At 69.3% G+C, this 56,022-nt stretch carries 58 protein-coding genes and 2 pseudogenes (1 of these 60 only partly in view); 26 read left to right on the top strand and 34 right to left on the bottom strand.

The genetic code is table 11. From position 1 onward, the window contains the following. The 8 genes from EV374_RS14845 to EV374_RS32560 all read right to left on the bottom strand — a co-directional run. Positions 1–1,194, bottom strand: partial view of a DHA2 family efflux MFS transporter permease subunit gene (locus EV374_RS14845; RefSeq protein ID WP_132235681.1) — the 5' portion only. Its footprint begins 390 nt before the window's first position; only the first 1,194 of its 1,584 coding nucleotides appear in the window; its start codon is at positions 1,192–1,194; its stop codon lies beyond the left edge, outside the window. A 191-nt stretch (positions 1,195–1,385) separates the two neighbouring features. Beyond that, entirely contained in the window at positions 1,386–3,014 is a 1,629-nt protein-coding gene (locus EV374_RS14840; RefSeq protein ID WP_132235679.1) for an isovaleryl-CoA dehydrogenase, read from the bottom strand. Further along, on the bottom strand, positions 3,011–3,610 hold the full coding sequence (locus EV374_RS14835) for a TetR/AcrR family transcriptional regulator (protein ID WP_132235677.1): 600 nt from the start codon (positions 3,608–3,610) through the stop codon (positions 3,011–3,013). The genes EV374_RS14840 and EV374_RS14835 overlap by 4 nt, the downstream gene beginning before the upstream one ends. A 136-nt stretch (positions 3,611–3,746) precedes the next feature. After that, positions 3,747–4,187, bottom strand: coding sequence for a hypothetical protein (locus EV374_RS14830; protein WP_132236024.1), 441 nt, complete (start codon positions 4,185–4,187; stop codon positions 3,747–3,749). A 101-nt stretch (positions 4,188–4,288) separates the two neighbouring features. Then, a complete protein-coding gene (locus EV374_RS14825) occupies positions 4,289–5,452 on the bottom strand; it encodes an FG-GAP repeat domain-containing protein (RefSeq protein ID WP_132235675.1) in 1,164 nt (387 codons plus the stop codon). A gap of 195 nt (positions 5,453–5,647) precedes the next feature. Then, on the bottom strand, positions 5,648–6,574 hold the full coding sequence (locus tag EV374_RS14820; RefSeq protein WP_132235673.1) for a protein kinase family protein: 927 nt from the start codon (positions 6,572–6,574) through the stop codon (positions 5,648–5,650). A gap of 131 nt (positions 6,575–6,705) precedes the next feature. Then, the gene (gene rox, locus EV374_RS14815; protein ID WP_132235671.1) at positions 6,706–8,154 is read right to left on the bottom strand and encodes a rifampin monooxygenase; all 1,449 of its coding nucleotides are present in this window, start codon (positions 8,152–8,154) and stop codon (positions 6,706–6,708) included. A 296-nt stretch (positions 8,155–8,450) separates the two neighbouring features. Further along, positions 8,451–8,864 (bottom strand): ricin-type beta-trefoil lectin domain protein, encoded by a 414-nt coding sequence (locus tag EV374_RS32560; RefSeq protein WP_165947793.1) that lies wholly within the window; start codon positions 8,862–8,864, stop codon positions 8,451–8,453. Between EV374_RS32560 and EV374_RS32555 the strand changes: the two genes are divergently transcribed. Beyond that, on the top strand, positions 8,845–9,030 hold the full coding sequence (locus tag EV374_RS32555; protein ID WP_165947792.1) for a hypothetical protein: 186 nt from the start codon (positions 8,845–8,847) through the stop codon (positions 9,028–9,030). The two genes, EV374_RS32560 and EV374_RS32555, sit on opposite strands and share 20 nt — an antisense overlap. A 173-nt stretch (positions 9,031–9,203) precedes the next feature. Here the strand turns inward: EV374_RS32555 and EV374_RS14805 are convergent, their stop codons facing one another. Together EV374_RS14805 and EV374_RS14800 are read right to left on the bottom strand one after the other, a co-directional pair. After that, positions 9,204–9,395 (bottom strand): hypothetical protein, encoded by a 192-nt coding sequence (locus tag EV374_RS14805; protein ID WP_486485763.1) that lies wholly within the window; start codon positions 9,393–9,395, stop codon positions 9,204–9,206. Between the two features lie 74 nt (positions 9,396–9,469). Next, positions 9,470–10,765 carry an MFS transporter gene (locus EV374_RS14800; protein ID WP_132235667.1) on the bottom strand — a complete coding sequence of 432 codons (1,296 nt, stop codon included), beginning with the start codon at positions 10,763–10,765 and terminating at the stop codon, positions 9,470–9,472. A gap of 300 nt (positions 10,766–11,065) precedes the next feature. Between EV374_RS14800 and EV374_RS14795 the strand changes: the two genes are divergently transcribed. Further along, on the top strand, positions 11,066–12,181 hold the full coding sequence (locus EV374_RS14795; protein WP_132235665.1) for a MerR family transcriptional regulator: 1,116 nt from the start codon (positions 11,066–11,068) through the stop codon (positions 12,179–12,181). Positions 12,182–12,297: 116 nt separating this feature from the next. On the opposite strand, the gene EV374_RS14790 is transcribed toward EV374_RS14795, so the two are convergent. Then, the gene (locus EV374_RS14790) at positions 12,298–13,038 is read right to left on the bottom strand and encodes an SDR family oxidoreductase (protein ID WP_132235663.1); all 741 of its coding nucleotides are present in this window, start codon (positions 13,036–13,038) and stop codon (positions 12,298–12,300) included. A 398-nt stretch (positions 13,039–13,436) separates the two neighbouring features. On the opposite strand from EV374_RS14790, the gene EV374_RS14785 reads away from it, so the two are divergent. Together EV374_RS14785 and EV374_RS14780 are read left to right on the top strand one after the other, a co-directional pair. After that, the gene (locus tag EV374_RS14785; protein ID WP_132235661.1) at positions 13,437–13,745 is read left to right on the top strand and encodes a hypothetical protein; all 309 of its coding nucleotides are present in this window, start codon (positions 13,437–13,439) and stop codon (positions 13,743–13,745) included. A gap of 553 nt (positions 13,746–14,298) precedes the next feature. Beyond that, complete coding sequence (locus tag EV374_RS14780) at positions 14,299–14,847, top strand: DUF1062 domain-containing protein (protein WP_486485762.1); 549 nt, start codon at positions 14,299–14,301, stop codon at positions 14,845–14,847. A gap of 257 nt (positions 14,848–15,104) precedes the next feature. Here the strand turns inward: EV374_RS14780 and EV374_RS14775 are convergent, their stop codons facing one another. Continuing rightward, entirely contained in the window at positions 15,105–15,458 is a 354-nt protein-coding gene (locus EV374_RS14775) for a nuclear transport factor 2 family protein (protein WP_132235657.1), read from the bottom strand. Positions 15,459–15,863: 405 nt separating this feature from the next. Here EV374_RS14775 and EV374_RS14770 point away from each other — a divergent pair, with 405 nt between their 5' ends. The 5 genes from EV374_RS14770 to EV374_RS14750 all read left to right on the top strand — a co-directional run bounded on the left by EV374_RS14770 (position 15,864) and on the right by EV374_RS14750 (position 20,260). Then, positions 15,864–16,418 carry a GrpB family protein gene (locus tag EV374_RS14770; RefSeq protein WP_132235655.1) on the top strand — a complete coding sequence of 185 codons (555 nt, stop codon included), beginning with the start codon at positions 15,864–15,866 and terminating at the stop codon, positions 16,416–16,418. A gap of 146 nt (positions 16,419–16,564) precedes the next feature. Continuing rightward, a complete protein-coding gene (locus EV374_RS14765) occupies positions 16,565–16,930 on the top strand; it encodes a DUF6204 family protein (RefSeq protein ID WP_486485761.1) in 366 nt (121 codons plus the stop codon). A 456-nt stretch (positions 16,931–17,386) separates the two neighbouring features. Then, positions 17,387–17,674, top strand: coding sequence for a hypothetical protein (locus EV374_RS14760; protein ID WP_132235651.1), 288 nt, complete (start codon positions 17,387–17,389; stop codon positions 17,672–17,674). A gap of 645 nt (positions 17,675–18,319) precedes the next feature. Beyond that, positions 18,320–18,685 (top strand): hypothetical protein, encoded by a 366-nt coding sequence (locus EV374_RS14755; RefSeq protein WP_132235649.1) that lies wholly within the window; start codon positions 18,320–18,322, stop codon positions 18,683–18,685. Positions 18,686–18,694: 9 nt separating this feature from the next. Then, complete coding sequence (locus EV374_RS14750) at positions 18,695–20,260, top strand: hypothetical protein (protein WP_132235647.1); 1,566 nt, start codon at positions 18,695–18,697, stop codon at positions 20,258–20,260. 310 nt (positions 20,261–20,570) lie between these two features. Here the strand turns inward: EV374_RS14750 and EV374_RS14745 are convergent, their stop codons facing one another. The 4 genes from EV374_RS14745 to EV374_RS32950 form a co-directional block, all read right to left on the bottom strand. Further along, positions 20,571–20,849, bottom strand: coding sequence for a helix-turn-helix domain-containing protein (locus EV374_RS14745; protein WP_486485760.1), 279 nt, complete (start codon positions 20,847–20,849; stop codon positions 20,571–20,573). Positions 20,850–20,946: 97 nt separating this feature from the next. Next, positions 20,947–21,285, bottom strand: a complete 339-nt coding sequence (locus tag EV374_RS14740; protein ID WP_132235645.1) for a hypothetical protein — start codon at positions 21,283–21,285, stop codon at positions 20,947–20,949. Between the two features lie 211 nt (positions 21,286–21,496). Continuing rightward, positions 21,497–21,655, bottom strand: coding sequence for a helix-turn-helix domain-containing protein (locus EV374_RS33425; RefSeq protein WP_486485759.1), 159 nt, complete (start codon positions 21,653–21,655; stop codon positions 21,497–21,499). A 137-nt stretch (positions 21,656–21,792) separates the two neighbouring features. Beyond that, on the bottom strand, positions 21,793–22,014 hold the full coding sequence (locus tag EV374_RS32950) for a hypothetical protein (protein ID WP_132235640.1): 222 nt from the start codon (positions 22,012–22,014) through the stop codon (positions 21,793–21,795). A gap of 102 nt (positions 22,015–22,116) precedes the next feature. On the opposite strand from EV374_RS32950, the gene EV374_RS14725 reads away from it, so the two are divergent. From EV374_RS14725 to EV374_RS14720, 3 genes are all read left to right on the top strand, one after another. Then, entirely contained in the window at positions 22,117–25,890 is a 3,774-nt protein-coding gene (locus tag EV374_RS14725; protein WP_132235638.1) for an AAA family ATPase, read from the top strand. A gap of 287 nt (positions 25,891–26,177) precedes the next feature. Then, complete coding sequence (locus tag EV374_RS33420; protein ID WP_486485758.1) at positions 26,178–26,384, top strand: DUF7620 family protein; 207 nt, start codon at positions 26,178–26,180, stop codon at positions 26,382–26,384. A 49-nt stretch (positions 26,385–26,433) separates the two neighbouring features. Further along, entirely contained in the window at positions 26,434–26,685 is a 252-nt protein-coding gene (locus tag EV374_RS14720) for a putative phage holin (RefSeq protein ID WP_132235636.1), read from the top strand. Positions 26,686–27,336: 651 nt separating this feature from the next. Here EV374_RS14720 and EV374_RS14715 read toward each other — a convergent pair. Both EV374_RS14715 and EV374_RS14710 read right to left on the bottom strand, forming a co-directional pair. Then, positions 27,337–27,822, bottom strand: coding sequence for a hypothetical protein (locus EV374_RS14715; protein ID WP_132235634.1), 486 nt, complete (start codon positions 27,820–27,822; stop codon positions 27,337–27,339). Between the two features lie 402 nt (positions 27,823–28,224). Then, the gene (locus tag EV374_RS14710) at positions 28,225–28,680 is read right to left on the bottom strand and encodes a hypothetical protein (RefSeq protein ID WP_132235632.1); all 456 of its coding nucleotides are present in this window, start codon (positions 28,678–28,680) and stop codon (positions 28,225–28,227) included. A gap of 85 nt (positions 28,681–28,765) precedes the next feature. On the opposite strand from EV374_RS14710, the gene EV374_RS14705 reads away from it, so the two are divergent. From EV374_RS14705 to EV374_RS14690, 4 genes are all read left to right on the top strand, one after another. Continuing rightward, positions 28,766–29,296: a HEPN domain-containing protein gene (locus tag EV374_RS14705; protein ID WP_132235630.1), complete on the top strand. Its 531-nt coding sequence runs from the start codon at positions 28,766–28,768 to the stop codon at positions 29,294–29,296. A gap of 282 nt (positions 29,297–29,578) precedes the next feature. Next, positions 29,579–29,815: a hypothetical protein gene (locus EV374_RS14700; RefSeq protein ID WP_132235628.1), complete on the top strand. Its 237-nt coding sequence runs from the start codon at positions 29,579–29,581 to the stop codon at positions 29,813–29,815. A 107-nt stretch (positions 29,816–29,922) separates the two neighbouring features. After that, positions 29,923–30,858, top strand: a complete 936-nt coding sequence (locus EV374_RS14695) for an AbiTii domain-containing protein (protein ID WP_132235626.1) — start codon at positions 29,923–29,925, stop codon at positions 30,856–30,858. Positions 30,859–31,091: 233 nt separating this feature from the next. Beyond that, entirely contained in the window at positions 31,092–31,658 is a 567-nt protein-coding gene (locus EV374_RS14690) for a hypothetical protein (RefSeq protein WP_132235624.1), read from the top strand. 621 nt (positions 31,659–32,279) lie between these two features. Here the strand turns inward: EV374_RS14690 and EV374_RS14685 are convergent. The 7 genes and pseudogenes from EV374_RS14685 to EV374_RS14655 all read right to left on the bottom strand — a co-directional run. Then, positions 32,280–32,571, bottom strand: a pseudogene (locus EV374_RS14685) (integrase core domain-containing protein); the annotation flags it as partial. A 7-nt stretch (positions 32,572–32,578) separates the two neighbouring features. Continuing rightward, the gene (locus EV374_RS14680) at positions 32,579–33,970 is read right to left on the bottom strand and encodes an IS30 family transposase (RefSeq protein ID WP_165947791.1); all 1,392 of its coding nucleotides are present in this window, start codon (positions 33,968–33,970) and stop codon (positions 32,579–32,581) included. Further along, a complete protein-coding gene (locus tag EV374_RS32550; protein WP_165947790.1) occupies positions 33,865–34,596 on the bottom strand; it encodes a DDE-type integrase/transposase/recombinase in 732 nt (243 codons plus the stop codon). The genes EV374_RS14680 and EV374_RS32550 overlap by 106 nt, the downstream gene beginning before the upstream one ends. Next, positions 34,593–34,901: a transposase gene (locus tag EV374_RS33415; RefSeq protein ID WP_486485757.1), complete on the bottom strand. Its 309-nt coding sequence runs from the start codon at positions 34,899–34,901 to the stop codon at positions 34,593–34,595. Before EV374_RS33415 ends, EV374_RS32550 begins: the two co-directional genes overlap by 4 nt. Before the next feature lie 202 nt (positions 34,902–35,103). Beyond that, positions 35,104–37,410 carry an NACHT N-terminal Helical domain 1-containing protein gene (locus tag EV374_RS14665; protein ID WP_132235622.1) on the bottom strand — a complete coding sequence of 769 codons (2,307 nt, stop codon included), beginning with the start codon at positions 37,408–37,410 and terminating at the stop codon, positions 35,104–35,106. After that, on the bottom strand, positions 37,394–39,424 hold the full coding sequence (locus EV374_RS14660) for an NACHT N-terminal Helical domain 1-containing protein (protein WP_132235620.1): 2,031 nt from the start codon (positions 39,422–39,424) through the stop codon (positions 37,394–37,396). Before EV374_RS14660 ends, EV374_RS14665 begins: the two co-directional genes overlap by 17 nt. A 285-nt stretch (positions 39,425–39,709) precedes the next feature. Then, entirely contained in the window at positions 39,710–40,069 is a 360-nt protein-coding gene (locus EV374_RS14655; protein WP_132235618.1) for a hypothetical protein, read from the bottom strand. A 143-nt stretch (positions 40,070–40,212) separates the two neighbouring features. Here EV374_RS14655 and EV374_RS32545 point away from each other — a divergent pair, with 143 nt between their 5' ends. Continuing rightward, positions 40,213–40,656 carry a hypothetical protein gene (locus tag EV374_RS32545; RefSeq protein ID WP_165947789.1) on the top strand — a complete coding sequence of 148 codons (444 nt, stop codon included), beginning with the start codon at positions 40,213–40,215 and terminating at the stop codon, positions 40,654–40,656. A gap of 159 nt (positions 40,657–40,815) precedes the next feature. On the opposite strand, the gene EV374_RS14650 is transcribed toward EV374_RS32545, so the two are convergent. The 6 genes and pseudogenes from EV374_RS14650 to EV374_RS14620 form a co-directional block, all read right to left on the bottom strand. Then, the gene (locus EV374_RS14650; RefSeq protein WP_132235616.1) at positions 40,816–41,553 is read right to left on the bottom strand and encodes a hypothetical protein; all 738 of its coding nucleotides are present in this window, start codon (positions 41,551–41,553) and stop codon (positions 40,816–40,818) included. A gap of 70 nt (positions 41,554–41,623) precedes the next feature. Next, positions 41,624–42,289 (bottom strand): hypothetical protein, encoded by a 666-nt coding sequence (locus EV374_RS14645; RefSeq protein WP_132235614.1) that lies wholly within the window; start codon positions 42,287–42,289, stop codon positions 41,624–41,626. A gap of 1,196 nt (positions 42,290–43,485) precedes the next feature. Beyond that, the gene (locus EV374_RS14635; RefSeq protein ID WP_132235610.1) at positions 43,486–43,827 is read right to left on the bottom strand and encodes a hypothetical protein; all 342 of its coding nucleotides are present in this window, start codon (positions 43,825–43,827) and stop codon (positions 43,486–43,488) included. A gap of 492 nt (positions 43,828–44,319) precedes the next feature. Then, the gene (locus EV374_RS14630) at positions 44,320–45,036 is read right to left on the bottom strand and encodes a GAF and ANTAR domain-containing protein (protein ID WP_132235608.1); all 717 of its coding nucleotides are present in this window, start codon (positions 45,034–45,036) and stop codon (positions 44,320–44,322) included. A gap of 179 nt (positions 45,037–45,215) precedes the next feature. Beyond that, a pseudogene (locus EV374_RS33410) lies at positions 45,216–45,434 on the bottom strand (Clp protease N-terminal domain-containing protein); the annotation flags it as partial. Positions 45,435–45,713: 279 nt separating this feature from the next. Further along, on the bottom strand, positions 45,714–46,925 hold the full coding sequence (locus tag EV374_RS14620; RefSeq protein ID WP_165947787.1) for a low temperature requirement protein A: 1,212 nt from the start codon (positions 46,923–46,925) through the stop codon (positions 45,714–45,716). 162 nt (positions 46,926–47,087) lie between these two features. On the opposite strand from EV374_RS14620, the gene EV374_RS14615 reads away from it, so the two are divergent. From EV374_RS14615 to EV374_RS32540, 4 genes are all read left to right on the top strand, one after another. Next, positions 47,088–47,411, top strand: coding sequence for a hypothetical protein (locus tag EV374_RS14615; RefSeq protein ID WP_486485756.1), 324 nt, complete (start codon positions 47,088–47,090; stop codon positions 47,409–47,411). 337 nt (positions 47,412–47,748) lie between these two features. Next, positions 47,749–48,948, top strand: a complete 1,200-nt coding sequence (locus EV374_RS14610; RefSeq protein ID WP_132235604.1) for a zinc-dependent alcohol dehydrogenase — start codon at positions 47,749–47,751, stop codon at positions 48,946–48,948. 72 nt (positions 48,949–49,020) lie between these two features. After that, positions 49,021–49,710, top strand: a complete 690-nt coding sequence (locus EV374_RS14605; protein WP_132235602.1) for a DsbA family protein — start codon at positions 49,021–49,023, stop codon at positions 49,708–49,710. Between the two features lie 252 nt (positions 49,711–49,962). Then, the gene (locus tag EV374_RS32540; RefSeq protein WP_165947786.1) at positions 49,963–50,121 is read left to right on the top strand and encodes a hypothetical protein; all 159 of its coding nucleotides are present in this window, start codon (positions 49,963–49,965) and stop codon (positions 50,119–50,121) included. 51 nt (positions 50,122–50,172) lie between these two features. Here EV374_RS32540 and EV374_RS14600 read toward each other — a convergent pair whose 3' ends face one another. After that, the gene (locus tag EV374_RS14600; RefSeq protein ID WP_132235600.1) at positions 50,173–50,580 is read right to left on the bottom strand and encodes a four-helix bundle copper-binding protein; all 408 of its coding nucleotides are present in this window, start codon (positions 50,578–50,580) and stop codon (positions 50,173–50,175) included. 159 nt (positions 50,581–50,739) lie between these two features. Here EV374_RS14600 and EV374_RS14595 point away from each other — a divergent pair, with 159 nt between their 5' ends. The 5 genes from EV374_RS14595 to EV374_RS14580 all read left to right on the top strand — a co-directional run bounded on the left by EV374_RS14595 (position 50,740) and on the right by EV374_RS14580 (position 54,497). Next, positions 50,740–51,270 carry a hypothetical protein gene (locus tag EV374_RS14595; protein WP_207914199.1) on the top strand — a complete coding sequence of 177 codons (531 nt, stop codon included), beginning with the start codon at positions 50,740–50,742 and terminating at the stop codon, positions 51,268–51,270. Positions 51,271–51,326: 56 nt separating this feature from the next. Beyond that, complete coding sequence (locus EV374_RS33405; protein WP_486485755.1) at positions 51,327–51,452, top strand: hypothetical protein; 126 nt, start codon at positions 51,327–51,329, stop codon at positions 51,450–51,452. Positions 51,453–51,778: 326 nt separating this feature from the next. Next, complete coding sequence (locus tag EV374_RS14590; protein ID WP_132235598.1) at positions 51,779–52,177, top strand: ChaB family protein; 399 nt, start codon at positions 51,779–51,781, stop codon at positions 52,175–52,177. Between the two features lie 776 nt (positions 52,178–52,953). Continuing rightward, positions 52,954–53,400, top strand: a complete 447-nt coding sequence (locus EV374_RS14585) for a hypothetical protein (RefSeq protein WP_132235596.1) — start codon at positions 52,954–52,956, stop codon at positions 53,398–53,400. Beyond that, entirely contained in the window at positions 53,397–54,497 is a 1,101-nt protein-coding gene (locus EV374_RS14580) for an L-dopachrome tautomerase-related protein (protein WP_207914197.1), read from the top strand. The genes EV374_RS14585 and EV374_RS14580 overlap by 4 nt, the downstream gene beginning before the upstream one ends. A gap of 19 nt (positions 54,498–54,516) precedes the next feature. Here EV374_RS14580 and EV374_RS14575 read toward each other — a convergent pair whose 3' ends face one another. Both EV374_RS14575 and EV374_RS14570 read right to left on the bottom strand, forming a co-directional pair. After that, on the bottom strand, positions 54,517–54,975 hold the full coding sequence (locus tag EV374_RS14575) for a hypothetical protein (RefSeq protein WP_132235594.1): 459 nt from the start codon (positions 54,973–54,975) through the stop codon (positions 54,517–54,519). Between the two features lie 3 nt (positions 54,976–54,978). Beyond that, positions 54,979–56,022, bottom strand: a 1,044-nt coding sequence (locus EV374_RS14570) for a molybdopterin dinucleotide binding domain-containing protein (RefSeq protein ID WP_165947785.1), incomplete at its 5' end; no start/stop codon positions are given.

Below are 56,022 nucleotides of genomic sequence, written 5' to 3'. Positions count from 1 at the left end.
GGCCACGTCGTGCGCCTTGAGCGTCTTCAGCGCCGAGGTCATGATCGGCATCATGGTGCCGCCCATGCCCAGGCCCATGACGAACAGCGACCCGCAGAGCAGGACGTACGAGGTCTGCGGATCGACCTGGGTGAAGGTGAAGAACCCGAGGGCGATGAGCGCCAGCGCGAACGGCACGGTGCGGCCGACGGGGACCCGGTCGGCCAGCATCCCGGCCACCGGCATGGTGACCATCGCGCCGATGCCCTGCGGTGCCATCAGCAGGCCGGCGGCCAGCGTCGTCTCACCGCGGATCTGCAGGAAGTAGCTCGGGAACAGCAGGCCGGCGCCCATGAACGCGATGATGAACACGAACATGGTCACCGCCGCGACGGTGAGGTTGCGGTTGCCGAACAGCCGCAGGTCGAGCAGCGGGTGCCGGATCCTGAAGGAGTACAGGACGAAGGCGACGAGGAGCACGCCGCCGACCAGCATGGGCACCCAGACCTCGGTGTCGGCGAACGTGCCGGTCTCGGGCAGCGTGGAGACGCCGTAGAGGAAGAGGGCGAGCCCCGGCGAGAGCATCAGCATGCCGAGGAAGTCGAACGACTCGGACGGCTCGGGGTTGTCCTTCGGCAGCGCCAGTGCGGCGTAGACGAGGGCCAGGACGCCGATCGGCAGGTTGATCAGGAAGATCCAGTGCCAGCTCGCGACGTCGATCAGCCAGCCGCCGAGGATCGGGCCTCCGATGGGACCGAGCAGCATCGGGATGCCCAGGACGGCCATCAGCCGGCCGATCCGGTGCGGCCCGGCCGCCCTGGTCATGATCGTCATGCCCAGCGGCAGGAGCATGCCGCCGCCGAGGCCCTGGAGCACGCGGTAGCCGATGAGCTGCCCGATCGTGTCGGCGTTGGCGCACAGTCCCGACCCGATCGTGAACAGCGCAATGGCGATCATGTAGAGCCGCTTGGTGCCGAACCGGTCGGCGGCCCAGCCGCTGAGCGGGATCACCGTGGCCAGCGCGAGCGTGTAGGCCGTCATGGTCCAGGCGACCTCGGCGTACGACGCGTTGAACTCGCGCTGGAAGGTCGGCAGGGCAACGGTGACGACCGTCACGTCGAGGATCGACATGATCGCGCCGAGGACGACGACCCCGGCGACCTTGAGCACCGAGGCGTCGAGTTTGTCCGAGGTCGCGATGGATTGCTGTGTCACTAATTCTCCTGGGTCCCCGTGGTGGCCGGCGCGAGCCGTGCCTCGACCTGTCACGTACTGACACTGTCCGCAGGCAGACTAACGAGCGGCACCGACGATCGGCGTACGATTTCCGACCGCTGGGGAGTGGGCGACGCCACGTCGGCGAGCGGGTCGACCGCCGGACGGGGCGCTCCTTCGCGCGAAGGCGGTCAGCCCACCTTGGGTACGGCGCGGGAGATGATCGCGGCGAGGTCGACGCCGCGGGGCAGCGTGCCGTACGCCTGGCCGTGGTCGCCGCCGAGCCGGGAGGCGCAGAAGGCGTCGGCGACGGCGGGGTGGCCGTGCCGCACCAGCAGCGAGCCCTGCAGGACCAGGGCGAGCCGTTCGACGACCCGGCGGGCCCGCAGCTCGACGTCGTCGTGGTCGGACAGCTCGGCCTGCACCCGGCGTACGGCGGCGTCGAGCCGGGCGTCGGCGCCGGCCGCGGCGGTGACCTCGGCCCGGAACGCCGCCATGACCTCGGGTTCCCTGGTGAGGGCGCGCAGCACGTCCAGCGCGGCGACGTTGCCCGAGCCCTCCCAGATCGAGTTCAGCGGGGACTCGCGGAACAGCCTCGGCATGCCCGACTCCTCGACGTAGCCGTTGCCGCCCAGGCATTCGAGGGCCTCGGCGGCGTGCGCCGGCCAGCGCTTGCAGACCCAGTACTTGCCGACGGCGAGGGCGAGCCGCTTGAACGCGGTCTCGCCGGCGTCGCCGCGCGCGGACCGGTCGGTGGCCCCGGCGAGGCGCATCATCAGGACGGTGGCGGCCTCGGACTCGACCGCGAGGTCGGCGAGCACGTTGCGCATCAGGGGCGCCTCGACGAGGTACCGGCCGAAGGCCTGCCGGTGGGTGGCGTGGTGGGCGGCGGTGGTCACGCCCTGGCGCATGCCGGCCGCCGCGCCGATGACGCAGTCGAGGCGGGTCAGGTTGACCATGTCGATGATGGTGCGCACGCCGCGGCCCTCGTCGCCGACCCGCCAGGCGACCGCGTGCTCGTACTCGACCTCGGCGGAGGCGTTGGAGCGGTTGCCGAGCTTGTCCTTGAGGCGCATCAGCCGCATCGGGTTGCGCGTGCCGTCCGGCAGGACGCGCGGGACGAGGAAGCAGGTGAGCCCGCCCGGCGCCTGGGCGAGGGTGAGGAAGACGTCGCACATCGGCGCCGACGTGAACCACTTGTGCCCGAGCAGGCGGTAGGTGCCGTCCGGCTCGGGGCGGGCGGTGGTGGTGTTGGCGCGTACGTCCGAGCCGCCCTGCTTCTCCGTCATCGACATGCCCGCCAGCAGTCCCCGCTTGGCCAGCGGCGGACGCAGCCCGAAGTCGTACGACGTGGCGGTGAGCAGCGGCTCGTAGCGCGCGGCCAGCTCCGGGGCGTGCCGCAGCGCCGGCACGGCGGCGTAGGTCATCGAGATCGGGCAGCCGTGGCCGGCGTCGGGACGCCAGGTGTAGAACTTGGCCGCGCGGGCCACGTGCGCGCCCGGCCGGTCGTCCGCCCACGGCGCGGCGTGCAGGCCGTGCGTGACCGCGGTACGCATCAACTCGTGCCAGGCCGGGTGGAACTCCACCTCGTCGACGCGGTGGCCGTGCCTGTCGTGGGTGCGCAGGACCGGCGGGTGCTCGTTCGCCAGCCGCCCGTGCTCGATCGCCTGCTCGCCGCCGCCGAGGCGGCCCAGCTCGTGCAGCTCGGCGGCGGCCCAGCCGGCGCCCTCGCGTTCGAGCCCGTCGAGCAGCGCCGCGTCGTCGGCCGTGTCGTGACCGACCAGCGGGGGAACCTGGTTGAGGACCTCGTGCGTCGTCACGGCGACACTCCCAGCGCGCGGTGGAGGAAGGCGGTCAGGTGCTCGATGGTGCGCGGCCCGGCGACCCCGGCCGCGAGGGGGCCGACCATCGCCTCGGCCAGGGCGCCGACCAGCGCGGTGGCGGTCAGCTCGGGATCCTGCGGGGGAAGTTCTCCGCTCGCCACCCCCTGGGCGACGTGACCGGCGATCAGCTCGGCGTACGCGCGGCGGAAGACGAGCCGCTCGGCGTCGACGGCCGGGTCGGCCGGCTCGGCGAGCAGCGCGTACGCCAACCGGGGCGAGCGCAGCGCCCGGCCGGAGAACGTCTCGATGACGGCGGTGACCCGCTCGGCGACGGTGCCCTCCAGCGCCGCCGCACGCGCCACCGCGTCCACCTCGCGCTGCGAGGCCGTGCGGAACACCTCGGCGACCAGGTCGGCCTTGGTGGGGAAGTGCCGGTAGACGCTGCCGGTCGCCATCCCGGCCCGCTCCGCGACGGCGGCCACCGAGCAGCCGGCGTACCCGTGCTCGGCCATGATCTCCAGCGAGGCGGCGATGATCCGCTCCCGGGACGCGCTCAGCCGGGCCTTCACGCGTTCGGTGCTCCGGTAGACCACGCAAGGATTGAACCACCATTCAATCCTTGCCGGCAAGGTCGCCGCCGCGAGCGGCGGAGGGGCGCCTCCCGTCTCCGGGAGGCGCCCCTCCGCGATGGCCGAAACCTGACCCGCTGGCCGAGCGGGGCGGATGCGGTCAGCAGCCCTGCCGTCGGCTGTAGATCTGGTGGCGCGCGCCCGCCCAGCCGATGTAGCCGACCGCCTCGACGCAGTAGGATGCCGTGCCGGTGACGCCGACCGGGCCGGCGTGGTAGCTGAAGTCACCGGAGTCGGTGTCCGCGCTACCCGAGCGGGTGCAGTGCGCGCCCTCACCGGAACGCTCGGCACAGCGGTAGATCTGCACGAAGGTCGGTGCCGACTTCCCGTAGGCCGCGCCCCGGTGGTAGAAGCACGCGCTGTTGGTGCCCCCGTTGCTGCTGTTGTAGTAGATCACCAGTTCGCCGTAGCCCGACGACTGCACCTGGCTGTAGATGATCGTGCCCGAGCAGGAGCCGGCCGCCTGGGCGGCGGGTGCGCCGATCGTCATGACCGACGCGACGGTCACCAGTGCCATCAGGGTCGAGAACACTCTCTTCATGGTCACCAAGGCCCAATCCACAGTCGACTGTCTTGCGTTGTGGATCATGATCGCACGACGCGCGCCCCGGCATCGCCCCGTGGGCGACACGCCGCCGGGCATCAGAGCTGCCGCAGGATGGCAACCTTGTCGTACGCGACGGCGACCACGTCCGGCTTCCCGTCCCCGGTGACGTCGCCGACGGCCAGGGCGTCCTCCTGGGACCCGACCCCGTCGACGCTGTTCGTCGCGTACCCGCCGAGCGTTCCGGTCGGCCCCTGCAGATGGACGCTCACCGCCAACCAGTTGGCGTGCGCGACGACCAGGTCGTCGCGGTTGTCGCCGGTCAGGTCGCCGATAACGAGACCGGCGGCGCAGTCGTACGCGGAATACCTGGTCGGCGTCGCGGCGAGCCCACCGGCGCCCTGCGCGAACACTTGGACGGCGGAGTCCGGGGTGTTGCCCTGGACGCTGGTCACCAGGTCGGCCCGGCCGTCGCCGGTCACGTCACCGACCGCCGCGCCGAGGCCGACCCGGCGGTAGCCGATGTCGTTCGCCGGCGTCCGGTAGGTCGCCGCCGGCCCGTAGGAACCGTCCGCGCGGCGCAGCCGCACCCACGTGCCGTGGCCGTAGAACTGCGCGAGGTCGACCCGGGCGTCCCCGTCGAGGTCGGCCACGAAGACCTGGTTCGCCGGCGCGCCGGCCGTGAACGGCCCGGTGACCGTCGTGTACGTCGGGAACGTGTGCGTCGCGCTCTGCGCGTGGATCCGCACCTCGCCCTGCGTCGCGCCGACGACCAGGTCCGGGCGCCCGTCGCCGGTCACGTCCGCGATCGCGACGTCCTCGGCGCCACCGGGCACCAGCACCGGCGCGGCGAGCCGCCCGCCCCGCTGGAACAACACGTCGACGCCGGCGGACGAGGACATCGCCACGTCCGTACGCCCGTCGCCGTCGATGTCGGCGACCGCCAGCCGTACGTCGCTGTTGTAGCCGCCGTGCGCGGGGATCCTCGTGGGGGCGCCGTAGCCGTGGTCGGCCTGCTGGGCGAAGACCAGCACCGAACTCGTCTGCGTGCCGTCGGCGGCGTCCACCCCGACGACGATGTCACGCCGCCCGTCGCCGGTGACGTCGGCGACCGCGACCGCGTTGGTCCCGGTCGACCCCGTCGCGAGGTACCGCGCGGGCGCGAAGGCCCCTGCGCCCGCCGCCCCGGCGCGCGCCGGGGCCGCCACCCCGGCCGCCACGGCGAGCGTCGCCGCCATCCCGACCCTGACCAGTCTGTCCATTCCGTCCCCCCGTTCGCATCCCGGCCGTCGATCGACGACCGCGCATGCGTCACGTGCCCCGGCCCTCGACGCCGCAAACCCCGCGCGACGCCGACCCGGCGGTCGGCACGGGGACGCGGCCCGCCCGACGGCGCCGAACGTGCACGCGCCGTCGGCCGCAGGACGCGCGGACACCCGCCCACGCCGCAGCCGGCGTCACGGGGCGTGGCGCCACCAGGGGCTCGCGAGAACGAGTTCCTCCAGGTCACGGACGTTCTCGGCAACCGTCTGCGCGGGGATGTCCGGGCGTTCGAGCGAGACGCGGAGATCCGCGGCGAGGTAGCTCGCCTCGCGCACCTCGCACTCCCGGCGCAGGGTGGCCGGGGACGTCCCCGTCTCGTCGGCGACGACGTCGAGGACGGCCTCCATGTGCGGGCCGCTGAACCGGACCAGGAAGAACCAGTCATCCATCGGTTCACCGAAACGCGCCCACTCGAAGTCCAGCAGCGCCGTCACACTGCGGTCGCGAGCGAGCCAGTTCCCCCAGTGGCAGTCCGCGTGGACCGGGACGGCCACGCTCGCCTGCGCCGGCGCGCCCTCCGCTATCGCCGCCAGACCGTCGAGCACCCGGCGAGGGATGATCCCGTCCCGGTTCAGGGCGCCGAGGCTCTCCACCTCGGCGAAGAGCGCGGCCCGGCTGACGAACCCGCCGTGGTCGAGCGTCTCTGCCAGCGTCCGCCTGGCGGGGGCCGCAGGCGTCCAGCGGTGCAGTGCGTGCAGCCGCTGCACCGCCTCCGCCGCCAGCAGGCGCGCGGTCACCTCGTCCACGCCGGGCATGTCCATGCCGGGCGTCACCCCGGGCGCGCGGGCGTAGCAGGCGTAGCGGACCTCGCGGCTCCCCAGCTCGTAGCGCCCGCTGTCGAGCAGCGGCGCCGTGATGCCGGCGGGCAGGTGGGGCGCGAGGGCGATCTCCCGGTCCAGTCGCGAGTGGCGGTCGGCCTCGACGACCTTCACGACGACGTCCGCCCCCAGGTAGACGTGATGCGAGAGGCTGTCGGCGACGGTCATCGGGCCGGGGTCCCGGCCCAGGGCCGCCGTGGCGATCGCGTGGGCCACGTCGTGGGCCTGTCGCGGGTCGATCATCGGCGGTCGCACCGCGGCGTGACCGTCGTCCTGGAGAGCGTCATCCGAGTGTCCGATCGTGAGGGCCGGTCGCGAGCACCCTATCCCCGTACGGCGATCGCCGTTGTCCACCCTCGACGTGCCTGCCGCCCTCACCCGGCCGTGGGAGTTTCCGCGGCCCCGAACCACCTGGCGAGCGCGACGTCGAGCGCCTGCTGGTCCTCGCCGACCCACGCGACATGCCCGTCCGGCCGGAGCAGTACCGCCGGCACGCCCCACTCGTCGCTGCCGTCGGCGACGTGGTCGACCCGGTCGGCCCAGCCGTCCACCGACAGCCGCCCCGTCCGGTCGAGCAGCAGCCCGTTGCCGGTGCGCAACAGCTCGAACAGGCGCCCGTGCTTCAGCCCGACGTCGCGCAGCCGCCGCCCGAGCAGGTCGTGGCCCGCACCGAAGTCGTACCGGATGTCGATCGCCGTGATCTTCCCGATCAGGAACCGGTTGACGTCGTTGAAGTCCATGAGCTGCGCCAACAACCGCCGAACCGCCTGCGGTCCGGGTTCGTTGGTCGTCAGCTGCATCTGTGCGCGGGTGTTGTCCAGCACGTCGGCGGCCACCGGATGCCGCTCGGACTCGTAGCTGTCCAGCAGGTCGTCCGGCGCCCAGCCGTCGACGGCCGCCGCCAGCTTCCACCCCAGGTTGAACGAGTCCTGGATGCCGAGGTTGAGTCCCTGCCCACCCATGGGCGGGTGGACGTGCGCGGCGTCCCCGGCCAGGAACACCCGGCCGACCCGGTAGCGCTCGGCCTGGCGGGTCGCGTCGCCGAAGCGCGACAGCCAGCGCGGGGAGTGCGCGCCGAAGTCGGTGCCGGCGTACCTGCGTAGCTGTCGCGTGAACTCCTCGAACGTCGGCGGCACCGAACGGTCCTCGGCCACCCCCTCCGCCGGTACGACCGCCCGGAACACGCCCGGCTTGCCCGACGGCCCGATCCCGAACCGCTTCTCGGTCCTGCGCACCTCGGTCATCACCTCGGTGAGGTGTTCCGGGGACGCCGTCACCTCCATCTCGCCCAGCAGGGTGTCGATCCTCGACGGCTCGCCGGGAAACCCGACCCCGAGCACCTTTCGAACCGTGCTGCGCCCACCGTCGCAGCCGACGACGAACCGCGCCCGCACCGCGGTCGCGGTTCCACTTCCGAGGTGTACGGTCACGCCGTCGTCGTCCTGCGCCAACCCGACCACCGCGTCACCGCGCCGGATCTCGGCCCCGACTTCGGCCGCGTGCTCGGCGAGCAGCCGGTCGGTGAGCGTCTGCGGAATGCCGAGCACGTATCCGTGTGCGGTGTCCAGCCCGGTCGGGGCGGGCTTTTCGATGCCCGCGAAGAATCCACTGAGCGGATACTGCCTGCCGTTTTCGAGGAACCGCTCCAACAGCCCCCGCTGATCCATCACCTCGATACTGCGCACGTGCAGCCCGAGCGACCGCACGAACGGCGGCGGCTCGGCGTCCTTCTCCAGCACGAGCACGTGGACACCCCGAAGACGCAATTCACTCGCCAGCATCATGCCGGTCGGGCCGCCGCCAACAACGATCACATCGAACATGAATCCCCCATGGTGTGCCGATTCCTGCGCTCGGCCGACGATTCTGCGCCACGACCGGGGTCTTGCCGCAAGCCCTGGGGTGCGGTATATGTTAATGGTGGCAAGGAGTTCACCTCCTTGCCTTTGCTGTTCTCCGGGCCGGCACGCGCGGCCCCTGTCGGTTCCCGGGCCGGCACGCGCGGCCGTGCCCGCAGGTCGGCGGGGCACCGACCCCGGCAGACCTTCCGGCCGGTGTCGATGCCCCGCTGTCGCCCGCTATCGAAGTGTCGGGACCCTTACGCCCCCGTGATGAGCGCTCAGAACCACTTCTGGTAGTCGCCGGCGTTGTTCGGACTCAGGTAGACCGAACCGGCCCAGTTGCTGTCGAGGCTGTGATACTGCCAGCCCGAGGAGAGCGCGTGCTCGATACGACCGGTGGACGTCAGCCGCCACTTCTGGAAGGTGCCGCCATTGCAGCTGAGCGTGTAGACGCTGCCGGTGGCTTCGGTGCCGTCCAGGCACTCCTGGCTCCACAGGTTGACGAGCATCTTCCACGTCGTGTCGCAGCAGATTGGGTCATCGACCCACGACCAGGTCTGCGAGGACCCGTAGTGGCAGGGGGCCGTGAAGACGTGCCCCACGGAGCCGCCGACCCCGTTCTCCAGGCACCGGTTCGTGGCCCTGTTCCTGATGTAGCCAGCCTGGGCTCCGATGGTCGACGGCTCCATCATGAAACCGGAGTCTGCCAATGGCGCCTGGGCGGTGGAGGTCGCGGTGATCGGCGCGACGGGCGCCGCACTTGCTGGCGTGGACGCCAGCCCGACACCGACGGCTGCGGTGGCCAGGAAAGCCATGCTCATCAGCGCGGTGCGGATTCGATTTCGCATGCTCACGTGAGCCTTTCTTCGGTCGGCCGGTTGAGGTCGATCCCAAGCTGACCGGATCGCGCTGTCATCTCGCTGCCACCGCCCTGACGCGGTGCGCATCCGGGCACCGGGCCAGCGGACGCTGACGTACGCGGGGCGCCACCCGACCGGCCCACCCCCGGTCACGCGGGCGTCACCGGCTCCTCACGGGCTGCCCTGCTGCCGGCGCACCCTCTCGGCGATCCAGACGGGCGCGAACGGAGACGTGCAGCCCGGGGAGGTCGGGTAGTCCTTGAGCACCCCCAGGCGCTCGCCGATCTCGATCGCGCGGGCGCGGTGCCCGGCGTGCCCGATCCCGATCCGAGCGCGGGTGAACCAGCTGATCAGCAAGGGCACGGTCGAGACCCCCATCCGCCGTGGCGTCGTGGGCGCTTCGTCTACGTGCCGGGCTCCGCTGGTCGCCGGTGGGCCTAAGGTGCAGGAGGAGGACCCTGTGGCCGCGCCGGTTGGGGTGCCGGTTCGGCGGATGTGCCCGCCCCGCTGGCTGGCTGCGGGTCCTGCGTGCCGGCCGACCGCGCCCGCAGCCGGCGTACCTCCGGCACCGCGAGCGTCGCTGCCGTGCCGACCGCGACGGCGCCGGCCCCGGCGACCAGCGTCGCGCCGGCCCCGATCAGGGCGCTCGCCGGACCGGCCAGGGCGTAACCGATCGGTTCGAAGGTGTAGGCGCCCAGCCAGTCGTACGAGCTGATCCGCGACAGAGTCTCCGGCGGGACGTTCTCGTGCATGGCCGTCTGCCAGTACGTCCAGAAGACGGACTGGGCGATCCCGCCGAGGAACGCGACCGCGGCGATGGCGACCGGGGAAGCCGCGACGGAGAGCAGCAGGAGCATGGGTACGAAGAGGAACGCACCGGCCACCGCCGGGATCAACGGCCGCCGGGGGTGGGCCGACATGGCGACGAATCCACCGACGAACGCCCCGAGGCTGATCGCGCCCAGGATGAGGCCCCAGCTGGCCGGCCCGCCGAGCTCGTCCTTCGCGATCAGCGGGCCGAGCACCATGAACGGCGCCAGGCCGAGCATCCGCACAAGCGCGCTCTGGAGCGTCACCGGCCAGAGCCACCTGCGCGACCGGAAGTCCTGCCAGCCGTCCCGAACGTCACGCAGCACGCTCTTGCCGGAGTTGGCGACGGGCGCGGAGCCGACCCGGATCGCGCCGATGAGCACGGCGCTGAGCAGGAAGGAGAGCGAGTCCAGCGCCAGCGCGTAACCGGCGCCGACCGCCACCACCAGCAGCCCGCCCAGAGCCGGCCCCACCACCCCCGCAGCCGCGATCATCAGCCCCCGCAGCGCGTTGGCCTCCCGGTGGTGCTCCGCCGGCACCGTCTCCGGTTGCAGCGCGCTGACGGCCGGGATGAAGAACGCCGAGGCGATTCCGGACACCACCTGCAACAGCAGGAGGTGCCAGATCCTGGCATGGCCGGAGATCAGCAGCGCCGCCATCACGCCCTGCGACGCGAACCGCACCAGGTCGGCGGTGATCATGAGCCGGCGCCGGGACATCCGGTCCGCGACCGCGCCGCCGATCACGAGGAACAGCGCCAGGGAGAACGCCTCCACGGCGAGGACGAGTCCCAGGTCGGAGGCGGAACCGGTCAGGTCGAGCACCCCGAAGGCCAGGGCCACGACGGTGATCTGGTTGCCGAGCTGCGAGGTGATGCGCCCGCCGAGCAGCAGCCGGAAGTCGCGCTCCCGCAACACGCGCATCGAGGGAAGTGTGAACAAGAGGGGGCCTCCTCAGACCGGACGGACTGCGCCGTTCCACGCCACGGCGGCGGGGCACAAGCCCTCCATCTTGGCTGAACGGTCGGGCAGGGACGTCGCGAATTTCCGCGATCCCGTCGGGACTCACCACCGAGGCGGAACAGCACGTTGCGGGGCGAGGTCATCGAGGTGGTGGCGGTCGTTCCGAGGCGGCGGTGGCCGCGACGTGCGAGTCGCCGCCCGCCACGCGCCAGCGGCGAAACGCTTGCTCCTCACGCGACGTCATGCCACATAGTCGGGGGCGTGGCGGAGCACCTGACGGTGGGGCGTGTGGCGGAGTTGGCCGGGGTCAGCGTCCGCACCCTGCATCACTACGACGAGATCGGCCTCCTGGAGCCGTCCACGCGGACCGCGGCCGGGCACCGGGCCTACTCGGCGGGCGACGTGGAGCGGCTGCGGGAGGTGCTCGCCTACCGGCGGCTCGGCTTCGGGTTGCGGGAGATCGCGGCCCTGGTCGACGACCCGGCCACCGACGCGGTCGCGCACCTGTGCCGGCTGCGCGGCCTGCTGACGGACCAGCGCGACCGCGCTGCCGCCATGGTGACGGCCATAGACAGGGAACTGGAGGCACGGGCGATGGGGATCACGACGACGCCGGAGGAGCAACTGAAGGTGTTCGGCGCACAGTTGTACGACGCCATCGGATCTGCCTACCCGGCGACGCGGCGCACCGAACCGCGGATCGCCGCACGCATCTGGGATGCGCTGGGGGACGCACGGACGGTGCTGAACGTCGGGGCTGGCACCGGCTCCTACGAACCACCCGACCGGGACGTCACGGCGGTGGAACCGTCTGCGGTCATGCGGGCGCAGCGTCCCGTGGGTGCGGCGCCGTGCGTGGCCGCCCATGCGGAGAATCTGCCGTTCGAGGACCAGTCCTTCGACGCCGCGATGGCCGTCAGCACCGTCCACCACTGGCCGGACCCGGTCGCCGGGCTGCGTGAGATGCGGCGGGTGGCACGCCGCGTGGTGGTCTTCACGTACGACGCCGATGACACCGGCTGGCGTGAACGGTTCTGGCTCACCCGCGACTACCTGCCCGAGTTCGCGAACCTTCTCGTCGGCTGGCCCTCACTGGCCGACCTGACCAGCGCTATCGGAGGACGCGCGGAGCCGTTGCTCGTCCCGTGGGACTGCGCCGACGGCTTCTTCGAGGCACACTGGCGCCGGCCCGAGGCGTACCTGGACGAACATGTCCGCCGCGCGGTCTCGGTGTGGACCAGGGTCGGACCGCAGGCTGAGCAACGGGCGGTCCGCAATCTCCGCGAGGACCTCGCCTCAGGCCGGTGGGCCGAACGCAACCGCGACCTCCTCGCCCTCGACACGGCAGAGCTCGGCCTCCGCCTGCTCGTGGCCTGAACCGCCCTGCGGCATGCGGGTGCGTCACGTGACCGGCAATGCTACGGCCCGTTCCCGACGGAGGAACGGGCCGTAGCTGTGTCGCAAGGGTGGCCGGGACGGCGGTGGGCCGGTGATCAGATGGTGAAGCCGCCGTCCACGTTGATCGTCGCCCCGGTGACGTAGCGCCCGTCGGCGCCGGCCAGGAACGCCACCGCAGCGGCCACGTCGGCCGGGTCCGCGTAGTGACCGAGGGCGGTGAACCCGTTGATCGTGTCGGCGTTGGGGCCGTCGGCCGGGTTCAGCTCCGTGTCCGTGGCCCCTGGATTCACCAGATTCACGGTGATCGCTCTGCCGCCGAGTTCGCGTCCGAGTGCCTTGGTCAGGCCGATCAGGGCGGTCTTGCTCATCGCGTAGAGCGCGAAGCCCGGGAAGACGGCCCGCTCTGCCACGTTGCTGCCGATGTTGATGATCCGCCCACCGGCCGACATGTGTCGCACCGCAGCCTGGGAGGCGACGAACGGTGCCCGGACGTTGACCGCGACGGTCTGTTCGAAATCTTCCAGCTTCAGTTGCTCCAACGGTCCGAGCAGGAACGCGCCGGCGTTGTTGACCAGGATGTCCAACCGGCCCAGCTCGCCGGCGACCCGGTCGACGCCGACCACGGCCGCCGGGTCGGCGCTGTCCGCCTGCACGGCGATGGCCCGCCGTCCCGCAGCCTTGATCTGGTCCACCACGTCATCGGCGCGCTGCTGATTCTGCTGGAACGTCAACGCCACATCGGCGCCGTCCTGCGCCAGGCGCAGCGCCACCGCGGCGCCGATGCCACGACCACCACCGGTGACCAGAGCTACCTTGCCCTCAAGTGCGTTGTTCATGACAGCAGCCTGGCCGACAGGAGACCCGCCGTCTGGCGGCGATCGGACGGCGCGTTCTGCTCAGCCGTACCACCTCGCGCGTCAGGTGGCCGCTGGAAACAGCGGCAATCTCCCGGATGGTCGGCACCCGCTCCAAGGACCGCAACCCGCGGCACAGCCCGAGTCGTTTGTAAGTCCTGTGCTCTTACCGGCAGGCGCAGGGGCGTCCGCACGGCAACGGGCGGGACCCGCGTTGCGATCCGGGCCCGCATAAACTCTCGTGACTGCGCCGTCCCGAAGGAACCACCGGCCGTCGTTGAGCCACGGCATCAGCAGGGCTGAGCTGTCCGAACGGCCCACCGGAGTCCATAGGCGTCCGGCGCTGCCCGCGCCCGCCGTCACGAACCGAGAGGGGTCAGATGGAGACCTGGCGTGTCCTGGCCGCTGTCATCGTCGGCCCGGCTGTGAGCGTCGTAGGCGTCGCCCTGGCCACCAACTTTCGCGGCGTCACGGAGTGGCACGTGCGGCGATCGATGTCTGCGGCGAGCGTGCTACGGCGAGTCCCACCGTGGCGCTCGCTACCCGACGTCCCGCACGAAGAGCGTCTAGCACGCTTCATCCTGCTGGAACGGGTGATAGGCGTGGCTTTCGTAGCGGCCGGCGTCATGATCTTGATTGCTGTCGGCTACAGCGCCTTGACCGGTCAGCCGATGAAGACGGTGAAGTAGGCAGCTTCATCTCGATCACCGATCCGCCCTTCCAGGGAGCGGGCCGACGCTCGTCCCGCCACGTCAATCGAGCCTCGGCTGCCCGTACGGCCGCTGCCGGAACAGACTGAGTCGGCTCCCGTCTCACGGACCGCGCCCCTCGGCGGACGCCGTCCCCATGCTCGGGGCGTGCCGAGCGGTCCCGGCGCGCCCCGTCCCTGCGCCGCGCTGGTCAGGCGCGGCGCCGCTGCCGGAGCAAGGCACGCTCCTGGTTCGAACGGGATCCCGACGTGCCCCCGCAGGCGGATCACTCTTCGAGTCGGAAACCCGTTTGAGCCTCCTTCCGCGTTCCCGTAGGTTGCCGATGCCCGTCGCAGCGAGGACAGAGGACAAACCGCGTGACCCCGCCCGCTCTTTAGACCTGACGCCTTCTTCCGCGCATCTACAGGCCGACCCTCCCGTCGGTTCTGCCGGGCTGCCCGCGTGCGCCCGATCATGCAGCGTTTGAGGCCGCGCGCAATCGGCCTCGTGTCAGGTCTTCAGAGAGATCCTCATGTCTTCACAACCTCATACTGTGCTGCCCTGGATCGTTCGCCGAACCAGGCTGCCTCTGTTGTCGTTGCGGTGCGTGGACTGCCGGTCGGAGTCGGCCACCACCGGCGAGGGCAGGTTCCGCGTCAACGCCAACGGCAAGCTGCTGGACGTGTGGCTGCTGGTCCGTTGCGTGTCCTGCAATCGGACGAGCAAACTCACCGTGCACGAGCGAGCGCCGGTCAGATCCTTCGATCCGGCCTTACTCGATGGCTACCACGCCAACGATCCGGAGCTCGTGGCGGCCACGCTGCTGGATCCGCTGCTCGCCCGGCGCAACCGGTACGCCCTGGACTGGCAGGGGGCCTGGCATCTGGACAGCCCGCCGGCACAGCTCGACGAGGCGTGGCCACTGCGGGTGGAGGTCGACTTCGAGGATCCGGTGCCGGTCCGCCCGGAGCGGCTCATCGCGCAAGGGCTCCGCCTCAGCAGGAACGAGGTACTGCGCCGAATCAAGTGTGATGTTTCCCTGCGCCGTCCGACGAGCGCCGGATTCACGTTTGTCGTGATGGTGAGGGACTCGATGAGCTGATTCGCACTTCCAGCGGTGCGAGTCACAGCCGCTGCCACGCCACATACGCGTACAGCGGAAATCAGAGGTGGGGACATGGGCCGGCTCGCCTGTGTCCCCACTTCTGACCACATCCGTTCGTTGCCGCCTGCCCGATTCTGGCCTGATCAGATGCGCTCAACCCGGCAGAGCCGTGAGCGCTGAACCTTCTTCACCGTGACGGTGCAGGCGTCCTTCGTCACCTCGACAACCCGGTACGCGGCAGTTGAAGAGGCTCACTAGGCCGGGACGAAGGTGGCGGCCAACACCCGCCAGTTGCCGCCCTCACGCACCCATAGTCGGGTGTAGCGCAACCGCGCGGACATAGCGGCACCGCCCTGAACGGCATCCACCGCAGCGACCATGCGAGTCACCCCGGTCTGACCGTCATCCTGGACGTCGAGCGACTCCTCCACCAGGCTGGTGATTCGGAGTGCACCGGAGCGGTAGCTCTCCAGGTCGTCGTCCTTCGTGAAGACCGTGCCGTCCGGCCCGGCACCCACGACCTGCGGGTGCAGGAGCGCGTCGAGGGACTCGACGTCGGCAGCGCGCTGGGCGGCTTGGAGTTGCCGTTCCGCGGTGAGGAGATCCATCCACCGATCCTCCGCAGCGCACCGCACCCAGACAAGCGGGTTCGCTCGCGGCAGAACGGCGACTCAGCCTGGTAGGGCGTTCACGGCACAACCGAACCTCGGCACGCCCCCGGTGGGCCCAACTGGGAGGGTCTTCCGCCTTGCTCCGCGCGGAATCATCGGTCCCGTCCAACCTGGGCATATGTCGGTGCCACGGGCGGCGGCTCCAGCGCGAGCCTGCGCGCGTCGTCCGCGGCAGGTGAGACCACGAAGGCCCTACCGGAGCCTCCCCTCGAGTCGACCCTGTCCTGCCTCGCTCGCATGCCTCTTCTGACCAGCACCACCAGGATGGATAGGGCGCTATGAGGAGAAGGGGAAGATGAGAGGCATCGCCCGACCCGTACTTCATACCGAGAGGCGGTACTCGTGGAGGGCACACCGGTTACCCTCACCCCGTACGACCCGCAATGGGCTGTGCTGTTCGAGCAGGAGCGGGTCATTCTCGAAACCGCTCTGGCGCAATGGCTGGTCGGGCCAGTCGAGCACATCGGCTCCACGTCGGTGCCCGGCCTGGCAGCAAAACCGATCATCGACATGATGGCGCCGGTGCGCAGTCTGTCAGAGGCGGTAGCCGCCATCGAGGTGGTGACCGCTCGCGGCTACCGCAACGGCGTGCACCGTCCGGAGGAAGCGCACTACTTCTTCAAGCCGGACACCGACAACTGGTGGGAGCGCACCTACCAGCTTCATCTCACCGAGCCGACCTCCCTGCTGTGGCGGCGACGGGTCGCGTTCCGCGACGCGCTGCGGTGCCGGGCGGATTACCGGTCCCGGTACGAGCGCCTCAAGCGCGATCTCGCGCACGCTCACGGCGCTGACCTGATGGCCTACGCCCGCGACAAGGACGACTTCGTCAACGAGGTCCTCGGCGCACGCGACAAGACGCAAGCCCCGACCGTCAGCTACACCCGGAGACCCTGACGGTCTCTCACCCGCTGTGAAATGCCCATGCGTCTCTGTGTTCCTCCGGGTAGGGTCGCCACCGCCGTACTGGTCGGCCAGCGGCATGGCGACGGCGATCTGCCCGCTGCCCTTCCGGCCGCACCGGCCCGCCGACCGATGTCGTGATGCTCAGCCAAAAATCGGAGGCCCCAGCAATGGCCCGCAAGACATATCAGGTCATCGTGCGTGGCAAGTTCGCGCCACTCGATGACGAGCAGCGGGCCGCACTGCTCGCCAAGGCTGACGAACACGACGTGTTTCGGGCGAAGTTCACCGAGGAAGGCACCATTACCTACGAGCGGTCCCTGCTCGCCTTCACCTTCCGCTGCCTGGTCCCGGCCGCCGCGGAGGACCCGGAAGCGATCGTGATTGGCAAGGCGGAAGCGCTCGCGGCAGCCGCCGTCTCGGGCATCGGTGCCGGCTACCGCGACCTCAAGTCGGTCTCGACCGACCTCGACAACATCAAGATCCGCCGTCGACGGGAACACTGACACTCGTAGCCCGTCGCGTCGATCACTGACGTGATGTGACCCCCTCAGACCGGACGCTGCCCGACGGCGCTGAAGCGCGCCGCGACCGACCCGACGAGGCGCGAGCAGCCGCCGGCAAGGCCTGGCACGAAACCGACCTGGCATCCATCGCCCGCCATGGCACATCGGTCGATTCACGCAATTGCTTCGATCGCCTTGTCGGCGTCCCGCATCCGTCGGTGCAGTCGCAGCAGGTGTCTCGGACAGCCAGGCCGACTCGCACACCTGCGGGATACCGGCCGTCCAAGACCGTACCCAAGAGGTACACCGTGACGAACGAACCCACCCGACGCCGGCCTCGGATACGTCCGAGCCGCTGCGCACCGTCGGCGCCATCGGCCCGTTTCGTTGCTGTAGTTGATGTACGTCAATTTCTCTGGCAGGCTCGGCATCCGGATCGAACAGAGTGGAGCTCGCATGTCTGCACTTCGTCGGGTCGTCGCAGCCACAGCGCTGGTCGGGGCGGTGTCCGCGTCCGTCCTGCTCTCCGGGCCTGCGGTCGCCGCCGAAACCAAGGCCTTTTATGGCAACGGAATGAGTAACAACTACTTCACGGCGCTGACCAACGCCAACAACGCCGCACGCTCCCTTGCCAGCGCCGACGGCTTCGACCCGGACACGCAGTGCAGCCACGGTGGAAGCTTCACGACGCAGCCGTGGCCGGGCCTCTACTCGGTGCTGGCACAGATCAACTGCACCCGCTGAGTACCCAACTCAGCGGCCTTCGGGTTCGTGCTGCCTGGACCACCTCACCGCCCAGCGCGGCGTCGCGTGCTCGCCCTCCGGCGCGTACCCGACGAACACCGGCCACGTCCGACTCGCGGGATCAACGCATCGCGACGCGTTCGCTGACGATCTGCTGACGCCCAACGACGACTGACGGTGGAATCAGCAAGAGCCACCCTCATCCGAGGGTGGCTCTTCTGCGTCACTTCGATGGTGGGCGATACTGGGATCGAACCAGTCACCTCTTCGGTGTGAAACAGGGCGACGCACCGACTCTGACCTGCGAAGACGAGAAGCCGCAATCAGGGATGGACGCAGTTGCGAGCCGTTCGACGCCGCAACCGGCATCGGCTGGCGACGACTCCGGCGAATGAATGCCCGTAGCGTCCGGCCGCACGTGGGGGGGCACTGTTCGGCTTGGAATGACATTCATCGCATTAGGCCCGCACTCGTGGGGCAGTCGAACCACCTGCTTCAACATTCGCAGCGGCCACCCGGCTCTGCCCTCTGTCACGATCAACGAGTGTCCGGTTTCAGCATCACGCGCGCTGATCGGGCCGGATCAGTTGTAGTCTGCGTCCCTCCGCCCACCCAGCGACAACACGGAGATGAGAAGTGGAACCGGTGACGATGGTGGTGGCTGCCATGGCAGCCGGTGTATCGGCGGGACTGACAGAGACGACGTCCGGGGCCATTGTCGACGCGTACCGATACCTTCGTGACTCGCTGCGCCGCCGTTCCGAGACACACAGCTGGGACCCGGACGCACTGAACGCCTACGAGGCCGACCCCCAGGCGAACGAACAGCGTCTGATCCGCCTCGTCGAAGCCACCGACAGCGACCAGGACGAAGCGGTTCTTGCCGCGGCGGCACGCGTGCTCCGTCTTGTCGATCCCGGTGGCGCCGCCACCGGGAAATACATCGTGGACCTCCGCGACGCCAAAGGTGTGATCACTGGCGACGGAAACATTCAGATCAACCGCTTCTGATCGGCCGGGGTGAACCGCATCATGCAGCACCACGGCGTCGAAGGAGACGACGAAGGCAACCGGCACGACCCGCTCGTGGACGCACGGCACGGGCGCGGCGTCATCGTCGGCCACAGCGGCACGATGATCAATCATTTCGGCAGCGAGGCCGATCTCACCGCCACCGCGCTCGCAGGTCTGCGCCCGCGTGCGGCCGCAGCCAGGATCGTGGACCTTTCGCGCGACCGGGCGCTGGTGCTGCTCACAGCCATGCCCGACACCGCGGCCGCGGCGATGCTCCAGGCACTGTTCGGGCTCAACGAAGACCGGACAGCCGCCCTGCTGGCAGAACTCAGCCCGGACCGGGCCGCCGAGCTCATCGCGCTGGCCCAGCTCGCCGACCTTGCCGACCTTCCCGAAGCAGTGGAAGCCATGGCGCATTGCCAGGATCGGTGGCGTGAGGTCTTCGATGCCCATCGGCAGGCTATCCACCGGTGTGGCCCGTCACAGGGGCGCGGCTACCGCGGATTCAGTCAACGGTTTGACAACGGCGCGATCTGCTGGAGCGCTGCCACCGGGGCACAACCGACGACATGGGCCATAGCAGCACACCACGACAGCCTTGGCGGGTGCGCTGGTCGGCTCGGCTTCCCAATCGCCCCGCCGGAGGAAGCGGAGCCATCTCCCTCGGGCACCTCCGGCTCTCTGCAGCGATTCGAGGGCTCCATCGACTACGGCGATGGCACCCGCGCCACGCTGGACGCCACCGACGGCGCCGCGATCTACTGGTCCCCCCAGCATGGCGCGCACGCCGTCTGGGGCAGGATCGGCGAGTTCCACGAGAACCGGGGCGGAACCGCGGGAGAGTTGGGCTTCCCGACCACCGACGAAACGGCTGTCGGACCGTCCCGCTCAGGGGCCGGTGACCGGGGTTGGCGGCAACGTTTCGAGGGCGGGACCGTGTACTTCACCCCCGAGACCGGCGCTGTCCGCGTCCCAGCGGAGATCGCGGACTACCACGACGACGAGGACGACGTTTCCGGAGCGCTGGGCTTTCCCCGCAGCCCTGCAACACAGGCTGCGGACTCGCCGCAGGGCACCTCGGGGCGCTTCCAGCGCTTCGAGGGCGAATGGGACTACCCACCGGACGTGGCCGACCGGCTCCTGGGACTCGAACACGGCGGCGGCGCGACCGTCTACTGGTCCCCGGAGCACGGGGCCCACACGGTGCGCGCCGGCAACGGCCTCTGCTACGAACAGCTCGGGGGCACGGCCAGCTGGCTCGGGTTCCCGGTGTCCGACGAACAGGATGTCCAATCCACGTCGGGCGACCGGGGGACCGCGCAGAAGTTCCAGGGCGGCATCATCTTCTACACAGAGACGCACGGGTCGCTGCCCGTGTCTGATCCGGTTCTTCAGGCGGTGGCGGCCTCGATCCCACCTACGGTCGCGTCGACGTGGGCGCACCTGATAGTTGACGCCATCGGGTTCCCCGTTTCCGCAGAGCAGTTGGTCGGTTCGAGCCGAGTCCAACTCTTCCAGCGGGGCGTAGTGACCCTTGAGGACGACGACCGCATCGAGGTATGGCGTAAGTAGAGCGCCACACGTGCGGCGATCCCGGGCCTCGACCTGCCAGACATCGACCGCGCCGATGCGCGGCGGATGGTCCTCGCATCTCCGACGTTCCCCGTCATCGCTACCGCCCTCGTTCGGCGTCGGCTGAGCGCACGGCTGCCGACAGACGTCACGGGGGCTGTCGGCAGGTCTCCTCAGAAGCGACCTGCGAAGCGCGCAAGCGGCTGGGTGATCCACTCGACAGCTGACCGCTGATGTAATTCAGCTGCACAGGCAGCAGAAAGGCCACCTCATCCTTCCAGCCTGCCCACAAGGCAAGCCATCTCAGATGTCACCTATCGGTGCAGCAGACCCGATCCTGAATGATTCGGCTGGCTCGCCGCTCTCCCAGGGCGACCTGTTCGCGTTGGGCCGGAATGAGGCCAGGCAGCGCGCCGTACAGAGTGCTACGAGATACGCCAAGCAGCTTGGCGATCGAGGTCATCGTGCGGTTCGGCTCGGCGAGCAGTTGTAGCGCGTAGGCCACCTTCTCCGGCGTCATCGCCTGTGGCCGGCCGAGGCGCTGCCCCCGTGCGCGAGCGGCGGCCAGGCCCTCGTTGGTGTTTGCCACGATTGTCGTGCTCGCCGATGTCGCTCAGGCCGATGCCGTCGACCTCGGCCAGCATCGCCAGCGTCGGCCACGCCGGGCCGCCGAGCAGCTCGGATCCTCAGCGCAGGAAAGGACCGGCGGCCACCGCCACAAACAGAAGCATCGGCGAGGCGGCGGCGGTACCGAGCACGATGCCGTCGATCCGGCTTCTCGCCAGGAGCCTCCGGAGCAGGATCACGCCAGTCAGCAGAGTGCCGAGGAGTACTGGTGCGCCGACGGTGACCCCGAAGATCCACATTTCTTCCCACGGTGAGTAGCCATAATTCACCCTCGTGTGAGATTGCCGGTCGAGGAGGAGGAAGTAGGCGACGATCACCAGGCCATGCCAACCCAGCATGACCACGTACGCGGAAACGGGGACTCGGTGGGCGGTGTCACGATCGCCAGCGTTCCGCACGTAGCTCCTCCTCACGAGAGGTGGACGAGTCGAGAGGCTTCTGTCTCTCAAGGAGTAGAGCACGGGGATGGCTCACGTTCGATCGGATCGATGGCGGATGGCACAGGTTCGCTGTCTGGCTTGTCGTGCCCAGGTCCGCCTTACGACGTGAGAAGCCGGGGTGGGGCGGCGAGCAGCTGGTCGTGCTGGCCGGTGGTGGGCGGGGCCAGGACTAGCGAGGTGGGTTGGCTGGCGGGCTGCGGTGGGGTGAGTTCGGGTAGGGTCTGTAGAGGGTGCTGCGGGAGACGCCGAGCAGTTTGGCGATGGAGGACATGGAGCGGTTGGGCTCGGCGAGCAACTGGAGCGCGTACGCGACCTTCTCCGGGGTCATGGCTGGCGGTCGGCCGAGGCGTTGCCCGCGGGCGCGAGCGGCGGCCAGGCCCTCGTTGGTATTGGCGCTCCAGCTCGGCCGCGGCCTCAGTGCCCGCTGCCGCTCGGCCTCCGACAGCTCCTGCTCGGGTCACTGGTTCATCGGCGCCGCCTCGGCGTAGTGGATGTGGCAGAGGCGAGAAAGCAGATCGCCAGCAGGATCAGCGTCAGCATTGCCGAAAACGTGGCCGCACCCGCCATGACCGCGGAAGCGGGGTGAGCGCCGGTCAGATGCACAAGTGCGCCGCCGCTGATACCGACAATCAAGCTCAATAGCAGGCCCCAGGCCAGCCATAGGCCTCGCATTTCCAACCTTGTCATGTGATAGCCCCTTCTCATGTTGTGTTGCGGTGTTCGACGGCTGAGGCTCGTCGTTGATGACCATGCTCGGGGTCCATTGATCCAGCGGAAAGAAGCTTGGACATGGTTGGACGATGGACCTCCTCGTCGGTGCGCGCCGATAATCTGATCTCATACGGGTTCTGTCTGGACCAGATCCAGGAGCAGCGGACGGGGCTGGAGGATGCGGTGAGTCCAGGGGACCAGCAAGATCTATCTGCCTTGCTGGATCAGGCGCAGGATCGGAAGCGGTTCGGAGAGTGTCTGCGGTGGCTGATGGCCCAGCGTCATCGTTCCGTCGACAGCGTGGCCCGATTCAGCCACCGGGCGGGAAAGGGGATCTCTCGTAGCACCGCCTCGAACCTGATCATCGGCAAGACGGTTACCGAGAGGTCGCTGCAAGGCTTCCTGTTCGGTTGTGGACTGCCCGAGCAGGAGCATGGTCCGTGGCTGGTCAAGCGTCGAACGATCTATCCGAGCCAAGTGGACGTGCCGCAGATGGCGGCATCGTCCAGATGGGTTATATCGGCGGAAGCACGGGGACATTTCACCCACCGCGCCCGTGGGCATCGTAGCGGGCTGGCCGGGACTGACCTCTTCCGCGGCCGTGACGCCGCGCTGGCGAAGGTATGCGCGTGGTGGACTGCGGCACAATCACCGGGACGACCTTTGGTGGTAACGGGACAGCCAGGCAGCGGCAAGTCGGCCCTGCTGGGCCGAGCGGTGCTGCAACTAGAAGCAGTCCACGGCAGCCGCGGTGCGGCGGTGCACGCTCGCGGCCTCAATGAAGTCGAGGTCCGCGAAGCGATAGCCCCGCTCGCAGGCCTACGGGACGTTCACAGCAGCGCTGAGCTGCTGCACGCCCTGAACGGCGAGGACGGCCCACCTCTCATGGTGGCGGTCGACGCCTTAGACGAGGCAGCCACGGACACCGACCGTCGGACGATCGCAGACCTGTTGGTTGGCTTGGCCCAGTTGCCGCGCCTACGCATCGTCGTGGCCACCCGCCCGCTGGGTGGGCGAGACCGTCATGCCCCCGGCACTCTGCTCTACAGTCTGGGAGCCAGCTCTGCTGCGGGCGGCAATCTGATAGATCTCGACACGGACACCTACTTCGACGCTGCTGGACTGCGAGCCTTCGCCGCCGCGGTGCTCACTCAGGACCTGCCAGGCGGCTCCTGGTCCTCCTACCGGGTAGATCCGGCGCTTACCGGACGGCTTGCAGCGGCCGTGGGCGAACGCGCCGGAAGCAATTACCTGGTAGCAGCATTAGCGGCAACCGAACTCGGCTGGCGTGACCAGACGGTCGACCCGGCCGACCCGGAATTCAACCCCATGGCGATCCCCTCGACAGTAGGCGAGGCGATCACCAAGTACCTCGATGCCGTGCCGACCTCGCAGCAAACCATGACGCGAGCCCTCCTGACGGCGCTGGCCTACGCCCGTGGGGACGGCATCGACGAGCGGCGTTGGGTTGAGTTCGCCGAGGCGCTGGGCTATCCGGTCACGCGGATGCATGTTCAGGACCTGCGGCAGTCGCCGGCGTCGGCGTACCTGGAACACCATGAGACCGACGATGGTGACCGCACCATTCGGCTCTTCCACCAGGCATTTAACGACGAACTGCTCCGCCAGCAAGACGATCCGCAACGTGACGAGCGGGCTCTGCTATCAACGCTGCTTCCGGCCCCGACCGGCGAACGGGGCTGGGCAGATGCCGACACCTATCGGCGCAGTCATACGGCCGACCACGCGGCGGCGGCCGGACTACTGCCGGCGCTGCTCAACGACCCAAAGTTCCTTACAGTGGCCGACCTCGACCGCCTGCTGTCACTGCTGCCGGCAAATCTGCCGCCGGAAATTGCACCCATTGCCGCAGTCCTACGGCAGGCCACCGATGCACGCTGGCGCTCTCCGCGACGTCGGGGGCGCCTCTTCGCGCTCAGCGCGGCGCACCTTGGTCTGCCCCAACTCCAGGCTTCCATGGGGTCGCTGGCCACCGACCGCTTGCGAGTCGGGTGGGCACACTCCCTCGGCAATCCTCACCAGGTGATCGGCGGACATACGGGTGAAGGCGTGGTCGTGGCGATCGGACGGTTCGCTGGGCGGACAGTAGTTGTCAGCGGCGACGCCAAGGGAGCGGTGCAGGTTACCGACGCGGCCAATGGCTGCCTGCTGGCCGAGCTTCCCGGCCACCCGGGCGGAGTAGACGCCGTCGCGGTCGGCAACGTAGGAGGCCGCGACGTCGTGGTGACGGCAGGAAGCGGCCAGGTCCGCCTCGCCGACGCCCCGACATCGAGCTCGCTACTGGTCAGCGGTCATGGCCCTCTGGCGCTAGGCCGGATAGGCGAGCTTGACGTGGTAGTCATTGGGGATAACAACGGCCTGCTGGTGCACGACCCCGTGTCCGGTCGGATCGTGTACCAAGTGCCAGATGAACTGCCTACCTTTGCGGCGGCAGCCATCGGTCGCATCGGAACGCGCGATGTGATCGCGTACTCCGCACACAGCGGTGTCGTGCTACTTGATGGCCACGACGGCACGACCATCAACGAGCTTGCCTGCGATGTCGAAGACGGCGTATCAGCGATTTCGTTCACCCGTGTGGACGGCCGCGATCTCGTGATCACCAGCGGCATGGGGCCGATTCAGGTGCATGACCCGGTCACGGGCGAGCGGATCCGTGAACTCGGTCAGTACCCGATGACCACATGCATCGCCACCGTTGGCGGCGACCAGGTCTTCGTGGTGGCCGCCGACACGGGAGGCGCCATCGACTTGATCGACTGCAGCACCGGAAATTTGGCAGGCACGATTCGCGGACACACTGACACGGTGATAAGCCTCGCCGTAGGTTCGGTTGGCGGACGTGACGTGGTCGTGTCCGGCAGCCTCGATGCGATGGTGCGCGTCCATGACCTAGGAATAACGGCCGCCCCCGGTACCCCGCGGATTGGACACCAAACCAAGGTGAATGCAGTTGCGGTGGCGCTCGTTGACGGGCGATCGATGGTTCTATCCGCCGGCGACGGCGTGCGTATGTTCGATGCGGACACCGGCCGACCGGTCGGCCCTCCGCTGTCAGGCGTGCGGTCGCACATGTCAATGGCCGCCGGTCGCGTCTCCGGCCGCGACGTCATCGTCTGCGGCGGCTTCGGCGGCGCCTTGCAGATCTTCGACGCGGTGACGCGCGAGGAGATCGGCGACTGGAGCGATGAGAACTGGTATTGCGTGACAGCTCTCACTCTCGGGACGGTCGACGGCCGAGACGTTCTCGCAGTCGGAGCCAACGATGGAAGCGTACGGCTGCTGAACGCTTTGACAGGCGATCAAATCTGCCAGATACCCTCCTCCGCGCGGGAAGTGGCCATAGGGCGGGCGGAGAAGCGCAATTTCGTGGCCGTCGTGGGCGACGATTTCACCTGTCGCGTCTTCGACGCCACGACCGGGAAACAGCTGAGCGACCTGTCAGAAGCCGCCGGACCGGTGTGGGCGCTCACCACCGGGTCGCTGCAAGGCCGAGATGTCGTGGTCACCGCCCGCGACGACGGGCAGGTACTACTCGTCGACCCGCTGACCGGGGTTGCGGTGGAGAAACTGATGCAGCACGACGGCGAGGTGTTCCATCTGGCGACCACTTATATTGGCAACGAACTCGTCGTAGTCAGCGGTGGCCACGATGCCACGGTGCAGGCGACCACAGTTCAGAAGGACGACGTCTTCGTTATCGACGTGGTTGACGTGGTGAACGACCTCGTCGCAGGCCAGGACGGTCGGATTTTCGTCGCCAGCGGCACTTCGATCTTCAGCCTGGTGCCAACCGAAGGGTTCAGACGAGGATGTCACCGTTGCGATTGAAAACCTGCCGGCGCGAAGGCCAAGGCACCGTCCGCGCCGGGCCGCGGCTTCGTCGCGACCGACCAAAGGTGGCCGACAAACGCCGATCCCGGCACCGGCAAAAGTGGCAGACAGGTTCCTTCCGCTCCGGCGGGGTCAGCGTGGCTCCGTGAGCGAGATGCGGTAGTCACCGGCCTCTGCGGCTGGCCGGTCTTCGCGGGGGCCGGCGGGTAGGGTCGGGTCTGCTGCACCGGCAGGTAACCCGTCGGTGCAGGTGCTCCAGTCCCTAGCTCGGGAGGCGGGCGGCGATGCGGTGGTGGAGTAGACGACGACGGGGAGGCCCGTCCGACGAGACCGTTGCCGCCCGGCGCCGCCTGGAGCCGGCGCGCGAGGACCTCGCTGCGGCGCAAGCCGACAACGAGCCGGTCGAGCGGATCGCTGAGCGCGTCGACGAGCTGCGTCGCCGCAACCACTTCGGCCCGATGATTTCGCAAGCACTACGGGGGTCGAGATGAGAATGGCCGGCACGGTGCTGGCAGGGGTGGGCGCGCTCGCCTGTACTTCGTGGTGGCGTACCAGGTGACCACGGCCGGGGGCTGGTCGCGGTCCCCGGCGGGCCGGCACCTGATGCAGTTCACCGCCACGCTGGGGCTGTTGTTCGCGCTGATCCTGACGGCGCGACTGTGGCCGGACTACCCGGGCCGCGACGAGATCAACCTGCTCGCCTTCGCCTGGCTGTTGGGCCAGGTGGTGTGGCGTTCGGTGCTGCTGCACGGCGCCCAGCACGACGACCGGGAGCCCGTCGGCCGCCGGTAGCTCAGTACCCGACGTGGCGACGCACCCGCCACACGCCCCGCTCCCCGCTCCCTGCCCTGGGCGTACACCCGCTCCAGCTCGGCACGCGCCCCGGCCTCGTCGGGCCATCGCGCGTGCTGCGACCGGGCTGACACCGGGTCGGAGAGATACAGATCCCAGCCGGACCCGTCCATGCGTTCTTCCAGCCTCACGTGGGCCAGGCGCATGTCCGGGTCGTTCGGCGCGCACAGCCAGGCCGACTCGCGCACCTGCGGGAGACCGGCCGTCCAACGACCGTACCCAGGAGGTACACCGCCATGAACGAGTCCACCCCGACGCCCGCCACGGAGTCGTCCGAGCCGCTGTACACCGTCGGCACCATCACCGCGGCGGCGACCGCCGTCATCGCGCTGCTGATCGCGTTCGGCCTGCCGATCAGCGACGACCCGCAGTCTGCGATCCTCGGCGTGGTGGCCGTGGCCGCCCCGCTGGTCGTGGCGGCGATCGCTCGGGGCCGCGTGTACTCGCCGGCGACCGTGTCTCGGCTGCTGGCCCGCCGCCAGGAGGATCTACGGCGCGGTGCCGCCGGTGACGTCCCGGTCCGGCGCCGACCAACATGCGAGCGGCCCGCTCTCTCCGGTGGGAGGGCGGGGCCACTTGTTATCTCCAGGTCTACCAGGGGCGAGAACCTCCACGCACGTGATCGCATCCGTTCTCGTCCACAAGGTCGACGCGAATCCTACGAACTAGGTCATTCAGCGCCTTCAAGTCCGGCGCCGGTTCGTCGTCGTCGCTGGTCGCCACAGAGATTCCCCCGGCGAACGCGGTAACGGCGACCTGCGCCTGCTTCGCCACCGACGTCGAGCCGAATACCTGGACTCTCAAAAGGGCCTTGTCCAGGGGCTCCAGCCACTCAACCTCGGGAGCCCACGCGGCGTTCTGGAGCTTTCTGGCGCGCGCGATCCATAGCATGTCGTTGGCGGTGTCGAGGAAACGTAGGTATGCGTCGGTGCGCTGCTCCCTAGTCCAACGCTGATGTTCCCGCCGACGCTCAGCGCGCCACCCGAGCCGAGATGTCCAGGCAGCAATCGCAGCAGCAGCGATGGCCGCGACAGGCGCGAGCAGAACCAACCAGGTTGGCGCAGTCGTTGATCCCATGAGCGAAGTGTGTCGGACCGTCGCCAGCGGACCACCGTGCAACAGACCGGCCTACAAACGAATTCGGCACCGACGAATCTGTACGTTTCACAGGACTCGGCAGATGCGGCGACGACCGCGATGATGCCGGCGGTGATGCCGGCGGTGATGCCGGCGGTGATGCCGGCGGTGATGCCGAGGATGCCGGTCCCGGCTCAGCAATGGCAGGACTGTGATGAGACACGCAGCCGCTAACTGGCGGTCAAGCTCCTGATCAGGCCAAACGTCTCCCACCGGGCCTGCGCCGGCAGCAGCAGACGGACAAGTCCCCGCAAAGGCACGAGACCAGTCAGGCGAAGGGTCACGCCTGCCACTGCCGGCTATCAGCTCACCACTACCGAGCCGACCCCGCCATGCTCACAGTCAGCCGAGCGTCAGCGCGAGCGCCCCGAACAGCTGAGCCTCCGGGTACTGCACCTTGCCGCGCTCCGAGATGCTGACGCCGTAGAAACCCTTCCCGGTCGGCACGTCGGCAACCGTGAAGACGAACTTGCAGCCGTCGGGGATGGTCGCGCCCGGGCCAGTCTCCAGAATCCCGTCGCCCAGCTTCCCCAGTCCCACGGTCGCGCCGGTCGAGTCGGTCACGACGATCTGCGCACCGGGGACGATGTCGCTGTAGCCGCCCTTGCCGCGGCAGCCGGTCTGGGCTCCCCAGGCGTATCCGTCCGGGTCGTCGAGCATCAGGGTCCCCGTGACGGTCCGGGCGGCCGGCGCGCTGGCCGCAGCTGGGGCGGGCGCTGGCTCGGGGTCGCTGGAGCAGCCGGCCAGCGCCGTGGTGGCCAGCAACAGGGCGGCGGTGAGGTGGGCGGTGAAACGCATGACGAGCACCGTACCGGTTGTCGGCCACAGGGGAGCTCCACAAACGGATGGCCGACGGAGGCTCAGCCCGCGACAATATTCGACTATGAGGTATCAGAGCCCGTTCGGCACCATGGAGACCGACGACCACAACAGCCCGGACGCGCTGTGCCTGTCACGAACGCACTGCGATAACCCCGTCGAGGACACGCTGCGCGAGTTCCACTGGGCCGCTGTTGCCGCCATCGACAGCCGTGCCGCACAGCCGGCGTTCTTCCTCGCTCGTCAGCTCGCCGAACTGGTTTTGAAAGCGCTACACGGGCCGGGTTACCCCCATACGCATAAGCTGGGTCGGCTCCTTAACAGCCTCGCAGCCTGCGGTGACGAGTTGGTCATCGGTGGCACGGAGCAGGACCTGCTGGTGGCGTTCATCCGCGATCTGGATTCCTTCGACGCCGAAGGAGACCAGGGCCGGTATCCGACCACTCGGAATGGGCAGCCTTCCCTGGCTACCGTTTGCTGCGCCGATCCGACGTTGCTTCGCGAGCACGTGGACCGGCTCTACGGCTACGTCCAGCGCAGACTCGCAGCGCGCGTTGGCACCGCAGAAAAAGCCGGACAGCTCACCTCCCCGTAGGCGGAGTCGGGCTCCGACCATCCCCACTGCCTCACGCTCGTAGGGGCGATTCGTCGTGTCCAGGTCACTCCAGCAGCCGGATCGGGCACTCTTCCGTGTCCGAAACCGGTCCGCACGGGCCGTTGCCCGGATCGACCCGCACACCTACAGTCAGCGCTTGACCTCCCCCGGAGCCACCCCAGGAGCGCTCACCGATGACCGCCACACCCGCCGCCCCACGGGACGGCCGGCAGCCCGTTCTCCGCCGCCGGCAAGGTATACGCCCGGGCCTGGCAGACGTCGGTGGACGAAGCGGTGGCGGCGGCGGCCGCCGCAGGGTTCCGCCCGACCGCCCGCAGCGGCCCGAACCGCGTCTACGTGCAGCGGGACTGGAAGATCGCCGCCACGATCTCGCCGACGCCGACGGGCGTGGTGGTCAAGCCGGCCTGGACGACCGCTCAGATGGCGATCGTGGCTGGCGTCCTGGGGCTGTTGTTCCTCGGCGTGTGTGGGCCGGGCGTGCTGGTCCCGGTGGCCTGACCGTCGTATCTGCGGCGACGCCCCTGCTCAACTCCATCCGGCCGAGCGGGGGCGCTTCGTCCGGCCCGGATGCACACTGGTTGATCCAGCTTTCTAACCTCTAGCAGGTGACCAACACCTTGCTCCACTCGCTGCGCGAGCGACTCCTCGATGAATCGGCGCCGCTCGCAGGGTTGCTCCGGAAGTGCCTGATGCTCGGCGCCGAGACTGGCTCCGAGACGCTGCGCGACTGGGCGCGCAAGGAACTCAACGGGTACGACGCCGGCGACGAAATCCCGGATTACCGCAGCATTCCCAACCCTCCGATCGCATACGACTCGATCGGGGGCTCGCTTGTGGCCAAAGGGCAGACCATCGATCACCGCCTTTTGCCGGACGGCGCTGGTGAGTACTTGCCGGAGAAACTCTCATTCCGGCAGCCGATTGAGGAGTTGCAGCAGCTTGCCGAACAGGCACATCTGAACCTCGGGACACCCGGTCTGGCCTACGCCCAGAGCGTCTGGAACGGACAACTCGACGAGTTCGAAAGCGTCATGAACCTGCGCTTCGTCATTTCTGGCTCGACGCTCGCGGGCATACTCGGCCAGATCCGCACCAAGCTCGTGGATCTCGTCGCGGACTTGACCATCGATACACCGCTGTCCGAGCTGCCGCAGAAGGATCAGGTCGATGCCGCTGTGAGCCACCGCCTCGGAGACATCTACAACACGACGATTCACGGAGCCAGCGGTCCTGTGGCCATCGGCTCTCAGGCGCAGGCGAGTACAGGGGGCATGTCCGTCAAGGACGCGCTTCAGCTCCTCGACAAGGTGCAGGAGGTGGCAGCCCGCGTGGCGGAGACCAATCGCGCTGAGATCCTCGATGCCGTCGCCGAACTCCGCACGGCCGTTGAGAGCGATGAGCCGGACACCGGTGAGGTGGTGAAGAGCGGCGGCAGGCTGCGTGCCATCGTGAGCAAGTTCGGGGATGCAGCACTGTCCGATGTCACTGGCAAGGCTGTTCAGGCCGTCACCGATTTGGCGCTCAACGGCGCGTTCGGCTAACCGGCAAGCCTTGAGCGCCCCGCCGGCCTTGTGCCGGCGGGGCGCTTCGTCGTGTCCGTGGGCGGAATTTACCGACTCGCTCTCGGCCGCTACCGTGGCACGGCGTAACTCCAGATCGGACCACCCGACGCCTCCTGATCGGCTGCGGGATCGGCTGCGCGCTTGCCCTGCTTCTGTCTCCCATCGCCATCTCGCTGGCCTACCGAGCTCCGGCTGGTGAGGAGCAACCAAAGGTGACTGACTGGATGCAGGCGTGGGGCAGCCTCGCTGGCGTGTTCGCCGGCCTGGCCGCCGCAGGTGCTGCTGCCGCTCTGCTGCTCCATGAGCGGAAGCGGGCCAGCGCGGCAGAGAGCCAACTCGCCGAGGAACGGGCAGAAGCCAAGCTGGCTGTACCCCGGTCAATGGTCGTCACCTCAGCTCACTTCGGTAGTGTTGGGCCCGCCGAAGCGATGCACGTTTACGGGTTCGACCTTCATCTGCACAACTTCGGAGGGCTCCCGATTCGGAACGTGGCGCTCATCGTCGCGCTGCCCGCCGACCTGGGATACCTGCTCCTGCCGCGGCTCACTGTGATCGGGCCCGCTGGGGTGGAGCGAATCTCCCGGCGCCTCAGGCAGGGGCCCCGGCTTCCAGAGGCGCCCATCCCGATGATCTGTCACGTGACGGCCTGCTATCTCGACCACAGCGGTCAGGCATGGCAGGTGACCAGCGATGGCGGGATATCGGCGACCACGGTTTCGTACCCGGCTGCGGAAGAGGCGGCGGCCAGGCCCGACACCATCAGGCTCGACATCACGTAGGGCAAAACTTCGTGGCCGAGCTCGGACGGGCCCGGCCGCCTCTTCCTACACGGACCTCGGCCGGTGCTGCCGCATCCAGTCCTTGGCGGTCGTCAGCCCGCAGCCAGCCGCCCGCGCCAGCTTCAACCCGGACGGCCGTCGGCCGAACTGCTGAGTGAGCCGGTCGTACTCCTTAGCCAGCCGCGCGCTGTCGACCGGCCGGCCCGGTCCTCGGCTGGCGCGGCCCGGCTCGGCCGCGTCAGCCTCGGCCGGCGGCTCGACCGGGTCGGCTGGCACTCCGGGGATGGGCAGCTGAGCCACCTCGGCCGATCCCGGGCCAGCCGGGCCGACGGTGGCCGAGGTGGGCTGCTCAACCTCGGCCGGTTCGGCCGGCACCTCGGCCGGCGGCGAGGGCCGGCCGAGGTGAGGCCGGACCAGCGGCGTACCGCCCACGCTGCGCCGCCGGTCAATCGTGCGCGGGCAGCGGCCACCTGGTCGAGCAGGTCGGTGCAGCGGCTGCCTGGCTCTGCCGGTTCGGCGGGCTCGGCCGGTTCGGCCGTGGCGGGCTGGTCGGTTCGGCCGAGCAGAGCGACCCAGGCGGCGCGGATTTGGGTCTGCTGCACCGGCAGGTGACAGGTGTAGTCACGCGGCCTGACTGGCCGGTGGGTGCATGATGGTCTCGAATTCAACGGGGGTCAACCGGGACAGCGACCGCTGACGTCGGCGGCGGTGGTAGGTCCGTTCGATCCAGGTCACGATCGCGATCCGTAGTTGCTGGCGGGTGACCCACGATCGTCGGTTCAGCACGTTGTTCTGCAGGAGGCCGAAGAAGGACTCCCCATGGCGGCGTTGTCGCCGGCTGCGCCGACGCGGCCCATCGATCCGGCCATCCGCTGGCGGTTGAGGCTCGGACGAACTTCCTGGACCGGAATTGCCCGGGTTCAACCGGTCGTTGCAACACCGCTGCTGTGCAGCAATCGTAGGTGCTCGTCGAGGGCCTCGGCGGGTGTCTTCCAGCCGAGGACCTTGCGGGGCCTGCTGTTGATGGCGGCCTGGACGGCGAGGAGGTCATTGAGGCTCCAGCGGGACAGGTCGGTGCCCTTGGGGAAGTACTGGCGTAGCAGGCCGTTGGTGTTCTCGTTCGTGCCGCGCTGCCAGGGCGAGTGGGGGTCGGCGAAGTAGACCGCCATGCCGGTTTCGATCTTGAATTGGGCGTGTGCGGAGAGCTCCTTGCCCCGGTCCCAGGTCAGCGACCGTAGCAGCTCGGCCGGCATCGTCGTCATCGTCGAGCTGAGGGCGTCTTTCATCGCGATGGCGTCGTAGCCGCCCAGGGCGGGCCCGTTCTTGACAGGTGGGACGGTTCCGTAGCCCTCGAGGCGGGGCAGGTGGACCAGGAGCGTGTAGCGGCTGCTGCGCTCCACGACGGTGCCGATCGCCGACCGGTTCAAACCGATGATCAGATCGCCCTCCCAGTGCCCAGGCACCGCACGGTCAGTGGCCTCGGCAGGCCGTTCACTGAGCACGACATCGGCGGTGACGTGACCCTGCGGCCTGTTCCGGGACCGTTCCCGGGGCTTGCGCAGTGCCCGGCCGGTGCGCAAGCAGGCGACCAGCTCACGCTGGAGCGCGCCACGTCCTTGAATGTAGAGCGCCTGGTAGATCGCCTCGTGGCTGACGCGCATGTCCTCATCGTCGGGGAAGTCGACGACCAGCCGCCGGCTGATCTGTTCCGGGCTCCAGGCCGTGGCCCAGCGCCGGTCGGCGCGGTGCGGCTTGTTCAGCCCTTTCCAAGTCGTCGACGGGCCAGCGGCAACGGTCCCGTCAGGACGCTGCAACTGCCCGCTCAGCCGCGCTTGGACGTACTCGCATAGCCGCGGGTTGCCCGCCAACTTCACCCGCTTCGGGCGTCGCGCCGCGATCTGCGCCTTCCACTGTGCGACGCCTGCCCGGTACTCCCGCTTGCCGGCACGGGTGGCGGCGTTGCGCCGCAGCTCCCGCGAGATCGTGCCGGGGTCTCGATGGAGCTGCCGGGCGATCGCGCGGACACCCTGGCCCTGCGCTCTGAGTAGCGCGATCTCCTCGCGCTCGAAGAAGGACAGGTAGCGGCTGGTGGGCTCGGCCAGGCTCAACGGCGGCATGCCGCCAGCGTGCCGAAACCAGCGCACCGCAACGGGCGTCGACACACCGAGATCGCGCGCCGCCTCCTCGGTGCGCTTGCCCTGCGCAATCAGGCGCCAGAAGGCGCGCTCCACATGCCGCGCCGGCATCGGCCGGCCCGGCGAACGCATCGCCGGACGCAATGCCCGATCCGCCTGCTGCTGACGACGCACCATTCGAACACCTCCACGACCACGAGGTGTTGCGACGACCGGTTGAGTCCGCCTTGGGATCCGCGGTCGGTGTGCAGGATGCAACCGGCCAGGCCGGCGCGTCTGGCGGCCGCGCTGTCCAGCGCGGCGACGGCCAGGCGGGACTTCATCCGCGAATCGATCGAGTAGCCGACGATCCGGTGGGACCAGACGTCCTTGATCGCGCACAGGTAGAGCTTGCCCTCGGCGGTGTGGTGCTCGGTGATGTCGGCCAGCCACAGTCGGTTCGGGCCGTCGGCGGTGAAGTCCCGGCGCACGAGATCGTCGTGCACCGGTGGGCCTGGCTTGCCGCCCTTGCCGCGACGCTTGCGCTTGCCGAACGTGCTCCACCAGCCGTTACCGGAGCAGATCCGCCACGCGGTCCGATCGGCCATCGGCTGCCCGACGTCGCGGGCCTCGTCGACCAGGAACCGGTAGCCGAACTCCGGATCATCACGATGGGCGTCGAACAACGCGTTGGCCCGATACGCCACCACCAGGTCGGCGCTGGTGACCGGTCGGGCCAGCCACCGGTAGTAGGGCTGACGAGCGATCTTCAACACCCGGCACGTCACCGCCACGGCGATCCCATCGGCGGCCAGCTCGCTCACGAGCGGGTAGAGCCTTTACCCGGCAGATGCGCCTGCGACAAGTAGGCAGCGGCCCGGCGCAGGACCTCGTTCTCCTGCTCCAACAACCTGATCCGCTTACACGCCTCCCGCAGCTCGACCGACTCACTGCCGGCCGTCCCGGGCGTGACGCCGGCGTCGACGTCGGCCTGACGCAGCCACTTGAACAACGTCATCGGGTGCACCCCGAAGTCCTTCGCGACCTGCTCGACCGTCACTCCCGCCTCACGGTCACGAGCGACACGCACCACGTCATCACGGAACTCTCGGGGGTAAGGCTTGGGCACAGCGACATCCTTCCAGCCCGCCCACAGGGCAAGCCATCTCAGATGTCACCTATCGGTGCAGCAGACCCCTCGCCCAGGCTGCCCCGAGTTGCGAGACGTCTCTTTGGGGTCCCCTGTACCGCTGTCGGCCCGCATATGAGGATGCGGGGCGCACCCGGATCGATGCAATGGGGTTAACGGTGCACCATCCCAAGCTGCCGGGTCAGCTGTCCTGAGAGGATCTCGGTTGAATGAGGATCTCGGTCCCGGCGTTATCGCTGATTGTCAAGAAAGGCTGACGGGGCATGGGATGGGTGCGTGCCCAGTCGATGACGGCTTGCACCACGTCGGCGGGGCGTAGACCGGACCGGCCGACAACCTGAAATTGGTAGCCGGCCGGTGTCTCTTGGCCGTCGGTGATTGAGACTGGTTCCCCAAAGCGTGCCGCGGGCTCCGTCCTCAACCACTTTGCCAGGGCTTTGCCATCCGCTGGGTGGCTCGTTTCCACCGTGAGCGCCCCATGCGCCCCAGCGATCGGCGGGATATCCCGCCACACTTTGTCGGCCTCGCGGCGGATGTCCGGGCTGAGCCAGTGCACGCTGGCCAGACAGCCCTGCGCGAGCGGGCCGATCAGCGGCCGTCGGACCGGCTCATCGCGGTAGCGCCGCAGCAGCAGCGTAACGAGCTGGTCGGCCTCCCGATGATCAGCGAGCGCTGCGACGGTGGTAAGAACCTCCCGCCATGCAGGGTCGTGGGCGTTCCGGACGGCCCATTCGAACTGATGGTGGTCGAGTATCTCGCGGGCACAAAGGTATTCGCGGAAGGTTCGATGCACGAAGCTGACCCGGCCGGGTATCGGCTCGGTCAGCAGTCCGCTTCGGGCGACCAGGTAATCGTATGCTTCAGCTGCCGGTTCGGTGGTGCTCTTCCGTCGACTCAGAGCCTTCACCGCATCATGGCGGGTCAGTTCCTCACTGCCCCGAAACAGCATTTCGGCGGCCAATGCCTTCAGCAGGTCCAGCGTAGCCCGGTACGACCATCGACCGCTGTCTCTAATGGCGCGTTCGCGGTCACGCCGAAACGCGAACATCTCTACGAACGCTTCATGGATACTAGGGCCGCGTAGCGCCGATAGCCCTCGCTCCTGGTACAGCGCGCAGGTCAGAGAGCACATAAGCGGACTAGACGCCAGCTCGCCGAGCCGGCTATCGCCATCGATGAAGGTGATGAGGCGCCGGGCGCGCGCAGTCACGGCCGGGGATGGCTTGTCTTCGGTCAGGGCACCGAGCCATTGGCGGGTCAGCCGCATTACGCCATCGCGGTTGAGGGGCAGTATCTGGGCCGAGGCGAAGCCGGCTGGGAGCAACTCCTCGGGGATAGCGCTGCGCGACGTGACCACGTACCGGCAGTCGGGATGGCTTCGCACCAGGCTGTCGAGCCAACGCAAGGCGAGCCCTCGCTGGGCGGTATGGGTCTCGTCCAAGCCATCGACAAGGAGCAGCAGGGTGCCGGCATCGGCACGTTCACGGATCTGGTCGGTGATGAGTAGGGCCGAGGACGGGGAGAATGCCAGTTCGGCCAGGCTTGCCGACGGGTCCGGTGGGTAATCGGTGGAGAACAGTTGGCGTGCGGTGACGTAGAGCGGGAGCAGACCGGAGAAGGAACTGAGTAGTCCGTCCGCCTGGTCGCGGGCGACGATGATCGCCAGCCACTTAAGGATGCTGGTCTTGCCCGAGCCGGCCGGGCCGTGCAGGAACAGTCGTTGATTGTCCGCGAGCGCCCAGTCCAGGGGGATCGGCGTCGAGCGCAGGCGTACGTCAGGTCTGGTGAATGTGGCGATGAGTTGGCTCCGCCCGGCCCGTTCCACCGCAGGGAACCCCACTAGCTCGACCCGGTCGAGAGACTCGGCTAGGTAGGTGCGGTACTGCTTCTCGGCGGCGTCGGAGTTGTCCCGGGGCCGGGCCGGTAGCCGGGTCAAGAGATCATGCAGCGTCTCCTCGAGCCGGCTGTCGCGTCGGAGTAGGTGGAACAGGCTGCGCCCTTCGCTCGGCGGCACGGTGGAAACGACCGCGACGAAGACCGCAGCCGTTGCGTCGATCATCGATCGGTACATGCTGCGCGTGGCCGGCGACAAGTCGTCCGGTGTCCTGCGGGTGCGCTGCTGCACTAGCGTGGCCACGGCGGCCGGGTCGAAGGCGACGCGGCGAAGGTCATCCTCAGTTAGCTCGGCGTCCTCGAAGGCGTTCACCACCGCACGGATCGCCGCCTCGCGGTCGTCCTCAGTCACGGGGGCATCGTCGGCGTCGGCGTCGGCGTCGGCGTCGGCGACGAGGCGAGCGAGGACGGCATCTTCGATGCCGGAGAGCTGGCGCAGCACCCGGCTGCTATCCAGCGGGCCTGCGACCTGGTTTTCGATCAGCTCCCGCGTGGTCTCACCCGGCCGGGCTTGGAGGCCCAGCCAGACAGTCACCGCCTGCCGGACGACATTCGAACCGAGCAGCGCGACAAGCGCTTCAAGATTCGCTCCCATGGCGCATTCCCCCCTCTCCGTGCCCCACCATCTTGCCGCCCTGCTTCGCCCTTGCCGGGGCTGCGCCTCGCTGGCGAAAGCGGCGGTCGGCCGCCCTCGCCCTACGGCGTAGAGCAGGATCGATGCCGCGCGCCGATCCGGCCCCGAGCGCCGCCGCCCGAATGAGCGCCCGCCGCATCGGACTCCTGCGCGGCACCGTATCCGCCTCAGCCAACAGAGCGGTGACGAGTTCGGCGGCGACCTCGTCTGGCCGGAGGCGGCCAATCGCCGCAGCGACTAAACCCGCACGCTCGATCGAGTGAGCCTCCCGCAATAAGGCACCGAAGTATGACTTCGCGGCCAGCCCAGCACCGGCGAGTTGGTCGCGCAGGGCCGGTGCGATGAAGCTGAGCTGGTCGCCGTGGGAACGCAGGATCGAGTGGTAGTTGACCACCTCGTCGATGCTCGGCCGACCGTCCGGGGCGAAGTCGTCGAAGAACGATGCGAGAAGCCTGCGGGGAAACGGCTCGCCGTTGTCCGACGCCCAGATGGCGACCTCCCGGTGAGCACGCCGGACCTCGTCTGCGCTCGGCTGCGGCTCGGGGCAGGATCGCGCGTCGCGGTCGGCGAGGCGGACGAGTACACCATCGATGAGCGGGACAATGTCGTCCGGTAATTGGTGACCGCAGGACAGGAACTCCTCGCAAACTAAGGCGGCCAGCAGCGGGGTGCACATCAAGCCCGTGAGCTCGGGTACGACGGCGAGGCTGGCCGCGAACTCGGCGCCACGGTCCACCACGTATGCCATCTGGTCGACGGCGGACATCTCTCCCGCCATCGCGTCAAACCATCGCTGGGAGGCCAGCGCGGCTTGGGCAGCCGTCAAGGGCTCCAGCCGTACGGTGGTGAAGCCGTTACAGGCAGGCCAGGCCGCATCGAAGGTATCTTCACGAGCGGTCATGACCACGATGGACTGGCCTGCCGCGCTGACAATGTCTCTGAGCGCCTCGATGTGGAATGCGGCCTCGCCGTGCTGGCAGAGCAGCGACTCGAGGCAGTCGATGAGGATGGCCGCGTCGCCAGCGGCCGCGAGTTGGTCAGGCCAGCCGGGCGGACTCGGTGCCATCGACGGGTTCATCCGCGCGGGCACCGTGTCGAGAGACGGAAAGCCGTTCTCGCCCTGAAGATCGAGAAACAGTGGCACCGGAGAACCCCAACCCGGCACTGCACCATCGGCAGTCACCGGCAGCGCATCGAGCAGTAATTTCCGCAGCGATGTCGTCTTCCCGCTGCCCGGCGGACCCGTCAACAGGATCCGCCGGTGCCCGGCCAGCGCCTGCCGCAGGGGCAGCACCTGGTCCTCGACCCGGGCGCTTGGCTCGACATAGGCCGCCGCAAGGCTCATCCGGTAGACCGTCGGTGCGGCAGGCAGGGGTGGGGCCGCAAACCGAATCCAGCCCAGCCTCAAACCAGCACGATCGCGGAAGATCGGACGGTACTGCTGGCCGCTGACGTCGGCGAGGTTCGTGGCGAGGCGCACCGGGCGGTCGATTTCGGCGGTGAGCTCCCGGAGTTGCTCGAACAAGTCGGCGATCGCAAGGCCCTGTGCCGCGTCTGAATGCCGCAGCACCTCGATGAACTGGCGACTCATCGAGCGCAGCATCTGCTCATACGCCGACGCCGCATCACCAAGATCAGCAGTGCGATCAGGGTCTCCGGCCCGCCATAGGTCATAGAGCCTGTCGGCCGAGAACGAGCTTCTCTTGATCACGTCCGAATCGACCGGCACGACATCGAGGGTCAGCCCGACCGCGGTGACCGCCCCAGCGAGATCCTCGTCCCGGATAGCGGTGAACTCGTGCGGCTGCAACACGTTCGTCGTGATGTTGTCAGCAATGTCTTCGAGCTGTCGCTGGAGCCGCCTCGCTGGCGGGTCGGGTCTGCGCCGGGACATGATGAACTCGCCAGCACTCTCGCCGATCGGTGTGCCCACCGGCCCCAGGAAGGCGGCTAGCGACTTGGCCACAATAGCCATGACCTTCAGCGTCGCCTCATCAGTCGCTCGCCGTAGCGCCACGGGCAATGTCCTAACAGGAGTAGAACCGACAGGCTACGTACCGCCCACGACCGGCCACAAGTAGCCTAACGGCCCGTCGTACAGCGCTCACGGTTCCCTCTCGTTCAGCCCTCCATCAGGACTCCCAGGTAAGTACAGCAACGACCGCTACTCCTGATTACGCCGCACGCCGTCGGTCTGCTGGTCGCCCGTCCGGCCGGGCGACCAGCAGACTGCAAGTCAGACGCGTGGAAATCCCGGCCGTCACCGCCAATGCTCGCCCGGCCGACGTCCCGACTCCCGCTTGTCACCCTGCGCCAGCCCAAGGTCAACGACGGCCGACCGCCCGAGCACCCATCCGCAGCAAGAAAAAATCTCGCGAGGCGTGCCGCCACCGTTGACATCGCATCCGGTGGGGGCGCCTACTGGCTTCGGCTGCACGCGCGCGGACGCGACGACGCCCGAGACGACCCCAAGGGCGAAGACGACGAGCCGGTCGAGGAACACCTGATCGTGGTCTGGCCTGCCGAAAGGATCCCAGGCGTTCCGCACGCCGTCGTGCACAAGGCCACCGACCGGGTCGGGGCTACCACCGACACGAGGAAGCTCGGTGAGGTAGCTCAATCTCATCCACTGTAGAACTTCGTACCTCACCAGCACGGTGGTCCATCCCTGACTGGGTACGGTGGCCAGACGAGCCCGGCGTACAGGTGCCGGTAGACCAGGCCGTCCTTCGCTCGGCCCGTCTCGACTTGACCGTGACCGCGGTGACCGTGTACCGGACGGCGTGCCTGATTCTCCTCAACGTCCATGCGCGGCGGTCAGATCTGGACCTGCCCGGATGGACGAGGTTCAGCGATGTAGCACAGCACGGGTTCAGCTTCCCCGGACACTCCGTTCGCCGCCCACTTCACCCCGATGCGCTCCGGCTGAGCATCGCCTGGCCGGGCCAGCCACCAGTGATCTCGGCGAAGGCCAGGGATACCGACAACCAGCGACCCGACGGGCCAACTCTCGTGGGCTACTGGCACGGCGCCACCGTCATGGGGGACTTCGTGGTCGCCGACCACCGGGCGTGGCTGTGGCCGCGACCACCCGCGCACTCGCTGCAGCTTACGGTGCAGTGGCCAGGCCTGGGCGTACCACCGACAACGGTCACGCTCGACGGTGGTCGAATCGCCGCCGCGCACCGGCCCGGCGCTGACCACTGAGCACCGGCAGCGGCTAACGAGCCACCGGTGGCGGCGTGGAGTCCAATCACGTCGGGTGGTGAGAATCGCCTCCCGCCCGCCGCGAGCGGCTCCGGCGCCGCGCGATGGTGGGGCGGCCGGCCGAATACTGCGGAGCGCTAGTGAGCGGCGGCGCTGCACTCATGCGTCGGGACGGCTACGCGCCAGCCAGGTAGTGAGCATCCGGCTGGTGTCCTCGCCGAATGCCGCCGCCGCTTGTGCCGCCAACACGGCCAGCTCGCCGTGCTGCGCGGCGGTGACCGGCAGCTCGGGTGGTGGAGTGCGACGCCAGGTGCTCCGTGCGCCGTCCCGGGCGAGGCGGGTCACGTCGGCCTTGCCACGTTCGGCCAGGCGAGGGTCCGGGTCGAGGGTGAGCATCAGGGCAGCACGCAACTGGACGTCGACGCCGTGGCCGCACAGGAGGCGGTAGCCGGCCCGACGCAACTCCACTCGGGCGTCCCCGAGTAGCTGCCACGGGAGGCCTGGCGGCAGGGCACCGGTCAAGGGCCGCAGGGCGGTGGTCACCTCTCGGACCACCGCCGGCGACGAGTCCCGTAGCAGCGGAAGCACCTCGTGCACGACAACCGCCTCGAGCAGGTGCAGGCCTCGTACCGCGTGGGCACGGACCCTGGCTTGCGAGTGGGTAAGCAGCGGCCGCAGCAGCGGGACATCCACTGCCGAGCCGGTCTCGGCAAGCCCAGCGATCGCACCCAGTGCCGGTTCTCCGGCGCCGGTCGCGGTCCGGTAATGCTTCCGGGCGTCGATGCCGAGCCGGCGGGCCGCGTCCCGGGCCACCGCCCGGACCAGCGGCGCGTCATCGTCCAGGTATGCGGCAACGTCGCTGTCCTGACCGACCCGGACCAGGCCGGTCAACGCCATCACCCGCACCTCAGCACGAAGCGACCGGGCCAGGCGACGCAGAACGTCATGCCGGCGGGTCCAGACCGCCTCACGGCAGGCCGCGTCCGCCGCCCGGACCCGAATCCCCACATCCGAGTCGGTCTCGGCGCAGGTCACGTAGTCGGGCAGACGCAGCCAGCCCTTGGGCCAGGACTATGTCGAACACGAACCTCCGCTGCCGGCGGCCACCTGCTCCCAGCAGCCCGCGCCACACCTCCGCTGGCGCCGACAGCAACGCCGCCCGTATCTGGGTGACGGCGAAGCCGCCTCGCCGGCGCGCGTCGAGGCGCAACGCCATCGGCAGCACCGCCGGCAGATAGCCACCCGGATCGTCGGCGAGCAACAACGCCAGCCCGGCCCGTGCCCGATCCCGTACCGGCTTGACCCAATCACCGGTACGCAGCACCAGGAACGGCATCACCTCAGGGCATGGCCGATCGACCATCGCCGCGACCGCGCGTTCCCGGATCCGCCCGTCACCGTGCATGCTCGCCAGCGCCATCGCGACAGGCCCCGACGCCGCCACCGAGAAACGTGTCCCGACCCGCCGCAATGCGGACTCCTGGTACGGGCCATACCACGGTGCCTGCCGCGCGTGCCGGTCCAGCCGGGCCACCAAACCCGCAACGCCGGCCACCAGCGTCAACGCCGATCGCGCCGCCACCTCGTCACCGGCAGCATCGGCCTCGATCAGCACCTCGACCAGATGGTTCAACGCCTCCCACCGGCCCCCAGCGGCACCGTCCACCGCGACCCGCACCGCCCCGAGCGGCCCCACCTCCGCAACCCCCGACCGCTGAACCCCGCTGCCCCGTCTCCCCCAGATCACCCCGCCATCCTGCCCGAGCCCACAAAGCCGATCGAACTCAATTCGGCCCAGTCCTCGGCCCCGCAATCCAGCGCAGGCCGGACATGAACCAGAGCCGCTCGATGTACTCGCGGTACTGCTCTTACCTGCGGCGCCCAGAACATGCTCCGTGCGCAAGTTCGACGGCCGGTCGAGCACCGACCAATGCGGCTTGCCTGACCACTTCAGCACCGCCGAAGAGGTTGCCGGCCAGGAAGCCCTGGTCAGAGGACCGCCGGTGGGATTCGAGTCTCAGCTGCCGGAATCCCTACCGACTCCGCCATGGCGGACCCAAAGCCACACGTCGATGCAGCACGGTCCCGGTGGACGGCTTCAGTGGGCTCAGGACGAGAAGCCGCACCAGTCAGGTGGGGAGCAACCAACGCTGACCACTTCGGTCTTCTCTGGGAGGTCAGGCCGGACCGCTCGCCTACATCGCCGCAGGTTAAAGCATCGGCTATGTCCAGAGTCGGTGAGCACTTCGGCCGCGGTGACCGCTTCGCCAACCTGCACCCAATCTGCTCCCACTTGCAAGGGCGGGCCATCAAACAGCTCCTTACTGCATTGACCTGCACATACTCCCCCGCCAGCGAACATAGAGGGCGATCGACTGCTGCCCAAAATCGTGGAGCACTCCGTGTGAAGCAGGACGCTGCACCGATCCTGACCTGCACAAACGCAGAACAGCAGGTGGGCGCGGGTGCCGTTGAGGGTCGCTGCGTGCGGTTGGGCGCAGTTCAACGCCGTTCAGGACACCCGGCTGCTCCCACCCCGCTCCCTGATCCCCCGACCCCCGCGGCCCACGCCCGCGGGGCTTGTCGGCGTGCCACCCCGCAACATCAGGGGTGCACCCACTCCCTTGTCGAGCCGGGAGGGCAACGCTACTTTGAGCCGAGCAAACCCCTCTTGAGCCTCTCCCCGCCCTGGGGCGACGCCCGGGCCGCGCAGGCCAAATGAGAGCCACACGACCAGCATGGGCAGCCGAAATGAGAGCGACAGCCCGGGCGCCTCGACCGAAGCCTGGCCGGGCCCCGGTCGCACGTCAATGAAACAAGTAGCCGAGATCAGTGCGTCAAAACAGCCCTGCGGAACTTCTCGGCGAAGTCGCGATACCCATTCGAGTAGGCGTCCTGCTCGCCTGCCGTGCGTTCGCGTTCCTGTCGGATCAGCCGGTCCGCAAGCTCGTAGTTGCCGTTGACTGCGGCTACGGCCGGCAACATGACGAAGCGGACGTTGTCAAGGAGGAGATCAGAGCTGGCGATCTCACGGGAGAACGTGTTCCAGTCCGACCAGTGGTCGATGAAGGGCTGGCCGTAGGTCGCGACTGCATCAGCAAGGTCCTCCGCTACCGCCGCCAGATCGCCAGTCGCGGAGAAGTCCCACTGGACGAAGGTGTTCTGCGGCATCAGGTAGCCCAGGGGCCTGCTGACCGACGCTACGGGTGCCGGCCAACCGGCAGTGGGAACCAGGATGGCTTCTAGGGAGTCGTGCCTGGCGCCGACTACGGGGTTGATATGCAGGACCTGAGGTAGCGACCACGTGGCGAGATTGAGTCCCAGCCATCCCGACGCTGCTCTGGAACCACTCGTCTGAAGCAGAAGACCTCTGCGCTTGGCGGCGAATCCGTAGCGGAGAAGCGCCGCAGCGCATGCGTCCTGACTCGCCCTTGCCAAGCTGGTCAACGTCCTCGTCCCAGTCTCTCGCCTTCGTCTGGGCCGAGGCCGCCCGGCGGCGCGCCGAGGCCACCGCCGACGCTCCCCCGGTGTCCGTAGGTCGGTGACCTGGGGATTTCTGCTTTCTGCCTGTGTGTGCCGGTCGCTTCGCGGCCTTGCTGCGATCGCTTGCCGAAGATCAACTGAAGTGCTAACTGACAGCCGATCGAGGGTCGGGGCAGCCCTTCAGGCCTCGGGCGCCTTGGCTGCCCGGTCGACCAGGGCTTGGGCCACATCGCGGACCTTGCGGTTGGAGTCCTGTGACACCTTGGAGAGAATCTTGAACGCCTCGTCGGGGGTGCAGCGGCGTTCGGCCATGATGATGCCCTTGGCCTGCTCGATGGCCGCGCGGCCGGCCATCGCCTCCTGCATCTGCCGGGCGAGGGTGGCGGTGCTGTCGTAGAGGTGCGCGTTGGCCAGGGCGACGGCGGCGTACGCAGCGAAGGTTTGCAGCACGCTCAGGGTGTCGTCGTCGTCGAGGGCGTGCGGGGTGCGGGCGTAGACGTTGAGCGCACCGACGATCGCGTCCTGGATGGGCAGACCGATTGACATCGAGCTGCCCACTCCCGCCTTCGTCCCGCGTTCGGCCCAGTCCGGCCAGCGGTCCTCGGCGGCGAGGTCGGGTATGGAAACGACGCCGCCGCTGGTGGAGGCGTCCAGGCAGGGGCCGCGTCCCTGGGTGTACTGCCGCTCGTCCATGTCGCGGGCCAGGTCGTCGGTGAACGCCGCGGTGTGCGCGGTGCCGTCGCGGACGAGCGTGACGGATACCTCCACCGGCGTGGGCAGGACGCGTTTGGTCAGTTCGGCGACGCGTTGCAGGACGTCATCGACGTTGGTCTCGCCGGGCTTGATGCGGCCGAGTTCGGCGAAGGCGTCAGCGGCATCCGTGGGCAGATGGCTCATGGTGTCAGGTCCTCACGACCGGCACGCCCACAGAACCAGCACCAGAACCGGGTGAGGCGGGGCGTGCGGATGGCAGCCCACGCGCCGCGGGCTGCTGCACGGACCCACCGCAGGCGGAGCCGGGACCAACGTCTTTCGCTCGACGCCGATTCGCCACATCCCTGGCATCGGGAGGTGGACTACATGCTTCTCATCGTACTCCCCGTGACTCGCCGTGGCTGGGCGGAGTCCCGTGGGCCGAAACGGTCGAAATGTCGAGGCGGATCGATGGTGGGGAGCGCCAGCAGGACGTGCTCGGTCCCGACGTAGTTGTGGCCCAGTCGCAGCGCCTCGCGGAAGGTGAGCTCCAGGACCTTCTTGGCCCGCGCGTCGTAGGGGATGAGGTCCGGAACGTGGTCGGCCGCGCTCCGGTCGGCGAACCGATCATGACGGTGACGCTGGGGGGTGCGGGACCGGCACCGCTGATCACCGTCTGCGGCGAGGTCTACATGAGCACCGCGCACCTCATCTACGAGCTGGCCGAACATGCGGTCGCTCAGCGCATGGTCGCCTATGGCCGGGAAGGACCCGGATCCCGAGCATCAGGCGTTGACCACGTGTGCATCGGCGAGTTTGGTACGCCCGTTCAACAGCGCGCGGGACTGGGTTGGACAACGACAACATCAGAGGTCGTGGGTTCAGTGCGCGGGTGAGGGCTTCTCGGGCGGGCGTCCAGCGGCGTTCCGGGCGTCGGCGACAGCGACGCCGAGCAGGACGAACGCGGCGGCGACGGAAGCGGCCAGTGGCGGGGCGCGGTGCAGCGGTACGGCGGCGGCCGCGAGGGCGGCGATGGCGACGACCCGGCGGATCGACAGCCGGTCGAACACGACCCGTTCCAGGCGGATGCGGCCGTAGAGGAACAGTGCGGGACCGCCGAGGATCACGGCGAGCCACACGGGTTCGGGTCGGCCGGCGGGGTGTTCGAGCGCGATCTCGTAGCCGACGGCGGTGGTGACGATGCCGATGACCATGACGACGTGGGCGATGCCGGTGGCGCGTCCGGCGGCCAGTCGGTCTCCGGCGGTGGCGACCGCTTCGGCGAGGACCTGGCCGGAGCGGTAGAAGTAGATGCGCCAGAGCAACACCGTCGACAGGTACGCCACCACCAGCGCCGCCCACGTGGCCGTGGTGTCCGGCAGGTCGGTGAAGGTGAGGCCGACGGCCAGGACGGTCTCGCCGAGGGCGATCATCAGCAGCTGCTGGTAGCGCTCGGGCAGGTGGTGACCGCTGTCCATCGCCCACGGGCTGACCGGGAGGCGGGGCCGGCCGGATACCGGCCAGCGTAGTTGGGCGGCGACGATGTCGACCGTGACGGCGAGTCCCCAGAGGGCGGCTCGCGCGTCACCGCCGACGAGCGCGCCGCCCACCCAGATGCCCGCCCCGACCGCGCACCAGGGGATCGACCGGATGTAGAGGTCGCGCAGGGCGTGCCCGCGCAGGCTGGGCAGCAGGATCAGCGGACGGGCGCAGTGCAGGACCACGTACGGCAGCGCGAAGGACCAGCCCTTCCCGGTGAACGCGTACGGCAGGGACGAGGCCATGATCAGCATGCCGAACGCGCTGGCGAGCACGATCCACTGGACCTTGCGGCGGCGGGGGTCGAACCAGCTGGTGATGTGCGCGGTGGTGATCCACAACCAGATCAGCGGCAGGGACAGCACCAGCAGGTACGCCAGCGACCGCCACTGCACCACCGGGTCCTCTGCGGTGGCGTCCCGTAGCACCCGGCTGACGACTCGGGAGAGGGCGAAGACGAGCACGAGGTCGACGAAGAGTTCCAGGAAGTTCGCCTGCCGGACGTCCTCGCGACGTTGCAGCAGGTCCCGCCCGCCGCCTCCCCGAAGCCCCATGCCACCCATGCTCACCCCCGCATCACCTTCCTGACCTGCGATTGGAGGCCCTCCACTCGGAGGACACCCCGTCATTGGTCACCGGGTGTACGGGAGCCGCTCCGTCGACAAGCGATTGGAAGGCGGTAGGGAGATCCGAGCGCGGCGGCGAGAGGTTGCGGCATGCCACGGAGACAGCGCGTGAAGGCGGTGTGCCCGGAGCGACCCGGGGTAGCGGAAGAGGAGGTCGTTGTTGCTGAGGAGGACGAGATGACCGAGCCCAGATACGTAGCGATCGGGTTGGCCGCCGCTGGGCGGTTGACCGAGGACGACGGCGATGGGGCCACCTCCGGCGGGGAGGTCGTCGGCGCGGACGACGCGGCGGCGGACGCCGCCCGGGCCGGTGCCGACGTGGATCTGTCCGGGGCCACCCGCGACGGCGACGGCACTCCGGTCGGGACGGCGGACGCCGAGGCCGACCGCGATCGTGCCACCCGCGACGGGTGACCCAAGAGGTCTCAGCCGCCCGCCGTCCTTGAGGCGGCGGGCGGTTTTGCTACGGGACGCATCAGTCGGATGTCGCGATCTCCGCCACGCGCAGCAGCAGACCCGGCAGGTGCCCCAGGGCGCCGACATCGCCCGGCACAGGAGGGTTCAGCGGCCCCGCGCAGACGATGACGATCCTGGGTCGGGCCATGGCGGGTCCCCTCAACGGTTGGCGGTCGTTCCTCGTCCCGTTCGGGTGGTAACCCCACGTATCCCGCGGAAACCTGGGCGGCGGTATTGGCGGTTTCGTCGGATGACACCGGGTAGGTCAGTGGGGAAGCCGACGAAGGGACATCCGATGAAGGCCGTCACGTGGCACGGCGTCGGGGACATCCGGTTCTCCGACGTACCCGACCCGAAGATCCAGGATCCGGCCGACGCGATCGTGAAGATCACCACCAGCGCGATCTGCGGTACGGACCTGCACATGGTCCGGGGCACGATGCCCGGGCTGCGTCCCGGCGTCGTCCTCGGGCACGAGGCCGTCGGGGAGGTCGTCGAGGTCGGCCCCGGGGTCCGCAATCTGTCCCCGGGGGACCGGGTGATCGTCCCGTCGACCATCGCCTGCGGCTATTGCTCGTACTGCCGGGCCGGGTACTTCGCCCAGTGCGACAACGCCAACCCCGGTGGCAAGCGCGCCGGCACCGCCTTCTTCGGCGGCCCGGAGGCGGCCGGCGGGTTCGACGGCCTGCAGGCCGAGTACGCCCGGGTGCCGTTCGCGAACGTCGGCCTGGTGCCGATCCCCGACGAGGTCGGCGACGAGCAGGCGATCATGCTGTCGGACATCTGGCCCACCGCCTGGTTCGGCGCCCGCCTGGCCGATGTCCGGCCGGGCGAGACCGTGGCCGTGTTCGGCGCGGGACCGGTCGGGCAGCTCGCCGTCCTGTCGGCCTACCTGCAGGGCGCCGGCCGGGTGATCGCCGTGGACGGGCTGGAGGACCGGCTGGCCATGGCCCGCGCGCAGCACGCCGAGGTGGTGAACTTCAACGCCGAGGATCCGGTGCAGGCCATCGTCGAGATGACCGGCGGCATCGGTGTCGACAAGGTCATCGACGCCGTCGGCGTGGACGCCGAACGGCCCGCCGAAGGCCCCGCCACCGAACAGGCCGACCAGCAGGCGCAGCAGTTCGACCAGGAGGTCCAACAGGTCGCCCCGGAGACGGACCCGGCCTGGGCTCCGGGTGACGCACCCAGCCTCGCCGCCCAGTGGGCCGTGCAGGCCGTGGCCAAGGCCGGCACCCTCGGGGTCATCGGCGTTTACCCGCAGAACGTCACCACCTGGCCGTTCGGCGAGGCGATGATGAAGAACCTCACCGTCCGCAGCGGCAACTGCCACCACCGCAGGTACATCCCGGAGCTGCTGCGCCTGGTCACCAACGGCACCGTCGACCCGGCGAAGCTGCTCACCGAGCACGAGCCGATGGGTGACGTGCTCGAGGCGTACCGCCAGTTCCAGGACCGCGAACCGGGCTGGCTGAAGGTCGCCCTCACCACCTGAACCACCGACCACCTCGCGCGCGGCGCCGGCCCCGGTCGGCGCCGCGCCCTCACCACCGACAGAGGAGACGACATGGCGCGCCCTGAGGTGGCCCCCGGAACCATCGTCATCTACACCGACGTGGCGTGCGGCTGGTCCACGATCGCGATCGTGCGGCTGCTGCGCGCCCGCGCCGAGGCCGGCCTCGACGACCGGGTTCACCTCGACCACCGGCTGTTCCTGCTGGAGGACCTCAACCGGTTCCCGATCCCCAAGCGGTACCTGGAAGCCGAGGTGCCCGTGCTCGGCGCGCTCGAACCCGACCTCAAGTTCAAACCCTGGCAGGCCGACCCCGCGACGTGGCCGGTCACCACCCTGCTGCCCAACGAGGCCGTGCATGCCGCCAAGGAACAGTCCCCAGCCGCCGCCGAGGACCTCGACCTCGCGCTGCGGATGGCGTTCTTCCGCGACAGCCGCTGCATCTCCCTGCGCCACGAGATCCTCGACATCGCCGACGGCTGCCCCAGCCTCGACACCTCCCGGCTCGCCGACGCCCTCGACACCGGCCGGGCCAGGCACGCGATGATGCGCGACTACCAGCGGCACCGCGACGACGTGCAGGGCAGCCCACACCTGTTCTTCGCCGACGGCCACCAGGTCCACAACCCCGGCATCACCATGCACTGGGTAGGTGAGCCCGGTACCGGGTTCCCCGTCGTCGACGCCGACGAGCCGGCGGTCTTCGCCGACCTCGTCGCCCGCGCCGCCGCCACCGCCGGATAGGCCCGTCGGCCCGCCGTACCACTTTTCGCGGGCCCAGGCGGTGGCGCGGACGTTGGCCTTCCCGATCGTCCGTACCTCGTCGTCCCCGCTCGCGTTCTCGGGCCGGTCAACGCCGATCCTGCGGGCGACGTATGACGCGCCGCCGGGACGGGACACCGGCTGTACCCCGTTTGCGTCCGCCGCCGCACGGGAAGGCGGCGGACGACAGGGGCGTGGAAACGCCAGCGCCGTCGCATCCACGGGGAGGACGACATGGGTGATCGGGAACGCCTGCACGATCTTCGGCAGCAGGCCCACGACGCGGGTATCGAGGGCAACTCCAAGATGACCGAGGAGCAGCTGCGCGCCGCGCTGCGCAAGGTCGGCAAGGGCGAACGACCCCAGATGGCCAAGCACGAGGCCAAGCGATAACGGACGCGAGCGGTGCCGGCACCTCTCAGGATGTCGGCACCGCTCACGTGGTCAGCCGATCGTGGCCAGCAGATCCCGGCAGGCCCGCTCGCAGGCGCGGCAGGCGTCGGCGCAGACGCGGCAGTGCTCGTGCTTGTCGGCGTGGCCGGCGCATTCGTCGCCGCAGGACTTGCAGGCGGTGGCGCACGCCTGCAGCAGGGTGCGGCTGATGTTCGCGTCGTAGCCGGTGTGCCGGGACAGTACCCGGGCCGTGGTCGCGCAGATGTCGGCGCAGTCCAGGTTCGTCCGGACACACTTGGTCAGCTCGGCGACCATGTCCTCGCTCAGGCAGGCGTCCGCGCAGGCGGTGCACGCCTGGGCGCAGTCGTTGAGGGCGTCGATCGCCGCCGCGAGCTTCGCCCGGTCCAGGTTGATCGACTTCGGGTACGTCTCCAGCATCGGCATCGTGGTGCTCGGCATCAGGCTGTCCTCTCCCTTGGTTCCCTCCGCCGTACCCGAGGAGCCCCGGCACACACCGGGGCGACGGCGGCGGTGTGACCGGCGGGCCAGCGGGTACCGGGTTGCCCATGCCGAGCCGACCCGAAGCATCCGGGCTGGCGTGAGCCGCCGGGCCGGACGATGACCGACCACACCCGCCCAGAGGCGAGTGGGCCTCGGGCACGGCAGGCCGAGGACGACGCCCGGCTCAACGGTCTCGCCCGCCGGCTGGACAAGCCGATGGGCGTCCTCGGCCTGCTGTTCCTGCTGCTGGTGCTCGGTCAGGCCCTCACCCGCGACGGACCCCTCGCCACCGTGCTCACCGTCGCCAGTTGGGTGCTGTGGGCGGTCTTCGTCGCCGAGTTCGCGTTGCGCGGCTGGCTGGCCCGCCGCTGCGCCCGGGAGTTCTGGAAGCGCAACTGGTGGCAGGTGATCTTCCTGGCCGTACCCTTCCTGCGGTTCGCCCGGGCCGCCACCGCGCTGCGGGCCGCGCGCGGCACCGGCGTGGTCGCCGCTGCTGTCCGCGGCTCCCGCTCGGCGGGCCGGCTGCTGACGGACCGGTTGGCCTGGCTCGCGGTGGTCACCATGCGATCATCCTCGCCGCCGGGCAACTGCTGGTCGTCAGTGGCTCCTACCCGGGGTATGGGCGGGCCCTGCACGACGTCGCCCTGACCACCATCACCGGTGAGCCGCTCGCCGCCACCGACACCTTCTCCCAGGTCCTGGAGTTGGTCCTAGCCGCGTACTCCGTGGTGGTCTTCGGCACCCTCGCCGGCGCGCTCGGCGCGTTCTTCCTCAGCCGCCAACGCGACGAGGAGCAGGCACGGCGGTCTGCTGACGACGCGAAGCCGTGACCTCGGCTCAGCGGGGAGGCGAAGGACAGGGGGCCTCCTGATCGACCGAGCGCGGAGGCGGTCGGCGAGGTGTCGCGGTAGGAGTCGAGGAAGCCGTCGGGGTCGGGACCGGCGTTCTGCAGCACGAGGGGTCGTAGCCCGTCAGTTCGTACCTGATCCGTATGAGCAGTCTCCTCACTGTTGTGAGCGGTGTCCTGCTGCCGCCCTTGCCCTCGCGAGCCGCAGAAGCGCGAAGGGGAGCCGCAGCCCCTGACCCGCCGAAAGGGTGTTTGGTGTGGTGACCGCGCGGGCACGTCATCGACAGGCCGACGGGAGGGAGAGTGACGATGCCGGCACGCAAGGACATGCCCAGCACCCTGAGGCGTTCGCCGAGGAAGGCGCAGGACACCTATGCCAAGGCGCACGACTCGGCGGTCGACTCGTACGGCGAGGGTGAGCGCGCTCACCGGACGGCGTTCGCGGCCGTCAAGCACTCCTTCGAGAAGGTGGGCGACCACTGGGAGGCCAAGGGCAGGAAGGGACCGAGCGACAAGAAGGCCGCCGGCGGCCGCGGATCCTCCGGCAGGACCGCCGGTGGGGTCGACGCCAACGCCAGCAAGGAACACCTGATGGACCTGGCGAGGAAGCTCGACATCCGTGGCCGGTCCCGGATGAACAAGGCCGCCCTCGTCGACGCCATCCGCAAGGCCAACAACGGCAGCACCCGCAAGGCCCGCGGCACCTAGTCGGAACCAGGAGGGCGTCCCCGCCGAGGACCACCGCCGCCGGTAGACACAGGCTCGGCCGGAGCGGCGGGGCCGGCGATCCCCTACCGACGGCGTCTCCCGCACCGGCCGGCAGACCGGAACGTTGAGGTTGCACCGTGCCGGGCTGCGCGTCCAGCAGCCACGGCAGCAGACGGCTCGCCAGGTCGGCGGTCGACCAGTGCCGAAACTGTTCGTCGACCGTCTCCAGCACGGCCCTCGCGGCGCCGCCGCTGCCCTCGCTCGCCGCCGCTGCGGACAGCATGTTCAGCGACACCGCCAAAGCGCGGGTCGCCGTTGTTCGCCGCGGTCGGCGCCGCGCCCACCGTCCCGGGTGCAGGATCGCTTGACGGCGTTCGCGCTCTGGTTGGTGCCGGAGAGCACCACGTCCGGTGGTGGACCGGACACCCCGAGCGCGGCGACCGCGTAGGCGGGGCACCTCGGGCAGCCCGGCGAGTTCGGAGGCGGTCACCCGTCCGCACGGCACTCACCTCGGTACGCCCTGCCCTGGTGACGTTGCCGGTGCGGGGCCGGTGGCCTCGGGTCGACAGCGGGTCGAACCCGATGCTTAAAGCGCACCACCGGAACGTCAACCGGCTCAGGACAGAGTGCTCAGCCGCGAAGAGTGCCTGGTCGAGATCCGCCGCCGCCGTCACTGCGGCCACGTGCCGTGGTGCGAACCGGGACGGTGCGCACGGCTTGTGATGACTGCGGGCGGACGCGGGTGTCATCGTCGCCCGGTGGGGTAGCAGACGTGGATGACGCCGACCAGTAGAGCCTTGATCGCCGGCGCGGCCGGTGCGTCCGCGTTGAACGCCGTCACCTACCTGGACATGGCGGTGCGGGCCCGGCCGGCCAGCAGCGCCGGGGAGGACAGCGTCGGCCGGTTGGCCGACCTGGCCCATGTCGACCTTGGCAACCAGCAGACCGTTGAGACCCGCAAGTCCGGACTCGGACCGCTGCTCGGCTACGCGACCTCCGTGGCCGCCGCCGCAATCTTCACTGCGGCCGGTGGCCGGCGGCTGTCGACTCCGGTGTCGGCGCTGGCGTTGACCGGGCTGGCGATGCTCGCCTCCAACGCTCCCATGACCGCGCTGAAGGTCACCGACCCGCGGTCGTGGTCGGCTGCCGACTGGGTGACCGACCTCGTCCCGCACCTGGCCTACGGCGCGGTCACCGCCGTCGCCCTGAAGGCCCTGCGGTGACCGGCCCGGTGGGCGACGAGCCGGTCGGCGAGTTGGAGGTGGTGCACACCTTCACCGGGCCGATGCCCACCGGTGTGAGCGTCTCCCACACCGGCCGGATCTTCGTGAACTTCCCGAAGTGGGGCGACGAGGTGCCCGCCACCGTGGTCGAGCTGCGCGACGGCGCCGAGGTGCCGTTTCCCGACCAGGCGTGGAACAGCCCGTCGGCCGACGACGACGCACATGCCTTCGTGTCGGTGCAGAGCATCGTGGTCGACCCCGCCGACCGGCTGTGGGTGCTCGACACCGGCAGCCCGATGTTCCAGCCCACGAAGCCGGGCGGACCGAAGCTCGTCCGCGTCGACCTGGACACCGACACCGTCGCCCAGGTGATCACCTTCCCGACCGACGTGGCGCTGTCCAGCACCTATCTCAACGACGTCCGCTTCGACCTGCGCCGCGGTGAGGCCGGCGTCGCCTACATCACCGACTCCTCCGACTCCGGCCCGAACGGGATCATCGTGGTGGACCTGGCCACCGGGGAGTCGTGGCGGCGGCTGCACGAGCACCCGTCGACGAAGGCGGAGCCGCTGGAGACGTTCCGGCCGGTGGTCGAGGGCCGGCCGTTCCTCGAACGGCCCGCCGACGGCGATCCGATACCGGTGAGTATGGGCTGTGACGGCATCGCCATCGCCGCCGATGGCGCCCGCGTCTACTACTGCCCGCTGGCGTCGCGCCGCTGGTACAGCGTCGCCACCGACGCCCTGGCCGACCGCACGGTCGGCGACGACGAGGTCGCCGCGACGGTACGCGACGAGGGCGACAAGGGAGGCGGCTCCGACGGCCTGGAGACCGACGACACCGGCCGGCTCTACCTCACCTCCTACGAGCACGACGCGGTGTTGCGCCGCCGCAGTGACCGCGAGTACGAGACGCTGGTCCACGACCCGCGGCTGCTGTGGCCGGACACCATGTCGGTGGCCACCGACGGGCACCTGTACGTCACCGCCAACCAACTGCACCGCCAGGCGAAGTACCAGCGCGGGCAGGACCTGCGGCGCAAGCCGTACGTGCTGTTCCGGATCCGGATCGACGCGGGCCCGGTCCTGCTGCGCTGACCGGGCCCGCCTCCCTCTGTCAGTCGGCGACGACGAGCGCCTGGGGTGCGGCGGCCTTCATCCGGGTGCGCAGCCACTTGAGCTGGATCGCCGTCTCACCCTCGCAGCGCCGCACGACGGCGAGCAGGTCCTCGTCGCGGGCGCCGTAGGCGGCCTGGCCGACGACGGTCCAGGCGATGTCGCACTCGGCGGCCATCAGGTAGAGGTCGTGCAGGTCACGGAGGAGACCGATGCCGCCGGTGCGGGTGCCGGTGAACAGTTGCGAGTGCAGCCGGTCCGGTTCGGTGGGGGCGTCCTCGGAGTAGCGGGCGGCGAACGGGTGCAGCTGCTCGGCGTGGTTGTCACAGCGCTCGGCCTGCTGCTGGCAGAGGTGCTGGATGTCGGGTTCCTCGGCGTGGGCGTCGGCGACCTGCCGGAAGGCGCCGGCGAGGTTGACCTGCGTGCGGTGCAGCAGACCGAGGTAGTGGGCGAGGTGCACGGCTCACTCCTTCCCGCTGGTGGCCTGGGCGGCCGGCCCGCCGACCGTGGGGGGCACGGCGGTTTCCGGGGGTGGCGCGCTGCCGCCGACCGTCGGTGCCGGTGCGAATACACCGCCGCTGTCGGCGAGTTTCGCCACCGCGACGGCGGCGACCTTGAAGAGGGGCTGCTTGGAGGCCGGGTCCCAGGCGGTGATGGTCAGCTCGTTCGCGGCGCGGGGAGTCCGGTCGGTCGGGTCCTGGTCGAACCAGCCGTAGTGGAACGGCACGAAGACGACCCCCGGGCGGATGCCGCTGATCCGGGCGCGGGCCTGGATGGCGCCGCGTGGGGACGAGATGCCGACCAGGTCGCCCTCGGCGATGCCGAGCCGGGCCGCGTCGTCGGGGTTGAGTTCCACCCACACGTCCGGGGCCGCCTGGTTGAGTTGCGGGGCGCGGCCGGTCTTGGTGCGGGTGTGGAACTGGTAGACGGTGCGGCCGGTGGTGAGCAGCAGCGGATGCTCGTCGTCGGTCACCTCGGGCGAGGGCCGGTAGTCGACGGTGTGCAGGAACGCCCGTCCGCGTGGCTCCTTCGCCCGGTACTCCGGCTCGGTGAATTCCGCCCCCGTCGCGAGGTCGTGGCCGTACGTCTCGCAGTAGTCCGGGTCCGTGTGGAAGCGCCCGTCGCTGTAGAGGCGCTCGGTGCCGTCGGGGTGCTCGTCGGTGCAGGGCCACTGGACGCCGGAGCCGCCGCGCAGCTTGGCGTAGGTGATGCCGGTGTAGTCGCACGGCCGCCCCCGCGAGCACTCCTTCCACGCCTCGAACACCTCCTCCGGCCCGGTCCACCGGATCAGCGGTTGCCCGTCGCGGTCGCGGAAGTCCATCCGCCGGGCGTAGTCGAGGAAGATGTCCAGGTCGGGCTTCGCCTCGCCCGGTGGGTCGACGGCCTTGTCGGAGATGTGCACGGTGCGGTCGACGCTGGTGAACGTGCCGGTCTTCTCGCCCCAGGTGGCACCGGGCAGCACCACGTCGGCCAGTTCGGCGGTCTCGGTCAGGAACAGGTCCTGCAC

The organism is Micromonospora sp. CNZ303 (assembly GCF_004345505.1).
This window is presented reverse-complemented; position numbering and strand designations above follow the sequence as displayed.

What these genes read in the sequence shown, in the direction of transcription:
- EV374_RS14830 (WP_132236024.1), bottom strand. Translation starts at nt 4,187, where the DNA reads ATGAAGAGAGTGTTCTCGACCCTGATGGCACTGGTGACCGTCGCGTCG.
- EV374_RS14825 (WP_132235675.1), bottom strand. Translation starts at nt 5,452, where the DNA reads ATGGACAGACTGGTCAGGGTCGGGATGGCGGCGACGCTCGCCGTGGCG.
- EV374_RS14820 (WP_132235673.1), bottom strand. Translation starts at nt 6,574, where the DNA reads ATGATCGACCCGCGACAGGCCCACGACGTGGCCCACGCGATCGCCACG.
- rox (WP_132235671.1), bottom strand. Translation starts at nt 8,154, where the DNA reads ATGTTCGATGTGATCGTTGTTGGCGGCGGCCCGACCGGCATGATGCTG.
- EV374_RS32555 (WP_165947792.1), top strand. Translation starts at nt 8,845, where the DNA reads ATGGTCGACGGCTCCATCATGAAACCGGAGTCTGCCAATGGCGCCTGG.
- EV374_RS32560 (WP_165947793.1), bottom strand. Translation starts at nt 8,864, where the DNA reads ATGATGGAGCCGTCGACCATCGGAGCCCAGGCTGGCTACATCAGGAAC.
- EV374_RS14800 (WP_132235667.1), bottom strand. Translation starts at nt 10,765, where the DNA reads ATGCGCGTGTTGCGGGAGCGCGACTTCCGGCTGCTGCTCGGCGGGCGC.
- EV374_RS14790 (WP_132235663.1), bottom strand. Translation starts at nt 13,038, where the DNA reads ATGAACAACGCACTTGAGGGCAAGGTAGCTCTGGTCACCGGTGGTGGT.
- EV374_RS14785 (WP_132235661.1), top strand. Translation starts at nt 13,437, where the DNA reads ATGGAGACCTGGCGTGTCCTGGCCGCTGTCATCGTCGGCCCGGCTGTG.
- EV374_RS14775 (WP_132235657.1), bottom strand. Translation starts at nt 15,458, where the DNA reads ATGGATCTCCTCACCGCGGAACGGCAACTCCAAGCCGCCCAGCGCGCT.
- EV374_RS14765 (WP_486485761.1), top strand. Translation starts at nt 16,565, where the DNA reads ATGCTCAGCCAAAAATCGGAGGCCCCAGCAATGGCCCGCAAGACATAT.
- EV374_RS14760 (WP_132235651.1), top strand. Translation starts at nt 17,387, where the DNA reads ATGTCTGCACTTCGTCGGGTCGTCGCAGCCACAGCGCTGGTCGGGGCG.
- EV374_RS33425 (WP_486485759.1), bottom strand. Translation starts at nt 21,655, where the DNA reads ATGACCCCGGAGAAGGTCGCGTACGCGCTCCAGTTGCTCGCCGAGCCC.
- EV374_RS32950 (WP_132235640.1), bottom strand. Translation starts at nt 22,014, where the DNA reads ATGACAAGGTTGGAAATGCGAGGCCTATGGCTGGCCTGGGGCCTGCTA.
- EV374_RS14725 (WP_132235638.1), top strand. Translation starts at nt 22,117, where the DNA reads ATGGTTGGACGATGGACCTCCTCGTCGGTGCGCGCCGATAATCTGATC.
- EV374_RS33420 (WP_486485758.1), top strand. Translation starts at nt 26,178, where the DNA reads ATGCGGTGGTGGAGTAGACGACGACGGGGAGGCCCGTCCGACGAGACC.
- EV374_RS14715 (WP_132235634.1), bottom strand. Translation starts at nt 27,822, where the DNA reads ATGGGATCAACGACTGCGCCAACCTGGTTGGTTCTGCTCGCGCCTGTC.
- EV374_RS14710 (WP_132235632.1), bottom strand. Translation starts at nt 28,680, where the DNA reads ATGCGTTTCACCGCCCACCTCACCGCCGCCCTGTTGCTGGCCACCACG.
- EV374_RS14705 (WP_132235630.1), top strand. Translation starts at nt 28,766, where the DNA reads ATGAGGTATCAGAGCCCGTTCGGCACCATGGAGACCGACGACCACAAC.
- EV374_RS14680 (WP_165947791.1), bottom strand. Translation starts at nt 33,970, where the DNA reads ATGGTGCGTCGTCAGCAGCAGGCGGATCGGGCATTGCGTCCGGCGATG.
- EV374_RS14665 (WP_132235622.1), bottom strand. Translation starts at nt 37,410, where the DNA reads ATGGGAGCGAATCTTGAAGCGCTTGTCGCGCTGCTCGGTTCGAATGTC.
- EV374_RS14660 (WP_132235620.1), bottom strand. Translation starts at nt 39,424, where the DNA reads ATGGCTATTGTGGCCAAGTCGCTAGCCGCCTTCCTGGGGCCGGTGGGC.
- EV374_RS14650 (WP_132235616.1), bottom strand. Translation starts at nt 41,553, where the DNA reads ATGGCGTTGACCGGCCTGGTCCGGGTCGGTCAGGACAGCGACGTTGCC.
- EV374_RS14635 (WP_132235610.1), bottom strand. Translation starts at nt 43,827, where the DNA reads ATGCCGCAGAACACCTTCGTCCAGTGGGACTTCTCCGCGACTGGCGAT.
- EV374_RS14630 (WP_132235608.1), bottom strand. Translation starts at nt 45,036, where the DNA reads ATGAGCCATCTGCCCACGGATGCCGCTGACGCCTTCGCCGAACTCGGC.
- EV374_RS14620 (WP_165947787.1), bottom strand. Translation starts at nt 46,925, where the DNA reads ATGGGGCTTCGGGGAGGCGGCGGGCGGGACCTGCTGCAACGTCGCGAG.
- EV374_RS14615 (WP_486485756.1), top strand. Translation starts at nt 47,088, where the DNA reads ATGCCACGGAGACAGCGCGTGAAGGCGGTGTGCCCGGAGCGACCCGGG.
- EV374_RS14610 (WP_132235604.1), top strand. Translation starts at nt 47,749, where the DNA reads ATGAAGGCCGTCACGTGGCACGGCGTCGGGGACATCCGGTTCTCCGAC.
- EV374_RS14605 (WP_132235602.1), top strand. Translation starts at nt 49,021, where the DNA reads ATGGCGCGCCCTGAGGTGGCCCCCGGAACCATCGTCATCTACACCGAC.
- EV374_RS32540 (WP_165947786.1), top strand. Translation starts at nt 49,963, where the DNA reads ATGGGTGATCGGGAACGCCTGCACGATCTTCGGCAGCAGGCCCACGAC.
- EV374_RS14600 (WP_132235600.1), bottom strand. Translation starts at nt 50,580, where the DNA reads ATGCCGAGCACCACGATGCCGATGCTGGAGACGTACCCGAAGTCGATC.
- EV374_RS14595 (WP_207914199.1), top strand. Translation starts at nt 50,740, where the DNA reads ATGACCGACCACACCCGCCCAGAGGCGAGTGGGCCTCGGGCACGGCAG.
- EV374_RS14590 (WP_132235598.1), top strand. Translation starts at nt 51,779, where the DNA reads ATGCCGGCACGCAAGGACATGCCCAGCACCCTGAGGCGTTCGCCGAGG.
- EV374_RS14585 (WP_132235596.1), top strand. Translation starts at nt 52,954, where the DNA reads ATGACGCCGACCAGTAGAGCCTTGATCGCCGGCGCGGCCGGTGCGTCC.